This is a genomic window from Glaciimonas sp. Gout2, from assembly GCF_035018905.1.
Taxonomy (GTDB): Bacteria; Pseudomonadota; Gammaproteobacteria; order Burkholderiales; family Burkholderiaceae_D; genus Glaciimonas.
Genome location: NZ_JASJXA010000025.1, coordinates 1 through 57,671, shown reverse-complemented (window position 1 = coordinate 57,671; position 57,671 = coordinate 1). Strand labels below are relative to the sequence as shown.

53 protein-coding genes and 2 pseudogenes (1 of these 55 running past the window's edge) are annotated in these 57,671 nt (G+C 53.4%); 24 read left to right on the top strand and 31 right to left on the bottom strand.

The window, feature by feature from the left end; translation table 11 throughout:
• The 15 genes from QN379_RS16215 to QN379_RS16145 all read left to right on the top strand — a co-directional run.
• Positions 1-793 carry the 3' portion of a fumarate hydratase gene (locus QN379_RS16215; protein ID WP_323507075.1) on the top strand. Its footprint begins 83 nt before the window's first position, so the window shows 793 of its 876 coding nt (coding positions 84-876); its start codon lies off the left edge, out of view; it ends in the stop codon at positions 791-793.
• 2 nt (positions 794-795) lie between these two features.
• Positions 796-1,410, top strand: coding sequence for a fumarate hydratase C-terminal domain-containing protein (locus QN379_RS16210; protein WP_322238690.1), 615 nt, complete (start codon positions 796-798; stop codon positions 1,408-1,410).
• Positions 1,407-3,140, top strand: coding sequence for an L-aspartate oxidase (locus QN379_RS16205; protein ID WP_323507074.1), 1,734 nt, complete (start codon positions 1,407-1,409; stop codon positions 3,138-3,140). Before QN379_RS16210 ends, QN379_RS16205 begins: the two co-directional genes overlap by 4 nt.
• A gap of 39 nt (positions 3,141-3,179) precedes the next feature.
• Positions 3,180-4,856, top strand: a complete 1,677-nt coding sequence (locus tag QN379_RS16200) for a thiamine pyrophosphate-binding protein (RefSeq protein ID WP_323507073.1) — start codon at positions 3,180-3,182, stop codon at positions 4,854-4,856.
• A gap of 159 nt (positions 4,857-5,015) precedes the next feature.
• Positions 5,016-5,297, top strand: coding sequence for a UxaA family hydrolase (locus tag QN379_RS16195; RefSeq protein WP_322238683.1), 282 nt, complete (start codon positions 5,016-5,018; stop codon positions 5,295-5,297).
• Positions 5,298-5,391: 94 nt separating this feature from the next.
• A complete protein-coding gene (locus QN379_RS16190) occupies positions 5,392-6,561 on the top strand; it encodes a UxaA family hydrolase (protein ID WP_322238682.1) in 1,170 nt (389 codons plus the stop codon).
• Positions 6,562-6,761: 200 nt separating this feature from the next.
• Positions 6,762-7,550, top strand: coding sequence for an ABC transporter ATP-binding protein (locus QN379_RS16185; protein WP_322238680.1), 789 nt, complete (start codon positions 6,762-6,764; stop codon positions 7,548-7,550).
• Complete coding sequence (locus QN379_RS16180; protein WP_323507072.1) at positions 7,543-8,448, top strand: ABC transporter permease; 906 nt, start codon at positions 7,543-7,545, stop codon at positions 8,446-8,448. Before QN379_RS16185 ends, QN379_RS16180 begins: the two co-directional genes overlap by 8 nt.
• A gap of 35 nt (positions 8,449-8,483) precedes the next feature.
• Positions 8,484-9,422: a hydroxyacid dehydrogenase gene (locus QN379_RS16175; protein ID WP_323507071.1), complete on the top strand. Its 939-nt coding sequence runs from the start codon at positions 8,484-8,486 to the stop codon at positions 9,420-9,422.
• A 75-nt stretch (positions 9,423-9,497) separates the two neighbouring features.
• Positions 9,498-10,514 carry an Ldh family oxidoreductase gene (locus QN379_RS16170; RefSeq protein ID WP_323507070.1) on the top strand — a complete coding sequence of 339 codons (1,017 nt, stop codon included), beginning with the start codon at positions 9,498-9,500 and terminating at the stop codon, positions 10,512-10,514.
• A 615-nt stretch (positions 10,515-11,129) separates the two neighbouring features.
• A complete protein-coding gene (locus QN379_RS16165) occupies positions 11,130-12,350 on the top strand; it encodes a PQQ-dependent sugar dehydrogenase (protein WP_322238672.1) in 1,221 nt (406 codons plus the stop codon).
• 80 nt (positions 12,351-12,430) lie between these two features.
• Entirely contained in the window at positions 12,431-13,117 is a 687-nt protein-coding gene (locus QN379_RS16160; protein WP_323507069.1) for a c-type cytochrome, read from the top strand.
• A 107-nt stretch (positions 13,118-13,224) separates the two neighbouring features.
• A complete protein-coding gene (locus QN379_RS16155; protein WP_322238669.1) occupies positions 13,225-13,851 on the top strand; it encodes a class I SAM-dependent methyltransferase in 627 nt (208 codons plus the stop codon).
• A 266-nt stretch (positions 13,852-14,117) separates the two neighbouring features.
• A complete protein-coding gene (locus QN379_RS16150; RefSeq protein WP_322238667.1) occupies positions 14,118-14,543 on the top strand; it encodes a beta-lactamase hydrolase domain-containing protein in 426 nt (141 codons plus the stop codon).
• Positions 14,544-14,738: 195 nt separating this feature from the next.
• On the top strand, positions 14,739-15,407 hold the full coding sequence (locus tag QN379_RS16145; RefSeq protein WP_322238665.1) for a hypothetical protein: 669 nt from the start codon (positions 14,739-14,741) through the stop codon (positions 15,405-15,407).
• Between the two features lie 195 nt (positions 15,408-15,602).
• Here the strand turns inward: QN379_RS16145 and merA are convergent.
• From merA to merT, 3 genes and pseudogenes are all read right to left on the bottom strand, one after another.
• Positions 15,603-16,988, bottom strand: a pseudogene (gene merA / locus QN379_RS16140) (mercury(II) reductase); the annotation flags it as partial.
• A gap of 89 nt (positions 16,989-17,077) precedes the next feature.
• On the bottom strand, positions 17,078-17,371 hold the full coding sequence (merP, locus tag QN379_RS16135; RefSeq protein WP_322238663.1) for a mercury resistance system periplasmic binding protein MerP: 294 nt from the start codon (positions 17,369-17,371) through the stop codon (positions 17,078-17,080).
• A 13-nt stretch (positions 17,372-17,384) separates the two neighbouring features.
• Positions 17,385-17,735 carry a mercuric ion transporter MerT gene (merT, locus tag QN379_RS16130; protein ID WP_322238661.1) on the bottom strand — a complete coding sequence of 117 codons (351 nt, stop codon included), beginning with the start codon at positions 17,733-17,735 and terminating at the stop codon, positions 17,385-17,387.
• Between the two features lie 71 nt (positions 17,736-17,806).
• On the opposite strand from merT, the gene merR reads away from it, so the two are divergent.
• Positions 17,807-18,238, top strand: a complete 432-nt coding sequence (gene merR, locus QN379_RS16125; protein WP_323507068.1) for an Hg(II)-responsive transcriptional regulator — start codon at positions 17,807-17,809, stop codon at positions 18,236-18,238.
• Between the two features lie 98 nt (positions 18,239-18,336).
• Here merR and QN379_RS16120 read toward each other — a convergent pair whose 3' ends face one another.
• The 3 genes from QN379_RS16120 to QN379_RS16110 are packed head-to-tail and all read right to left on the bottom strand — an operon-like array spanning position 18,337 to position 19,553.
• On the bottom strand, positions 18,337-18,783 hold the full coding sequence (locus tag QN379_RS16120; protein ID WP_322238657.1) for a YeeE/YedE family protein: 447 nt from the start codon (positions 18,781-18,783) through the stop codon (positions 18,337-18,339).
• 10 nt (positions 18,784-18,793) lie between these two features.
• Positions 18,794-19,222, bottom strand: coding sequence for a YeeE/YedE family protein (locus QN379_RS16115; RefSeq protein ID WP_322238655.1), 429 nt, complete (start codon positions 19,220-19,222; stop codon positions 18,794-18,796).
• Entirely contained in the window at positions 19,215-19,553 is a 339-nt protein-coding gene (locus QN379_RS16110) for a metalloregulator ArsR/SmtB family transcription factor (RefSeq protein WP_322238653.1), read from the bottom strand. The genes QN379_RS16115 and QN379_RS16110 overlap by 8 nt, the downstream gene beginning before the upstream one ends.
• A 489-nt stretch (positions 19,554-20,042) precedes the next feature.
• Here QN379_RS16110 and QN379_RS16105 point away from each other — a divergent pair, with 489 nt between their 5' ends.
• The 5 genes and pseudogenes from QN379_RS16105 to QN379_RS16085 all read left to right on the top strand — a co-directional run bounded on the left by QN379_RS16105 (position 20,043) and on the right by QN379_RS16085 (position 23,963).
• Positions 20,043-20,732: a VIT family protein gene (locus QN379_RS16105; RefSeq protein WP_322238651.1), complete on the top strand. Its 690-nt coding sequence runs from the start codon at positions 20,043-20,045 to the stop codon at positions 20,730-20,732.
• Positions 20,733-21,163: 431 nt separating this feature from the next.
• Positions 21,164-21,487: pseudogene (locus QN379_RS16100) on the top strand (TIGR01244 family sulfur transferase); the annotation flags it as partial.
• 45 nt (positions 21,488-21,532) lie between these two features.
• Positions 21,533-22,762: an FAD/NAD(P)-binding oxidoreductase gene (locus tag QN379_RS16095; RefSeq protein ID WP_322240668.1), complete on the top strand. Its 1,230-nt coding sequence runs from the start codon at positions 21,533-21,535 to the stop codon at positions 22,760-22,762.
• A 79-nt stretch (positions 22,763-22,841) separates the two neighbouring features.
• Positions 22,842-23,186 carry a sulfite exporter TauE/SafE family protein gene (locus QN379_RS16090; RefSeq protein WP_322238649.1) on the top strand — a complete coding sequence of 115 codons (345 nt, stop codon included), beginning with the start codon at positions 22,842-22,844 and terminating at the stop codon, positions 23,184-23,186.
• Between the two features lie 81 nt (positions 23,187-23,267).
• Positions 23,268-23,963, top strand: a complete 696-nt coding sequence (locus tag QN379_RS16085; RefSeq protein ID WP_322238647.1) for an MBL fold metallo-hydrolase — start codon at positions 23,268-23,270, stop codon at positions 23,961-23,963.
• Positions 23,964-24,644: 681 nt separating this feature from the next.
• Here QN379_RS16085 and QN379_RS16080 read toward each other — a convergent pair.
• The 6 genes from QN379_RS16080 to QN379_RS16055 all read right to left on the bottom strand — a co-directional run bounded on the left by QN379_RS16080 (position 24,645) and on the right by QN379_RS16055 (position 32,527).
• Complete coding sequence (locus tag QN379_RS16080; RefSeq protein ID WP_323507067.1) at positions 24,645-25,832, bottom strand: acetyl-CoA C-acyltransferase; 1,188 nt, start codon at positions 25,830-25,832, stop codon at positions 24,645-24,647.
• A gap of 63 nt (positions 25,833-25,895) precedes the next feature.
• The gene (locus tag QN379_RS16075) at positions 25,896-28,028 is read right to left on the bottom strand and encodes a 3-hydroxyacyl-CoA dehydrogenase NAD-binding domain-containing protein (protein WP_323507066.1); all 2,133 of its coding nucleotides are present in this window, start codon (positions 28,026-28,028) and stop codon (positions 25,896-25,898) included.
• Between the two features lie 77 nt (positions 28,029-28,105).
• The gene (locus QN379_RS16070; RefSeq protein WP_322238644.1) at positions 28,106-29,422 is read right to left on the bottom strand and encodes an MFS transporter; all 1,317 of its coding nucleotides are present in this window, start codon (positions 29,420-29,422) and stop codon (positions 28,106-28,108) included.
• 88 nt (positions 29,423-29,510) lie between these two features.
• Positions 29,511-30,029: an acyl dehydratase gene (locus QN379_RS16065; protein WP_323507065.1), complete on the bottom strand. Its 519-nt coding sequence runs from the start codon at positions 30,027-30,029 to the stop codon at positions 29,511-29,513.
• Positions 30,030-30,068: 39 nt separating this feature from the next.
• Entirely contained in the window at positions 30,069-31,235 is a 1,167-nt protein-coding gene (locus QN379_RS16060; RefSeq protein WP_322238642.1) for an acyl-CoA dehydrogenase family protein, read from the bottom strand.
• Positions 31,232-32,527: a CoA transferase gene (locus QN379_RS16055; RefSeq protein ID WP_323507064.1), complete on the bottom strand. Its 1,296-nt coding sequence runs from the start codon at positions 32,525-32,527 to the stop codon at positions 31,232-31,234. Before QN379_RS16055 ends, QN379_RS16060 begins: the two co-directional genes overlap by 4 nt.
• Before the next feature lie 101 nt (positions 32,528-32,628).
• Here QN379_RS16055 and QN379_RS16050 point away from each other — a divergent pair, with 101 nt between their 5' ends.
• Positions 32,629-33,516 carry a LysR family transcriptional regulator gene (locus QN379_RS16050; RefSeq protein WP_322238640.1) on the top strand — a complete coding sequence of 296 codons (888 nt, stop codon included), beginning with the start codon at positions 32,629-32,631 and terminating at the stop codon, positions 33,514-33,516.
• Positions 33,517-33,847: 331 nt separating this feature from the next.
• On the opposite strand, the gene QN379_RS16045 is transcribed toward QN379_RS16050, so the two are convergent.
• Positions 33,848-34,753 (bottom strand): LysR family transcriptional regulator, encoded by a 906-nt coding sequence (locus QN379_RS16045; RefSeq protein ID WP_322238639.1) that lies wholly within the window; start codon positions 34,751-34,753, stop codon positions 33,848-33,850.
• 192 nt (positions 34,754-34,945) lie between these two features.
• Here QN379_RS16045 and QN379_RS16040 point away from each other — a divergent pair, with 192 nt between their 5' ends.
• Positions 34,946-35,812 carry an oxidoreductase gene (locus QN379_RS16040; RefSeq protein WP_322238638.1) on the top strand — a complete coding sequence of 289 codons (867 nt, stop codon included), beginning with the start codon at positions 34,946-34,948 and terminating at the stop codon, positions 35,810-35,812.
• Between the two features lie 71 nt (positions 35,813-35,883).
• On the opposite strand, the gene QN379_RS16035 is transcribed toward QN379_RS16040, so the two are convergent.
• The 17 genes from QN379_RS16035 to QN379_RS15955 form a co-directional block, all read right to left on the bottom strand.
• Entirely contained in the window at positions 35,884-36,378 is a 495-nt protein-coding gene (locus QN379_RS16035; RefSeq protein WP_322238637.1) for a type II secretion system protein N, read from the bottom strand.
• A 151-nt stretch (positions 36,379-36,529) separates the two neighbouring features.
• Positions 36,530-37,750: a type II secretion system inner membrane protein GspF gene (gene gspF / locus QN379_RS16030; RefSeq protein WP_323507063.1), complete on the bottom strand. Its 1,221-nt coding sequence runs from the start codon at positions 37,748-37,750 to the stop codon at positions 36,530-36,532.
• 12 nt (positions 37,751-37,762) lie between these two features.
• The gene (gene gspE / locus QN379_RS16025) at positions 37,763-39,214 is read right to left on the bottom strand and encodes a type II secretion system ATPase GspE (protein WP_322238635.1); all 1,452 of its coding nucleotides are present in this window, start codon (positions 39,212-39,214) and stop codon (positions 37,763-37,765) included.
• Positions 39,211-41,463 carry a type II secretion system secretin GspD gene (gene gspD / locus QN379_RS16020; protein ID WP_323507062.1) on the bottom strand — a complete coding sequence of 751 codons (2,253 nt, stop codon included), beginning with the start codon at positions 41,461-41,463 and terminating at the stop codon, positions 39,211-39,213. The genes gspE and gspD overlap by 4 nt, the downstream gene beginning before the upstream one ends.
• Positions 41,464-41,471: 8 nt before the next feature.
• Positions 41,472-42,206, bottom strand: coding sequence for a type II secretion system protein N (gspN, locus tag QN379_RS16015; RefSeq protein WP_323507085.1), 735 nt, complete (start codon positions 42,204-42,206; stop codon positions 41,472-41,474).
• A gap of 144 nt (positions 42,207-42,350) precedes the next feature.
• Positions 42,351-42,905 (bottom strand): type II secretion system protein GspM, encoded by a 555-nt coding sequence (gspM, locus tag QN379_RS16010; RefSeq protein WP_322238633.1) that lies wholly within the window; start codon positions 42,903-42,905, stop codon positions 42,351-42,353.
• Complete coding sequence (gspL, locus tag QN379_RS16005; protein WP_323507061.1) at positions 42,902-44,176, bottom strand: type II secretion system protein GspL; 1,275 nt, start codon at positions 44,174-44,176, stop codon at positions 42,902-42,904. Before gspL ends, gspM begins: the two co-directional genes overlap by 4 nt.
• 13 nt (positions 44,177-44,189) lie before the next feature.
• Complete coding sequence (gspK, locus tag QN379_RS16000; protein WP_322238631.1) at positions 44,190-45,185, bottom strand: type II secretion system minor pseudopilin GspK; 996 nt, start codon at positions 45,183-45,185, stop codon at positions 44,190-44,192.
• Positions 45,182-45,883, bottom strand: a complete 702-nt coding sequence (locus tag QN379_RS15995; RefSeq protein ID WP_322238630.1) for a PulJ/GspJ family protein — start codon at positions 45,881-45,883, stop codon at positions 45,182-45,184. Before QN379_RS15995 ends, gspK begins: the two co-directional genes overlap by 4 nt.
• Complete coding sequence (gspI, locus tag QN379_RS15990) at positions 45,873-46,259, bottom strand: type II secretion system minor pseudopilin GspI (RefSeq protein ID WP_323507060.1); 387 nt, start codon at positions 46,257-46,259, stop codon at positions 45,873-45,875. Before gspI ends, QN379_RS15995 begins: the two co-directional genes overlap by 11 nt.
• Positions 46,260-46,766 carry a GspH/FimT family protein gene (locus QN379_RS15985; RefSeq protein WP_323507059.1) on the bottom strand — a complete coding sequence of 169 codons (507 nt, stop codon included), beginning with the start codon at positions 46,764-46,766 and terminating at the stop codon, positions 46,260-46,262.
• Complete coding sequence (gene gspG / locus QN379_RS15980) at positions 46,738-47,205, bottom strand: type II secretion system major pseudopilin GspG (protein ID WP_323507058.1); 468 nt, start codon at positions 47,203-47,205, stop codon at positions 46,738-46,740. Before gspG ends, QN379_RS15985 begins: the two co-directional genes overlap by 29 nt.
• 21 nt (positions 47,206-47,226) lie before the next feature.
• Complete coding sequence (locus QN379_RS15975) at positions 47,227-48,366, bottom strand: HupE/UreJ family protein (RefSeq protein ID WP_322238626.1); 1,140 nt, start codon at positions 48,364-48,366, stop codon at positions 47,227-47,229.
• 1 nt (position 48,367) lies between these two features.
• Positions 48,368-49,546: a hypothetical protein gene (locus QN379_RS15970; RefSeq protein ID WP_323507057.1), complete on the bottom strand. Its 1,179-nt coding sequence runs from the start codon at positions 49,544-49,546 to the stop codon at positions 48,368-48,370.
• A gap of 159 nt (positions 49,547-49,705) precedes the next feature.
• Positions 49,706-49,972, bottom strand: a complete 267-nt coding sequence (locus QN379_RS15965; RefSeq protein ID WP_322238623.1) for a hypothetical protein — start codon at positions 49,970-49,972, stop codon at positions 49,706-49,708.
• Positions 49,973-49,981: 9 nt separating this feature from the next.
• Complete coding sequence (locus tag QN379_RS15960) at positions 49,982-51,472, bottom strand: DUF4331 domain-containing protein (protein ID WP_322238622.1); 1,491 nt, start codon at positions 51,470-51,472, stop codon at positions 49,982-49,984.
• A 632-nt stretch (positions 51,473-52,104) separates the two neighbouring features.
• Positions 52,105-52,434, bottom strand: coding sequence for a hypothetical protein (locus tag QN379_RS15955; protein ID WP_323507056.1), 330 nt, complete (start codon positions 52,432-52,434; stop codon positions 52,105-52,107).
• 674 nt (positions 52,435-53,108) lie between these two features.
• On the opposite strand from QN379_RS15955, the gene ovoA reads away from it, so the two are divergent.
• Positions 53,109-55,244 (top strand): 5-histidylcysteine sulfoxide synthase, encoded by a 2,136-nt coding sequence (gene ovoA, locus QN379_RS15950; protein ID WP_323507055.1) that lies wholly within the window; start codon positions 53,109-53,111, stop codon positions 55,242-55,244.
• A 193-nt stretch (positions 55,245-55,437) separates the two neighbouring features.
• On the opposite strand, the gene QN379_RS15945 is transcribed toward ovoA, so the two are convergent.
• The gene (locus tag QN379_RS15945) at positions 55,438-57,477 is read right to left on the bottom strand and encodes a TonB-dependent receptor family protein (protein ID WP_323507084.1); all 2,040 of its coding nucleotides are present in this window, start codon (positions 57,475-57,477) and stop codon (positions 55,438-55,440) included.
• Positions 57,478-57,671: the final 194 nt, after the last annotated feature.

The following is a 57,671-nucleotide window of genomic DNA, read 5'->3' as shown; positions in this document are numbered from 1 at the left end:
AGAAGGCCTGGCCCAACTGGTCCGGCGCGAGACAGCGCCAGTGGCCCAACGCATTCTCGGCACCATGGTGACCAACATCCGGGTCGCCGAAGACAATAATAACTTGCTGTGCCAGGACACTGGCGTGCCGATCTACAAGGTCATCATCGGCAGCGGCGTCGAGGTCGATGGCTTCGCCCTGAAACAGGCTATCCGCCGTGGCTGCGAACGGGCAACCCGCGAACACCCGTTGCGTTCTTCGGTAGTGCATCCGCTGACGCGCAAGAACGAACACACGTCCTGCGGTATCGAAATCCCGGCAATCAGCATCGATTTCACCAATACGCCGGATGTATTAAAAATCCTGATGATCCCCAAGGGCAGCGGCTCGGAAAACAATTCGTTTCTGAAAATGGCGATCCCGGCCGAGGGGATTAATGCCATCAAGCAATTTACCATCGATTGCGTGCTCGTTGCCGGTGGCAAGACCTGTCCGCCGACGATAGTGGGTGTCGGTATCGGTGGCACATCAGAGTTGTGCATGGCGCTCGCAAAACGTGCTTCGACCCGGGAACTGGGGACATCCTGCGCCGACCCCGATGGCGCGCTGCTTGAGCGTCAATTGTCGGCGGCGGTCAATGCGCTCGGTGTCGGACCGCAAGGACTTGGTGGCGACGCCACCGCATTCGCGGTCCATATCGAATTGGCAGCGACCCACATCACGATGAACCCGGTCGCCGTTAACATGCAGTGCCACTCGGCGCGCCGTGCATCTGCGACCTTCACGCCGACTAACCTTAGCTACGGATTCTGATCATGGCCCATTATGAACTCACCATGCCGGTTAGCGAAGCGCAGGCCCGGCAATTACGCATCAACGATACCGTGACGCTGCACCAGACGCTTTACGGGATTCGCGACGCAACTCAGATCCAGATGTTCGACCATGGCCGTGCCACCCGCTTCAATTTGAACGGCCATGCCGTGATCCACACTGCACCGAACGTCAAAAAAGTCGAGCCAAGCGCCGATTACCCTGCTGGCTACATGCCGATCTGTATTGGCACAACTACCTCGGACCGCATGGAGCGCTTTACCGAGCCCTTGATGCGACAGAACGGCGTGCGCATCATCATTGGCAAGGGCGGCATGCGCGCTGGCTCATTGGCGGCATTCAAGGAAATCGGCGGTGCCTATCTGGCCATCATTGGTGGCACGGCGGCATTGGAAACCACCTGGATTACCCAGATTGAGGAAGTGGACATGGACGACCTGAATCCTGAGTCTCTCTGGAAATTTCAAATCAAAAATTTCGGCCCGCTGCTGGTGGCGATGGACAGTCATGGCGGCAGTCTGTATGACGCCGTCAACCATGAGGCCCAATCCCGTCGTGCAGCGGTGCTGGCAAGCCTTGGCGTGCAAACGTCATGAACATCAGGCGACTGGAAACCGATATCCTCATCCTTGGCACCGGCGGGGCTGGCCTCTTTGCAGCGCTGCACGCGCATCAGGCCGATCCAGATTTGCATATCACAGTGGCGGTCAAAGGCTTGCTCGGCAAATCGGGATGTACCCGCATGGTCCAGGGCGGCTACAACGTGGCGCTGGCGAAGGGCGATTCGGTCGAGCGGCATTTCATGGACACCGTCGAAGGCAGCAAGTGGCTGTCTGACCAGGAACTGGCCTGGACTCTGGTAACCAAAGCGGTCGAGCGGATTCATGAGCTGGAAAATGAACTGGGGTGCTTCTTTGACCGTAATCCCGACGGTACTGTGCATCAAAAGGCATTTGCCGGCCAGACTTTTGACCGCACCGTACACAAGGGTGACCTGACCGGCATCGAGATCATCAACCGTCTGGCCGAGCAGGTCTGGGCGCGTGGCATCAATCGCCTGGAAGAACACCGCGCCGTTGAGTTCATCAGGACACCCGATGGGAGTGCTTTGGCAGGTGTATTGATGATCGACATGCGTGATGGCGAGTTCGTGTTCGTGCAATCCAAGGCCGTTTTGCTGGCCACCGGTGGTGGCCCGACGATGTACAAATTCCACACCCCATCCGGTGAAAAGAGCTGCGATGGGCTGGCCATGGCCTTGCGCGCCGGCTTGGCCTTACGCGACATGGAGATGGTGCAATTCCATCCTACCGGACTGCTGGCCGGTACCCACACCCGAATGACGGGCACGGTTCTGGAAGAAGGTCTGCGCGGCGCTGGCGGTTATCTGCTCAACGGCGAACAACAGCGATTCATGCACGCCTATGATTCGCGCGGCGAGCGCGCAACCCGGGACATCGTCTCGCGCGCGATTTATGCCGAAATGCGGGCAGGGCGTACCTCGCCCAATGGCGGCGTCTATATCCAGATGGCGCACCTGGGACCAGACAAGGTGCGCAAGCAGTTCAAGGGCATGGTCGAGCGTTGCAGTGATTGCGGCTTTGATCTGGCCGGCGGTTTGGTAGAAGTGGTGCCGACCGCTCATTACATGATGGGCGGTGTGATCTTCCGGCCCGATTGCAGCACTTCGCTGACGGGTCTGTTCGCAGCCGGCGAAGATACTGGCGGCGTGCATGGCGCCAATCGGCTGGGCGGCAACGGAGTGGCTAATTCGACCGTCTTCGGCGGCATTGCTGGCGACACCATGGCGGCCTGGGTGCAGACTAACGATAGTCTGCGGCCTGCTGACGAAGTTGCACTGGAGCAGGCAATGGCAATGCATCGCCTGCCGCTCGGACTCCCGGCCGGGAATCTGGAAGCGATCCGCGAAGCGCTCTACGACTGCATGTGGGAAGACGCCGGTATCCTGCGCACTGCGGCAGGTCTGGAGCACGGCATTCAAACGCTCGAGCGACTCGATATCGAACTGTCGCAGATCGGCGTTGACGACGATGACCCTGCCTTTAACATGACCTGGCATGACTGGTTAAATCTGAAAAGCCTGATTGCCGTGAGCAAGGTGGTGGTGACGGCGGCGCTGGCGCGGGAGGATTCGCGCGGCGCGCACTTTCGGGAAGACTATCCGGAAACCAAAGACTTGCCTGGTTCTACCTTCACCGTGGTGCGCCAGATTGATGGCCAACTCATCGTGTCGCGCACGCCGGTCGAGTTCGTGCGAGTCAGGCCGGGCGAAACCATACTTGACGACAGCCACGCGATCACCTAGCGCCCAGATCTGGACACGTTTAACGGAAGGCCTGCAGCCATGCCAAATGAGACGATTCGCGGTGCCGATCTTCTGGTACGTACGTTAGAGCGTTTTGGCGTCGAGAAAATATTTTCCCTATCGGGCAATCACATCATGCCGGTCTATGATGCCCTCGTTGATACGGCGATCGACCTGATCCATGTTCGCCATGAGGCGGCCTGCGTTCACATGGCAGACGCCTACGCGCGACTGACCGGGGAAGTCGGTATTGCACTTGTCACCGGCGGCCAGGGTCATGCCAATGGGACTGCCGCCCTGGCCACCGCGCTGGCCGCAGAGTCACCTGTGATCCTGCTGTCCGGCCACGCAGGTCTGAACGAACTTGGCAAGGGCGCGTTCCAGGAAATGCGCCAGGCTGAATTTTGCAGGGAGCTCACCAAAGCGTCGTGGACCGTGCAGAGTGCAGCGGCGTTCGGTCACGATCTGGCGCGCGCCATGCAAATTGCACGCAGTGGACGGCCGGGCCCGGTACATCTGAGCCTGCCGGTCGACCTGCTGGAACAGGCAGTGCCGCTTGCCGACAATCTGTGGCCTGGCATGGACGATGCGGAGCGTCTGGTTACCCCACTGTCAGACGCAGTCGCCGATCTGGTACTGATGCATGTCGCAGCGGCAGCCGGTCCGCTGATTGTATGCGGACCGACCTTCTGCAGTGTGGCGGGTCGGACGTCGATGCAGGAACTGTCGCGGCGCACGGGCGCACCCGTGGTGGGCATGGAAAGTCCGCGCGGCATAAACGATCCTGGCCTCGGTGCGTATGCCCAGGTAGTCGCCCAGGCCAGCCTGATTGTCTTGCTAGGCAAGCCGCTCGACTTTACGTTGTGCTTCGGTCAGGCGCCAGCTATTGATGCGCTTTGTCACTGGATCGTGATCGATCCCGAGAGGGCGCTGCTCGACCGCGCTGCTGGCTTGCTCCAGAAGCGTATGTTGCTCGCTACCCTGGCAGCGCCAGCCGATGCCATGCTCGCGCTGCTCAAGCGGGCTGTGCATTCTGGTCGGTCGGCCCATGCATGCGGCGTGGCCGCAGCGCCTGACAATGACTGGCTGGTTGATGCCAGTGCTCTGATCGCATACCGGCCACCGCAATGGCGCGCTATGCAATTTGCTGACGATCAACCGGTGCATCCGGTGGCGCTTGGGCGTGCGCTGCAGGCCTTCATTGACCGCCATCCGCGCACCACACTGGTCTGCGATGGTGGTGAAATTGGTCAGTGGCCGCAAGCGACCGTGCAGGTAGAGCGACGTTTGATCAACGGCGTAGCCGGTGCAATCGGGCCATCGCTACCGTTTGCGCTGGCGGCCAAGGCTGCTAATCCGGAGCAACCGGTGCTGGCGGTAATGGGGGACGGTACCTTCGGTTTTCACATGGCCGAATTCGACACTGCCGTGCGCCATGGATTGTCGGTGATCGTTGTGGTCGGCAACGATGCGCGCTGGAATGCGGAGTACCAGATTCAGGTACGTAATTACGGCGCTGCCCGCACTCTGGGTTGCGATCTGCTGCCAACGCGTTACGAAAAGGTCGCGCAGGCACTGGGCGGGCATGGCGAATACGTGGCCACGCTGGCCGCTCTGGTGCCGGCGCTGGAACGTGCCGCGGCGTCTGGCAAGCCGGCCTGCCTTAACGTCATGCTGCAGTCGACTCCGGCCCCGATGGTGCGCTGTAAGTACTGATTCGTCGCACTTGCAGGATCAAGCGAACCCGAACACTATTTTTTTGAAATAAATATTAAATCATATAGGTCATATAGTTGACCTCGCAGAAATTAGCGCCTAAGCTTTCTGAATTCGCCAGTGATGCGAACACGTATTTTCCAAACCGAGGAGCTAAAAATGATTCACGTTGTTTTGCACGATGCAAAGGACTCCGTTGCTGTAGCAGTGGTGGAGGGCATTAAGGCTGGTACCGAACTAACCGCCTGGATCATGGATGACGACCGTACCATCACCGTCAAGGCGCTACAAGATATACCGATGGGTCATAAGGTAGCGATGAAGCCGATGGAAGTGGGCGATACGGTTTTCAAGTATGGCGTCGATATCGGCAAAGTGATAGTCGCCGCCAAGGTCGGCGAGCACGCCCACGTGCATAACATCAAGACCAAGCGCTGGTAAATCTTCGCGAGGCAGCCGTCTCGCAGGCTGCAAACAGGGCTTGTGCCCCTCAGCCTTATTCCTTTTCTTCCATTCAATTCCTGAGGTTCAGATCATGATCAGCAAAGACAGCACATTCCTTGGCTTTCGCCGCGAAAACGGCCGCGTCGGCGTCCGTAATCACGTCATCATCCTGCCGCTCGACGATCTGTCGAATGCTGCTTGTGAAGCCGTGGCTCACAACATCAAGGGCACGATGGCGATTCCTCATCCGTATGGCAGGCTCCAATTTGGCGCGGACCTGGATCTACATTTTCGTACCCTGATTGGCACCGGGTCCAATCCGAACGTCGCTGCCGTGGTCGTGATTGGTATTGAAGACAGTTGGACCAAGAAAGTAGTGGATGGTATTGCAGCGACCGGTAAGCCGGTGATCGGCTTCGGCATCGAAGGGCATGGCGATCATGAAACGATCATGAATGCTTCAAAAAAAGCGCGTGAGTTCGTCCAGTGGGCATCCGAAAAACAGCGTGAGGTGTGTCCCATCAGCGAGCTGTGGGTATCGACCAAGTGCGGCGAGAGTGATACCACTTCTGGTTGCGGTGCCAACCCGACAGTCGGCAATGCTTTCGATAAATTGCATGCTCTCGGCTCAACGCTGGTGTTCGGCGAAACCTCGGAAATCACCGGTGGCGAAACCGTCCTGGCGGCGCGCTGCGCCAATGACGCGGTGCGCAAGCAATTCATGTTTATGTTTGACCGCTACCAAGACATGATCAACCGCCACAAGACCTCCGACCTGTCGGACTCGCAGCCGACCAAAGGCAACATCGCCGGCGGCCTGACGACTATCGAAGAAAAAGCGATGGGCAATATTCAGAAGATCGGCAAGCATTGTACGGTCGATGGCGTCCTCGACAAGGCGGAAATGCCGACCCATTCCGGACTCTGGTTCATGGATTCCTCGTCGGCTGCAGCCGAGATGGTGACTCTATGCGCCGCTTCCGGTTTTGTGGTGCACCTGTTTCCTACGGGCCAGGGCAACGTGATCGGCAATCCGATCCTGCCAGTGATCAAGATTTGTGCCAATCCACGAACCGTACGGCTGATGGGCGAGCATATTGACGTTGATTGCTCGGGGCTGCTGCAACGCGAACAGACGCTCGACCAGACTGGAGACAAGCTGCTGGAAATGATGCTGGCGACCTCGAATGGTCGTTTGACCGATGCCGAGGCACTTGGCCATCGCGAATTCGTTCTGACCCGGCTATACGAAAGCGCCTGATCTGGCGCCGCGGGATCTTCGTAAAGCTGCGCAGACAGCGGGATACAAATGGGCTGCCATGTGCGACAGGCAAGGCAGGCCCGGCTTCAATGAAGTTGAACCCAATACGGAGAATTGACAGGATAGCCGGCACAGATCGGCATCAGGCGCACGCAGATGTGCGCACCATGCCGTCAGGTTGGTTATAAAGAGGAATGACAATGAACACTTTGCCGCAACCCTTGCTCGACGTCCGCGGGGTAACCTTGCAATACAAGACCAAAGAACATCTGGTTACTGCTACCTATCGTGTCGACTTCAAGGTCTATCAATCCGATCGTTTCGTCCTGCTGGGCCCATCCGGGTGCGGCAAGTCGACGTTGCTCAAGGCGGTCGGTGGGTATATGACGCCGACCGAAGGCGAGATGCGTCTGCATGACAAGATCATCACCAGGCCGGGGCCGGACCGTATGATGGTATTCCAGGAGTTCGATCAGTTACCGCCCTGGAAAACGGTCAAGCAGAATGTCATGTTTCCGTTGCTGGCCAGTGGCAAACTGAAAGGCAAGGCGGCCGCAGAAAAGGCCATGCAATATATCGAGAAAGTCAATCTCACCAAATTCTGTGATCACTACCCACACATGCTCTCGGGCGGCATGAAGCAGCGGGTGGCGATTGCACGCGGCATGGCGATGGAACCTGACATTCTGTTGATGGATGAGCCGTACGCCGCGCTGGACGCATTGACGCGCAAAAAAATGCAGGATGAATTGTTACATCTGTGGGACGATACAAGGTTCACGGTGCTGTTCGTGACACATTCTATTGCCGAGGCGGTCAAGATCGGCAATCGCATTCTGTTGCTGTCGCCACACCCCGGCCAGGTGACGGCTGAACTCAATAGTACAGGGGAAGATACTATCGATGCCAACGGTGAGCGCCTGACCGACCGTATCAACGGCATGCTGTTCTCTGAGCCGGTCGAGCCAGAAGAGGTGTCCCATGTCTGACGTGTCCGACATCCATCGTGCCGAGGTTTCGCTGCGCCCGAACATCGAGCGTGCCGAATATTTTGCGGTAAAGGCGCCGAGCACCGAATTCGGAGTGGTGCAAAAACCGCTGACATCCTGGGAGAAACTTTATAACAAAGGTAGCCTGCGCAAGATTGCAATCCTGGTCTTGTTGGCGGTGATCTGGGAAATCTATGGGCGCTGGCTGAACAACCCGTTGCTGTTCCCGACGTTTTCCTCGGTGATCGTGGCCCTGGTGGCCGGCATCGTTAGTGGTGGCTTGATCGGCAAGTGCCTGTTTTCAATCAAGGTGTTGTTGATCGGTTATGCCGCCGGTCTTGCACTAGCGGCCCTGCTAACGGTGTTTGCCATTACCTCCCGCATAGGCCGCGATGTTCTCGAGACGCTTACCTCGATGTTCAACCCGCTGCCGGCCATTGCCTTGCTGCCGTTATCGTTGCTGTGGTTCGGCCTGGGTACCGGCAGTCTGGTGTTCGTATTAATCCACTCAGTCCTGTGGGCGGTGGCATTGAACACCCATTCGGGTTTCCAGTCGGTAAGTCAGACCCTGCGCATGGTCGGCAAAAATTATGGCCTGCGCGGCTTGCCGTACGTCTTTGCAATCCTGATTCCGGCTGCGTTCCCCAGCATCTTGACCGGGCTGAAAATCGGCTGGGCGTTTGCCTGGCGTACGCTGATTGCCGCCGAGCTGGTGTTTGGTGTGAGTTCCGGTAGCGGTGGGCTTGGCTGGTTTATTTACGAAAACAAGAATCAGCTGGAAATCCCCAGTGTTTTCGCCGGGCTGTTGACGGTGATCCTGATCGGCCTGTTCGTGGAAAATTTCATTTTCCGTATCATTGAGCAGCGCACCGTCGAAAAATGGGGGATGCAGAATTGAACACTCAGAATAGTAACGCGACGGCAGGAGAGCTTATGAAAATCGTCATTACTGAATTCATGGATGATGCGGCCGTCGACGTCCTGCGCGCTGCCTTTGATACGTGCTACTTACCGACGCTGGTCGACCAGCGCGCCGATCTGCTGGCGCAGCTGGAACAGGTGGATGCCTTAATCGTACGCAACAGAACCAAGGTCGATGCGGCGTTACTCGCCGCAGCACCGAACCTAAAAGTAGTGGGTCGGTTGGGTGTGGGGCTTGACAATATCGATGTCGCAGCATGTGCAGCACGTGGCATCGAAGTCATTCCTGCAACTGGCGCAAATGCCCGCGCAGTCGCCGAATATGTGATCGGAACGGCCATGGCCTTGCTGCGCCAGGCCTATACCCGCAGCGCCGAAACCGCTGCTGGCAAGTGGCCGCGCGCAGCCTTGTCGAATGGTCGCGAGCTGTCCGGCAAGACCCTCGGTCTGATTGGTTTTGGCGGCATCGGTCAATTGACCGCACGGTTGGCGCAGGCGCTGGGCGTGCATGTAATTGCGTACGACCCGATGTTTGGCCCAAAGGCGCCAGTATGGGCTGCAACAGGCGTTGCCTGCACCCGCATAGACGACCTGCTGCGGGTTGCCGACATTGTCTCGTTGCACGTACCACTGGTGGACCAGACCCGTAATCTGATCAACGCTACGGCATTGGCGAAGATGAAAAAAACATCGATCCTGATCAACACCTCGCGCGGCGGTATCGTTGACGAGTCGGCGCTGGCACAGGCATTGCACGCCAGCAACCTGGGTGGTGCGGCGATCGACGTGTTTATGCAGGAACCACTGGCCGCCGACACGCCGCTAGCCGATGCGCCGAACCTGATCCTCACGCCGCATATTGCCGGCGTCACGGAGGAATCGAATACCCGGGTCAGCGCAGTAATCGCTACACTGGTGGGCAATTACTTGCGCCAGAAGCAGTCACTCTGAAACAAATTTAGTGCGGCCAATCGACACTATGCGCCTGTCGTGCCGTGCACTTTTTCGCTAAAAGGATCCATTATCATGGCGACGCTTTCGATTTCTGAACTAAACTGCCTTGTGACACGCGCTCTCGAATGCTCTGGTGCCACCCCGACTGCAGCTGGCGCCGCCGCACGGGCATTGGTATCGGCCGAAGCCCAGGGTCTGGGTTCGCACGGTGTCTCGCGCGTGCCGCAATATGCGACTTTCCTCGGCAATGGCAGGAGCAACCGTGACGCAGTGCCGGAAATTGTGCGCTCTAAGGGTGGCAGTTGCCTCATCGACGCGCACAGCGGGATGGCATACGAAGCTTGCGCCATGGCCATCAACACCGTCATCGCCCGCGCCGGCGAATTCGGTATCGGCTGTGTCGGCGTCACCAATAGCAATCACTTCGGTGCCGCTGCGGTGCATCTGGAGCCACTCGGCAAGGCTGGGCTGGTTGGACTTGCCTTCAGCAATTCGCCTGCCGCGATGCCAGCCTGGGGCGGCAAGACGCCGCTGTTCGGTACCAATCCGATTGCGGCAGTGTTTCCGCGTCGCGACAAAGCACCCTTAGTCATCGATCTGGCGCTGAGCGAGGCGGCGCGTGGCAAGATCATGCTGGCGGCAAAAGAGGGCAAGCCAATCCCGCTGGGCTGGGCGCTCAACAAAGCAGGGCAGCCGACCACCGACGCCAGGGCAGCGCTGGAAGGCAGCATGCTGCCGGTGGGAGGCGTTAAGGGAGCGATGCTGGCACTCACAGTAGAATTGCTGGCCTGCGCACTGACCGGCGCTGCCTTTGGTTTCGAAGCTGATTCTTTCTTCGTTGATACAGGCAATCAACCGCGCCTGGGTCAATTATTTTTGGCGATTGACCCCGGTACACTGGCTGGCTCAGACACATATTTTAGTCGCACCGAACGCCTGATCGACATGATGTTGGAAGACGAAGGCGTACGTATCCCAGGCGAGCGGCGCCGTGACCTGGCCAACGCAGCCGTTCGGAACGGCATTACCATTGCCGATGCCTTGCACGTGCAGATCCTGCGCCTGGCTGGCGAGGGTGCCGCAGTATGAGCTTGCCTGCGGACGACGACGGAGGCGAGTAGAAGTCAAGTGCACAATCAGTCGACCACCCCGCACGCTATGACGACAGGATCATATTGATGGATGACCCCGATCGTTTGAGGGCCTTAAAACATTCACGTTCAACAGGAGGAGGAGGGGATCGATCATCCCACCCTTCGTGAGCAATGATTCGGTCACATTACCAGAGACAAATCGGACTGCCGACAGTTTTTTGATCCAGCTTCAAACCGAATGGATTTATCCCGCCAAAGCATAAGACTGGGGGGTAAACGACATCATATTTTCTGCTGTGACGATCATCTATCCTTTTCGAATCATGTGCATGACACACGATCTCTTTGGCGCTTTACTCACCCGCGGTGACAACAGAGCGTCAAGTTCATTAATTCCAAATCCCAGTCAAACCGACTTTTTAAACTCCTATTTTCGTCAGTAATTATCGGTACTTATCAGTATACTGACATGGTATTATCTTAATAATAGTGCCGCAAGGTATTGTTATGTAATGAATAATAATGGATGTCGTTCCCACCATAGCAATGGTTGTCCGTGTGCAAAGAATAAAAGTACTTATAAAAAACCAGCATTACCCAGGAGGAAGACATGAAAATTCGTAATAAATTATTATTAGTCTCGTTACTCACAAGTGTCGGGACTGCCGTCTTTGCGCAGACATCGCCTGCTCCGGCAGTAGCGCCTGCATGGACACAAGGTATGTCAGCGGATCTAGCAAATTCAACTTTACATCCGATCGCGACAATCTTGATCGGACGCAGTGCCAGCGAGCTTCCGATCGAAAAACTAAAAGTGCCACCCGGCTTCAAAGTTGAGGTTTGGGCGGATGGAATTCCGGACGCACGTTCGCTTGCGCTTGGTAGTAAAGGGACCGTTTTCGTCAGCAATCGCGGGCTAAGCAATGTGTACGCCGTAATCGACCATGACGGAAAGCGTGAAGTAAAAACCATCCTTAAAGGACTGAACTCACCGAATGGACTAGCGTTTGCCGACGGCACTCTGTACGTAGCTGAACGCGAACGCATCGTTGCCTATGCTGGGATCGAGGACAATCTCGATAATCCTCCGGCGCCTCGGGTAATCGTCGATGGCCTGCCGGAGCAACCAGGGCACTTCTGGAAAGTTCTGACGACAGGCCCGGACGGTAAAATATATTTCAATATTGGTTCGCCGCAGAATATTACTATGCCGAGTTATATACAGGCAGCAATCCTGCGGGTTGATCCAAAAACGGGCGTCGTGGAAGATGTCGCGCACGGAGTGCGTAATAGCGTCGGTATGGCGTTTAATCCGCGTACGAAAAAGCTTTGGTTTACTTCCAATGCACGCGACTGGATGGGTAACCAAGGACCGGAAGACGTTCTCGAAACTGTGACCAAAGTGGGACAACATTTTGGCTTTCCGTTCTGCCACCAGGGAACGATCCTCGATCCGATCTATGGCAAGAACCGTTCATGCGCCGAATTTACTCCACCGTCGATGTTGTTGGGCGCGCACGTAGCACCTTTGGGAATGCGTTTCTATACGGGTAAAAGTTTTCCTGCGGCGTATCGTAACGACATGTTTATCGCGCTGCACGGCTCGTGGAACAGGGAAGAAAAACAAGGCTACCGAGTAGACCGCGTGCACACCGACGCCAAGGGCCATCTTGTAAAGGAAGTTTTTCTTGACGGATTCATGACCGATGCGCGTGCCGATCCACCGATGTGGGGTCGTCCAGTTGACGTGCTTGTCATGAATGATGGTGCACTTCTGGTTTCCGACGACTATAACGGCGTTGTATATCGAGTCAGTTACGTCGGTAAATAACGATTCCAGGTTGAGGTTTTAACATTTGATGCATCGCAACTGGTGCATCACAACTGTCACAAAGAAATGAGACTTCACACATGAAATCTGACTTATGCAGGCGACCCACGTCGGGTGCTGTAGTGAAGCGGCTCCGTCAAAAGCGATGGATGCGCGCCGCGTGGTTGGCGGGGTGCATGCTGGCGATAAGCAGTGGCACGACGGCGGCGCAGGATATCGCTGTTCCTCCAAAAGCGCAAGTCTGTGCCAGTTGCCACGGGGTTGGCGGTAATTCGCACATTGCTGCCATTCCGAATCTGGCCGGACAACCCAAGCAGTTCCTGGTTGCTGCGCTTTATATGTTCCGCGAAGGCAAACGTAAAAATGACCTGATGTCACCAATGGCATCAGGGCTTAGTAATGCCGATCTGAACGAGCTGGCGACCTACTTTTCGAGTCAGAAGCAGGAACAGCCGACGGCAGTATTGACCGAGCAACAAATTAGCGCCGGGGCGGCGTTGACGCAACAGAATCATTGCATTGCGTGCCACGCGCGGGATTTGGGCGGCCAACAGCACATACCTCGGCTGGCCGGACAACATTACGACTATATCAAAGCGCAACTGATAAGTTTTCACGCCAGTACCCGTTACGATATGGACGGCGTCATGACCTCAGCCGCCCAGGCTCTGTCGGAAAACGATATTGAAACCCTGGCGGTGTATTTATCCGGCCTCACGAGCATCGCACCGATTTCTGCGACGCCCGCAAAGCCTCCGACTAAATAAACGTAGCGTATCGAAAGCAGGCATTGTAAGCAGCAACGCCAACGGTTAATTGGCCGGGCCTTACCGTGTATTCGTAATTAAAAATATTAAGAGTTCTGCAAATTGATATGGATGAACAACTTTATTGGGATGCAATTTACAAGACGAAATCATCTGATGAGGTAAGCTGGTACCGTCCACATCTTGAAAAATCCTTGGAATTGATTCAACGTGCAGCAATCGGCTCCGCGGTGCAGATTATTGATGTGGGTGGCGGCGAAGCCACCCTGGTAGATGACTTGCTGGCAAATGGCTATCGCAATATCAGTGTGCTGGACATCTCACAGACTGCCATTGATGTATCTCGGCAGCGTTTGGGAAAAGCTGCGGATAACGTAGCATGGCTGGTCGGTGATATTACGCAGATTGCATTGCCGCAACAATTTTATGATGTGTGGCATGATCGCGCTGTCTTCCATTTTCTGACCCGGCCCGAGCAACGTGTTGCGTATGTGCGTCAGGTCATGGCGGCGATGAAACCGGGCGGCACAGTCATCGTCGCGACCTTCGGACCGGAAGGCCCGGAAACGTGCAGCGGACTTGATATCGTTCGCTATGACAGCGAAGCACTCCATGATCAATTCGGTGCACGTTTCCGATTAGTGGAAAGTGGCGTGGAAGTACATCAAACACCATTCGGGACGACGCAACAGTTCTTGTATTGTTATTGCAAGATGGACGCCGAATCAACCTGAAAAAAACGCAGAGTTTTGCAAGCTTGCGTACGAGGCGTAAGATGCGTTACACGCACGTCTGCTGTAAAATAGTTAGCTATTGATCACGATCCAATGTTGGTGGATACCGAACGACATTGGCGTGTAAATTGTTCTCATCGGCAGACTAGGCCATTGCTTGAAGCCTTCCTTGCAGATCGTGAAGTTCCAAGGACTTCACTCTGCTATCGTGTCAATGATCTACTCTTCTCCGGCGCGAGCTATTTAACCCACCAAAGAGGACCATTATGAGTACCTTTAAATTAGTCGCCAACGAAATTTATATAGGCCCGCAGCCGAACGATCAAGATCTGCAGGACGCCAGGCAGCAAGGGATTCGCACGATTATTGATTTTCGGGAGCCCTCCGAGACTACTACCTCGAACGAGATACTTACCACAAACCATCATCTGTCGTACGTCAATATTCCAGTCAATAAAACAGCGCCAAACGCTAGCCAGATCAGGGACCTGACTGATGCACTAAAAAATAACGAGGGTCCTTTTTTGCTGCATTGCGTGAGCGGTGCGCGTGCAGCGTTAATACTCTCCCTGAGCAGGGCTGAGCAGCATGACTGGAATGGCGAGCAGACCATGCTGGAAGCCAAAAAAATGGGCTACGATTTAACGGCGTTTCCGGAATTTTGTACGTTTGTGGCACAGAACCGGAATTAGATCATGCTCCACTAATAGCGATGATCAAACGCGATTCGCCTCACGGTGAGGCGTTTTAGGCGTGACCGTGTGCGTACCTTTCCGCGGCATGAGATAGTGGCCCTGGTCGCTTATAACGCGTAAAAATCCACGGGTTGCTTGATTGCCGAAGGTGGCAAGCGAAACGGCTTCAAACTATTGGAAACAAGGACCACAATGATTCGATTTTTTTCAACAGAAATAAAAAAAACCGTTGGCTTTAGTATTCTCGCATTAGCGACATTGACCAGTCTGACTGCACGAGCAGACGACATCTCACGAATATTGCCCTTGCAGACCCATGCCGCTTTTTTTTCCAGTGAAACCAAACAAAAAACTCCTCTGGACCCGCAGGTGTTTGTTGCGGCGCCGACGGCCCCTGCAGCAACCGGCCCACAAGGTATCGAGCATATTGCCGGGGTGCGCAACGCATTGATTTCCGATATGCCCGAGCTACCGATCATGAACGCCATGGGCAAGTCATTGGACATGACACTGGGGGCCTGGCTAGCCGCGCAGGGTGACGTTGTCCTGACCAACATGCCGAATGGAACACAAAAAATTACGTTAATTTTGACGCACCTATTTCCACACGGCGTCTATAGCGTATTCGAGAACCATTTTGATCAGAAGCCAGTCGGATTTACACCACTTGACGGCAATGGAACCGCGAATAAATTTGTCTCTGATGGCGAAGGCAAAGCCAATGTCACCATCATTTCGCCATTGCCACTAACGCACGATAATGCTGTGCTGGTTATTTACCATTCCGATGGCAAAACCCATGCAAAATTGCGTGGTGATATTGGCGTTGATGCGCATCATCAACTGATTGTCAGACCCTGACTAGCGCTTTTAAGTAAAGCAGTATTGTGATTAGTTTTAATTTTGCTGTGTAACCGATAGCGTCGATACGACGCTGTCCAAGCATTGGTCCGACCCGGCGGTGCATTATGCAGCTGCCACGGTCATTCTTCAGGCCTCGGCCATACCGGCAATTCGACAAGTGCTATTTCGCATGCTACGAAGACTGTCCTCGCTTCACCCTGCGCAACAAGACAGTTGCTTGACGTCTTTAAAAAAAGTCTGAGCGCAAAGCTTTAATCCTTCTACCATCGTCAGGTACGGAAACAACTGATCGGCTAGCTCGTGCACCGTCAAGCGTGCCAGAATAGCCATTGCAGCAGTCTGAATCAATTCACCGGCTTCCGGTGCCACTATATGCACCCCGATCAGAATGCCGGAAGGCCTGTCAACGACCATCTTGATAAACCCCCGTGTGGCGAAATTGACCAGTGCCCTCGGAACATTATCAAGCGTCAGTATCCGACTTTCAGTGTTAATCCCGATAAGGTGTGCTGCGGCCTCGCTCAGCCCCACAGCGGCAACCTGAGGATCGGTGAAGACGACCGCTGGCATTGCGCTCAGATCAAGACTGGCAGTACCACCCGTCATGTTGATGGCTGCGCGGGTACCCGCTGCGGCTGCTACATAGACATATTGTGGCTGGTCAGTGCAGTCTCCGGCGGCGAAGATGTTTTCTGCGCTGGTGCGCATACCCTGATCAATCATGATGGTACCGTCTGCCTTAACAGCAACACCCGCCGCTTCCAGTCCTAGGTTGCTGGTATTGGGCGCGCGTCCGGTCGCGATCAATAGCTGGTCTGCAGTGACTTCGCCGTATGGCGTGGTAAGCGTGAACTCGCCATTCGTATAGCGAACCTGGCTGGCCTGTGTGTGTTCCAGCACTGTGATGTTCTCGGCGCGAAAAGCGGCCGTGACGGTTTCCCCGATGGCAGGGTCTTCGCGCGACAACAGCGTGCTGCGCGCAAGTAGCGTCACTATGCTGCCCAGACGGGCAAATGCTTGCGCCAATTCCAGCGCAACCACCGATGAACCGATCACGGCCAATCGGTGGGGAATATTGTCATTGATCAAGGCCTCGGAAGAGGTCCAGTAGGGTGTATCGTTTAAGCCGGTGATGGGTGCAACGTGCGCACTAGCGCCGGTGGCAATCAGGCAGCGGTCGAACGCGACGACGCGTTCACCGCCGTCATTCAAGCGCACCATCAGACTCTGACCGCCGTTGAAGTGTGCCTCACCACGCACTAGGGCAATCGCTGGATTGCTCTCTAATATGCCCTCATATTTGGCAGCGCGTAATGCATCCACGAGAGCTTGTTGCTGCGTTACCAGCTTGCTGCGATCAATGACCGGTTTAGTCGCCCCTATGCCTTCATCGAATGGGCTTATGCGGCGAAGATGGGCGATATGCGCAGCCCGGATCAGGATTTTGGATGGCACGCAGCCGCTGTTGACGCAGGTACCTCCGATGATGCCACGCTCAATCAACGTAACTCGGGCGCCTTCATCGACGGCTTTAAGTGCCGCCGCCATGGCCGCGCCACCGCTGCCGATAATGGCTATATGCAAACCACTACCGGAATTTTTAGGTAAGTCATTTTCGTCGCCTCGCAGGTGTTGCGTTTCCGCGCAAGTCATTGTTGGGAAGTTTTTCACCTTGTATTCTTCGGCGACGATGGATAGCCGGCGTTTGCAGTCGCTTTGGTCAGAGTCTCGACCTCGGTTTTGCTATCGTCGAATGTGACGATCGCTTCGCGCTGATCGTAAATGATCTTTGTCTTGGTGACGCCCGCCACTTTCGAGATCGCGTGCTTGACGGTAATCGGACAGGTGCTACAGGTCATGCCTGGTACCGATAATGTCACCGTCCGGGTGGCAGCCTTTACCGGAGCAATAGTGGCCATGATGGCAGCTGCCAAAGCGAGGGATGAAAATAGTTTTGTCATGGAAGACTCCTGATTAATAGAAAAATGGCGCTATCAGCGGGAAACCTAACGCTATTAATGTCAGCACGGAGACCACCCAGAAAATAGCTTTGTAGGTTTTTCTTACCTGCGGTATTGCGCATACATCAGCGGGCGCGCACGCTAGGGCGGGGCGGAATATTTTTTTCCATGAGACGATCATCGCCACCAGGGCGACGCCGAGGAAGAGCGGACGGTAAGGCTCAAGCAAGGTCAAATTGCCGATCCACACGCCGCTGAATCCCAGCAGCATGAGGATCAATGGCCCCAGACAGCAAGTCGAGGCAAGGATGGCTGCGACCCCACCTGTGAAGAGGGCGATGCGCCCGTTTTTTGATGTCGACATGCGTTGTTCCTGTTAAAACGTTCACGAATAGCGTAACCTTAATACCGTAGTCAAGTACGGAGTCAATCGCTATGCACACTATTTCAGACAATCTGACGATCGGCTTATTCGCCAAAGCCGCCGGGGTGAATGTAGAAACTATTCGTTTTTATCAACGCAAGCGTTTATTGACCGAGCCCGACAAACCTTACGGCCGCATCCGTCGGTATGGCGAGGCAGATGTAGCGCGGGTACGGTTTGTGAAGTCGGCCCAGCGACTGGGCTTTAGCCTGGATGAAATCGCAGAATTGCTCAGACTTGAGGACGGTGCGCACTGCCTGGAAGCGCGGCAAATAGCCGAGCACAAACTACTGGATGTGCGTCAAAAGATGGCCGACCTCGCCCGCATGGAAGCAGTGTTGTCGATAGTGGTAAGTGCCTGCGATGCTCGCAAGGGGAATGTATCCTGCCCCATGATCGTGTTACTTCAAGAAAAGCAACGCATGGACAATTTAGCAAAATAGGAAAACACTACCTTTTGCACACTTAAGTTTTAGATGGGGCACGCTCAAGTCCCCCGCATTTTGTTTATTATCGTTAAGCAAATGTGCCGAGGGAACGATCAACCTTTCCAGGCAGTTTTTTTAGATACGTTCGCCGAGTAACGTTCGATGATCTCAAACATCACCATGCCGCTCAACATTGCCAACGTAAAAATCCAGGGCTTGCCCGAACCGGTCGTCAAAGATACTAAAACAGGGCCAGGACAGTAGCCAGCCAGCCCCCAACCGGCACCAAATGCCAGTGCACCAAAGATCAGACGACGATCGATTTGTCGCGCCGTAGGCAGACGCATCGGCGCGCCCAGGAGCGACTTGGTGCGCGTGCGGGCGCAGCGAAATGCAACCAGACCTACCAGAATCGCGCCTCCCATCACCATTGCCAGCGACGGATCCCATTTGCCGCTCACATCCAGAAAACCGATCACCTTGGACGGGTCGGTCATACCAGAAATAATCAGGCCGATTCCAAAAATGAGTCCACTCAATAATGCTGTCATTAGTTGCATGCCGCGCTCCTTAATTGATCAAATGGCGAAGGATGAACACGGTCATGCCACCGGCCAGCATGAACAGGACAGTGGCGACCATTGAACGTGGTGACAGGCGCGATAAACCGCACACGCCATGCCCGCTGGTACAACCGGCACCATAGCGTGTTCCGAGTCCGACCAGCAGTCCGGCTACGATCAGGGTGGCCGTATCGGCATCAATTTGAACGAAGGGAAGTGGGGCTATCCCTTGATACATCAGGGGCGCAACGATCAAGCCAGAGAGAAAGGCAACACGCCAGCCGACGTCGCCGGAGGTCGGGCGCAATAGCCCGCCTACGATGCCGCTGATACCGGCAATACGGCCGTTGAAGAATAAAAACAGCGTGGCGGCGAGCCCGATCAATAGTCCACCCGCCAGCGCGGACCATGGCGTGAAGTGGCCCCAGTCAATCATTACTCTCTCCTGCGTTGGCGGCGCAAAATTGTTCATATAAAACCTGCATCACGGCCATGGCGGGCTTGCTGGCAATACTGTAAAAAATCTGTTTGCCCTCGCGTCTGGTACTCACCAAGCTTTCTTCGCGCAACACGCTGAGTTGCTGTGACAACGTCGGTTGCAAGATAGCGGTCAAGGTTTCGAGTTCGCCCACGCTGTGCTCGCTCTGGCTTAACTGGCACAGCAACAGCAAGCGATCGGGATTTGCCAGCGCTTTCAACAAACCACTGGCTTGCAAGGCGGCCAGTCGCATCGCTTGGATATCGATGCTTTCTCCATTACTTTTCATCTGTATTTCCAATCTGTTTGTACACTATACTAAGATAAATTATACTATATATTTTAATATAATATCATTATATGATTTGATAAAAATTACCTCATATTCAACAATCAACATAGTTCAGTGGTAAGTTTTTATTTGGTGTGCTAAAGCGATATTTTTTTCAACTATCCAGTCTATTTTCTTATTAGTCCACACCCATGCCAATTTTCCCGATCTGGATCATGGGCAACCACATTGACGATCCTATTTTGTTGAGGCGGGTACGATTCTGAAATGATCACCACCGAAAAAAACGACACGTGTTTGCCGCCAATAAAGAGCGGAAGATTGCGCTATCGCAACACTCGGTGTAACGGCAATCATTCCCAATATGATTCCCAGTATCTTGTGTTGGCATTCAATAGGCGCCCCTATAAAATAAGGCCCGCTGGCGCCCGGTATCCTCAATCTGCACGCCACGTCCCTGATTAAAACATTAACGAGAAAAATATCATGCGGCATGACGAACGACATAGTATTGAAAAAATAGGCTGGTTACGCGCTGCAGTTCTGGGGGCCAATGACGGCATTATTTCCACGGCAAGTCTAGTGCTGGGTGTCGCAGCAGCCCATGCCGCCCATGGCAGTATTTTGATTACCGGAGTGACCGGCCTGGCAGCCGGTGCGATGGCCATGGCGACAGGGGAATATGTATCCGTCCATTCACAAGCTGATTCCGAAAAAGCTGCTTTGGCAGAAGAAAGCGCAGAAATTGCTGCCGATTTCGATAGCGAGCATCGGGAGTTAACCGCGATTTATGTAGGGCGCGGTCTCGATTTTCCCCTTGCGAAACAAGTAGCTGCGAAGTTGATGGCACACGATGCGCTGGGCGCCCATGCGCGTGATGAACTAGGTATATTTTCCGGCGCAATCGCCAGACCTTTGCAGGCCGCATGTGCTTCGGCATCCAGTTTTATCGTCGGAGCAATATTGCCGCTAACGGTCGCAGTCATTGTTCCTGAAGCGCATCTTATACCGGCGGTGGCAATTGCCGCGTTGATTTCACTTGCCTTTCTGGGCGGACTGGCCGCAAAAACGGGTGGGGCGAAAATTCTCCCCGGCGTGATCCGCGTCACGTTCTGGAGCGTGTTAGCTATGAGCGTGACATCATCGGTAGGAGCAATGTTCGGTGCGGCAATATAGCATTGACAGCGAGGTGGAGCCACTTCTGCTGGGAAGCGGCGGAAAGGCAAGGAACACAAAAAAACGCAAGGGTAATAAGCCAAACTTGAGAGCGCTGGCGAGATATCGCTGTCGCGTCAGTAACGGTTGAATCAGTGCCTATGTCGATGTGCGTGCAATGTGTCATCCACTACAATAAATATTCGGTGTAGCCAATAGCACTGATGTTCACGGCCTGGCCGCTGGCAACACCATACTTCTCTTTACGCTTATTTCTTGCACCCAGAATCTTCCCGTTGAACATCCCCCCGTAGATGCAATGTAAATATTGAGGCATGTTTCTTAGAAGTTCTATAAATAATACAATCAGGAGTGCTATGCAATCTATAGGTATGGAGCAGTTTAACGGTTGAGTTGATCATTGTGCCAAGCGTATTGGAGGGGGCAAAAGTATGGAGCCGATTGTAAAAGTGACGGAAGATTTTTCAATAACTGGCCAGATAACAGTTGCCGATCTGGCGGCCATTGGCGCTGCCGGTTATCGCAGTGTAATGTGCAATCGTCCAGATGCTGAAGGAGACGCGGAGCAAACGGATTTTTCGGAAATCGCATCCGAGGCGCATACCATCGGATTACACGCCGCTTATTTGCCGGTAGTCCTTCACCAGATCAACGCGCAGGACGTGTATAGTTTCAGGCAACTACTCATCGACCTGCCACCTCCGGTTCTCGCTTATTGCCGCAGTGGGCGACGCGCCTCCACATTGTTTCAACTGGCCCAGGACGCCGCGTCGGCCACGCTTGCCGCAACTGACGAAAAAATTGTTGCTCAGCCAGTTAGCCACGAGGTACTCATCGTCGGTGGTGGCGCTGGTGGAATCGGCGTGGCGGCTAGCCTGCTGCGGCGCGAGCCGGGACTGCAGATCAGTATCATCGAGCCCAGCGAACAGCACTACTACCAGCCGGCCTGGAGCTTGGTCGGTGCCGGTGAATTCGATATCGCCGACACCGTCAGACCCACAACGAGCCTGATACCGGGGTCCGTCCGGTGGTTAAAACAGTGCGCCAGCAGCTTTGATCCGGAAAATCAACAACTGACCCTTTCAGACGGCTCCACCCACTGCTACCAATACTTGATCGTTGCACCAGGTTTAAAATTGTACTGGGCGGGTATAGCCGGTCTTGAAGCGACATTAGGAAGCAATGGCGTGACGTCGAATTATCGGTTTGACCTCGCACCGTACACTTGGTCGTTGGTGCAAACGCTGCGATCAGGCCGCGCCATTTTCACCCAGCCCGCGATGCCGATCAAATGTGCTGGTGCGCCGCAAAAAGCGTTGTATCTGTCGTGCTCCTATTGGGAGGCGCAAGGTGTGTTGTCCAATATCAGCGTCGAATTCGACAATGCTGGCGGCGCGTTGTTTGGTGTGGCGGCATTTGTGCCAGCCTTGATGCGTTATATCGAACGTTATAAGGCTAATTTGCAATTCAATTCAAATCTGGTGGCGGTTGACGGACCAGCCCGTAAGGCATGGTTTGATGTCAAAGACAGCAACGGCCAGACCAGCAGGGTAGAAAAAACGTTCGACTTTCTGCATGTAGTACCGCCTCAGGTTCCGCATGATGTCATCAAAGCCAGCCGCCTGGGGAATGTCGATGGCTGGGTAGAGGTCGACCAAAAAACGTTGCAGCATGTACGCTACCCAACCATCTTCGGTCTCGGCGACGCCTGTTCTACACCAAATGCCAAGACGGTCGCCGCTGTACGCAAGCAAATCGTCGTGGTAGCAGAAAATCTACTGGCGCTGCGTCAACAGCACGCTCTGATCACCGAATATGACGGCTACGGCGCTTGTCCATTAACCGTTGAAATCGGAAAAGTAGTATTAGCCGAATTTGGCTACGGTGGCAAATTGTTGCCGACGTTTCCAATCGATCCCACAGTCGCCCGGCGTTCTGCATGGGTGCTCAAGAAAAACCTGCTGCCTGCGATCTATTGGCAGTTAATGCTCAAAGGCCGCGAGTGGCTGGCGCGGTCGGGTAAGGTATGAGATCGAACATAACGGACAGGGCAGGGTTGCGATAACGATCCTCATCGGTAAACTGATCTGGACGCTACCGTGCGCCCGGGTGCTTTCGCTATCCGGGGTAATTGCTGGCTTGTTGTCAGGCCTGCTGGGTGTTGGAGGCGGCTTTGTGACGGTACCAGCGCTACAGCGATATACTAATCTGCATGCACAGTCAGTGCTGGCAACATCCTTGGCGGTAATTGCGCTTGTTTCCGTATCGGGTGTGATCAGTAGCGCTGTAGCCAACCATCTTGACTGGATAGTGGCATTGCCATTTTCGGCAGGCGCTATAAGCGGTATGTTAGGAGGGCGAATAGTGAATAGTGTCTGGCCGTCTCGCAGGACCCCAGTTACAAAAAAGTTTCGCGTTGATTTCGACACTTGTTGCAGTCGCTTTAATGACTAAAGCAGCCGTCGGAAATTAAGCACCAACCACCATACAGCTTTTTCTATATGCACTTCAGATGTCATTTCAGGAAGAACAATCATGAATCCACTTCAGTTATTCGATACCGAATCCTCTACATTCACTTATCTCCTATTTATTCCCGGTCAGACGACAGCGGTGATCATAGACCCGGTCGCACGGCATTGGGAGCGTGATTTGCAGCAATTGGACAGACTCGGCCTAACCCTTGCTTATGTACTAGAAACCCATGCCCATGCAGACCATGTCACTTCGGCAGGAAAACTATGTCAAATTACAGGAGCTAAGTCAGGCGCTCCAACCGGATGTGGTATCGGGCCTGCCGATTTGCAGCTCAATGATGGCGATCGGATTGTATTTGCTGATGCCGAAGAAATTTATGTCATTCATACGCCAGGACATACTGCCGGCAGTATGTCCTATCTTTGGCGCGATAACGTGTTTACGGGCGACACCCTGTTGATTGATGGTTGTGGTCGTACGGATTTCCAGAGTGGCAGTGCCGATGCACTTTATACTTCCGTGACAACGAAACTATTTACACTAGCAGAAGGCACGAAAGTATGGCCTGCCCATGATTACAAGGGTCGTTCAGCCTCGACCATCGGTTGGGAGAAGGTACATAACGCGCGGCTGGCAGGTAACAACCGAACCGACTTCATTACGCTTATGGAAAGCTTGCATTTGCCTAAGCCGAAGCTGCTGGATATCGCCGTCCCTGCCAATCAAAATTTAGGCTTGCCCCATAGTGCGTGAATGCCCCGTTTTCATTAGGCTGATACAAAACCGGCGAGTATTCATCAAGCGACTCAAGTAAGCCACGTTTCTGGATATCGCCGACAAACTGTCTTCGTGATGGTCTTGTGTGTCCGTACCGAATTGTCCGAAACGCAGCGCGAGCATCGGCAGCACGATCAAATTGAGTGGAGTGGAGGTCACCAGCCCTCGCAAACAGAAAATCGGGCCAATGCACGAAGTTCTAAATTATCGTGCGGATCAACAGAAAAGGGCCAAGATTATTTTCCTTCTTTGATTTTACATAATATACATTATGCGAAATCTAGGTCATTGCGAATGTGTTGCATTTGGATAGGTTTTGAATGCATCCGCTTAATGGTTAGTACTTAATGGCTGTAGGAAACTATTCATAGCACTTCTGAAAACATTGCTCTCAGCTTACTTTGCTGTCTCGATCAAATGACTGTAGCCAAAATAGCGCCAAGGCGTACCGGATCGGCGTCGATAAGGTTCTTTGTTGCGGTCAGCGTTTCGTAGCCGAGAAGCGCGATGATATGGCGCAGGTCATCGCCTTGTTGATGTAACCGAACGGCGAAGGTCCGTCGAATTGTATGAAGCAGATCGCCCTAATCAACTAATGTTGCAGTACCACAGTCGTTACGTGTTCAACTTGGCTGATGGCGGATTGCGCATCAATATTCATGGCAGCACCTCGAACAGACCGGCGGCACCCATGCCACCGCCGACACACATCGTCACCACTACATACTTCGCGTTGCGCCGCCGCCCCTCTAGCAATGCATGCCCGACCATGCGCGCACCGGTCATACCGTAGGGATGACCGATCGATATAGCGCCTCCATTCACATTCATCCGAGCGGGATCGATTCCTAACCTGTCGCGACAGTAGAGAGCCTGGCATGCGAATGCCTCGTTCATCTCCCAGAGATCGATATCGTCGATCGTCAGTCCATGGTGTTTCAATAACTTCGGGACAGCGTAGACCGGACCGATGCCCATTTCCTCGGGCGCATTGCCCACCACTGCGATACCGCGATAGATACCGAGTGGTGTTAACGCGCGGCGTGCTGCCATTCCCGCTTCCATCAACACGCACGCACTGGCGCCATCCGATAGTTGGCTCGCATTACCAGCAGTTACCGTGCCGCCGTCGATCACCGCGGCTAGAGCAGCGAGAGATTCACGCGTCGTCTCCGGCCGGTTGCCCTCATCCCGGTCCAGAGTGACATCACGCTTGATCACGGTGCCAGTGGCCTTATCGGTCAGCGTCATGGTCGTCGCCAAAGGTACGATTTCAGCCGAAAAACGCCCTGCCAACTGCGCCGCTGCGGTCCGCCGCTGTGATTCATACGCCAGCGCATCCTGCGCCTCGCGACTGATCTTGTATCGGTTGGCAACGTTTTCGGCGGTTAGCAGCATAGGCATGTAAGCGTGTGGGACCCATATATCGACTGCGGGATCGCGGGTTTCCTTGATCCAGTCGAAGTAGCGCTGCTGAAGTGCTGAAATATTGTCCTGCCCTCCAGCCGCGACTATATCCATTTTATCGACAATGATTTGCTTGGCGGCAATCGCAATCGCCATCAACCCCGATGCGCATTGCCGGTCGATCGTTTGCGCTGCCACACTGACCGGCAGACCTGCCGCGAAAACTGCATTGCGCGCAACGTTCATCCCGGCGGTACCGGCACCAAGCACGGTTCCGGCAACGAAGTCCTCGATCTCCGCAGCCTCGACACCTGCCCGCTCGACCGCGTGGCGCAGTGCGTGTCCAAGCAAGGTCGGCGAGTGGACGGCGTTGAACGCGCCCTTGAAAGCGCGCCCGATCGGCGTGCGCGCTGTGGAAACAATAACCGCTTCTCTCATGTCTGACTCCGGAAAGGGCTGCGCTGATGAAGACGCTCCCGTGATGATGGTTGACCGACCAAATTAGCTGGCACGGCCTAGTGATGCCGCTGGCGTCCAATAGCCGAAACGGTTGCCGCGTCTGCGACCATAATCGTCAAGGCGGTCGGACACCAGTTGACGGCCGAGTGTATCAGCGTAATACATCGGGCCGCCACGCTCAGGTGGGAAGCCATAACCAGCAAGCCAAACGATGTCGATATCCCCCGGTCGGGTAGCTACGCCCTCCTCCATAATGTGCGCACCCTCGTTGATAAGCGGTAGCAAACAGCGCTCGACAATCTCTTCATCCGTTATGTCGTTGCGGCGAGCGATTCCGGCTAGTGTCCCAAGCTTGGAACAGATTTCATCAACAGCGGCGTCGTCGCGCGCCGTGCGTCCATCGTAGCGATAGAAGCCGCTACCGGACTTCTGGCCGAAACGGTCTAGCGCGGCCAATTCTCGACAGACAATGCGATAGGTCGGATCGGACAGTAGCTTGCCCTCCTTCCCGCGCTCTTCCACTACCTTGGCACAGACATCTACTCCTGCCAGATCCATCATGCGGCATGGTCCCATCGCCATGCCGAATTGCTCGAGGGCGGTATCGATACGACGCGGAGTCAATCCCTCTAAAAGCATCGCCTCGGTTTCGCGGAGATAGCCTTCGAGCATCCGGTTGCCAATGAAGCCGTAGCAAACGCCCGACACCACCGGTACCTTTCCGAGTCTGGTAGCTAATGCCATAACCGTTGCCAGCACATCGGGCAAGGTCTCTTTACCGCGCACTATCTCGAGTAACTTCATCACGTTCGCAGGACTAAAAAAATGCAAGCCGACTACATCTTGCGGACGGCCAGTGGCAGCCGCGAGCACGTCGACATCCAGCGTCGACGTATTGGTCGCAATGATCGCCCCGGGCTTTGCAATATGGCCCAGCCGTCGGCATACCGCCTGCTTGATCTCAAGATTCTCGTACACGGCTTCCAGCACCAGATCGCAAGTGGCCAGTGCCGCATCGTCAAGCGCTCCTGCCAAGCGCCCAACGCAGGCAAGGGCCGTCTTCACGTCGATCCGGCCAGCCTTCACACCGCGCTCGTATTCGGCCGAAATGGCAGCCAGCGCGGCATCGCGCGCGATGGTACTGACTTCAAGTAATACGACCGCAATACCTGCGTTCATAAAGGCAATGGCAATACCGCGTCCCATCGTGCCACCTCCCACGATACCAACTGACGCCAGAGGGCGGCGCTTTGTCATAGAACTCACACCGGCAATTTTTGTGGCGGCACGCTGCGCAAAGAAGGCGTGCTGCAATGCCGCTGCCTCGGGACTTGCATTGCAGGCCACAAACTGCATGCGCTCGAACCGCAGTGCCTCGTCGAACTGCTGCTCCACTGCTGCCTCAATAACATCGATTGCTGCAATACGCGCACGCGCCTGAGCGCGGTTGCGAGTCTTCTCAGCGCGTGCTTTGGCGAACAATCCAACCGGCATGTTGGCGACATCGACCGCACGGTCACGCGCCAACAGGCCGGCGTTAGCCTTGAGGGCAAGCTCTGTAGCATAAGCGATCGCCCGCCCTACCAAATCGTCGTTAGTCGAGATCACTGCATCGATCAGTCCTACGGCGAGTGCGTCCTGCGCCCAGAGCAACTTGCCGGTTAAGATCATCTCTAGCGCCAGCGGTAGGCCGACCAGGCGCGGCAAACGTTGCGTTCCCCCGGCTCCAGGAATTACACCCAGCGTGATTTCGGGAAACCCGATACGCGTATCGACGTGGGCGATGCGCGCATGGCAGCCCAGTGCTAATTCAAGTCCGCCACCCAACGTATGACCGAACAGTGCGGCCACCACAGGCTTACCGCATTGTTCGATTGCGGCAATCACCTCATTCGGATCGGGTTCGCTGGTCATTAGTACGCCACTGCGATCAGAAAACTCACCTATATCAGCCCCCGCGACGAACGTGCGCCCGGCGCAGGCAAGTACAACAGCCCTCACCTGTTGGTCGGCGCTGATCAACGCGAAGGTAGCGAGAAGCTCTCGTCGCACGGAACGTGAGAGCGCATTGACAGGCGGATGATCGATAGTCACCACGGCAACCTCGCCCTGCGTCGTAATGCTGACGTGTCCATTGGAGATCGAATTGGATAGGTTTTCTGTGTAAGGTGTCATGATGGTCGGAGTTCATAAAGAAGAGGCAAGCCGGGTGAAAGTTATTCGCGTATTGCGTCATCGGGTCATCTCGCGAGTCACTTGCCCGGATCAAGGCTGATGCCGCGCGTCTCCGGCATGATGATGTAAGTGATCAGGCTGATAAATGCCCAAAAGATCACATAAGTGATGAACCAACCTTCCTGATGACGTGATGCGAAATACGTCATCAGATAGGGCGTCGTACCGCCGATCAACGCAACCACCAGGTTATAGACCGTGCCGATGCTAGTGACCCGGATCTCAGCGCTGAAGACCTCGGCCATGACCGTCGGAGCGATCGCTGAATATAGTCCGTAGCTCAAGAGACCGAAGCACTCCACCAGAAAAACTGACGTAAAGCTTGCGCCAGTCGACATAACGACTGGGTACAGGAACAACACATTTAACAGCGCGAAGGCGATGAGCGGTGGCCGACGACCAATGCGGTCGGACAGCATGCCGAAGAACGGCTGTGAGATGAGGAACACCGCGATGCCAGCAGTTGCGGCACCGAATGCGACGCTCGGAACCGCACCCGCATGGCGGATCGCGTAAACAGGTATGTAGCTGACGAACAGATAAAAGCTGGGCGCCCCAAGCGCCGCGATGCCGATCACGCGCAGCACCTCTCGACGATGATTTCGCCAAATCCACAATAGAGAACGACGCTTAATTCCGCGCGCGCGCAAAGCGATAAATGTGTCAGTTTCACGTATGCCGTAGCGCAGCCAACCGCCGAAGATCGAGGCACATCCACCGATGAAGAAAGGTATGCGCCAAGCCCAAGCTTCAAGCGTCGGAGTACCAACGAAATACGTCATCGCCCAAGTTAATATAGAGGCTAGCAAAAGTCCCGAGGCGACACCGACGTACATGAAGCTGGCATAAAATCCGCGTTTCGCAGGCGGTGCCGATTCCGCCATATAAGCCGCCGACGCACCATATTCACCTCCCGCAGACAGACCTTGCAGCATCCTCAAGATGGTCAGCGCAATCGGTGCTGCGATTCCGATTTGATGAAAGGTCGGTAATATCGCAATCAGCAGCGACGAGCCTCCCATCAAGCCGATGGTCCATGCAAGGGCGGTACGACGTCCGTAACGATCGGCAAATGCGCCCGTCAACCAGCCGCCTATCGGGCGCATGCTGAAGCCAACCGCAAAAACTGCGAACGTCGACAATAGGGATGTCGTCTCGTTGTTGGTCGGAAAGAACTGCTTGGTGAAGAAGATCGCGAAGCCGGTGTAGACCAGCCAGTCGAACCACTCCAGAGCATTGCCGACGCAACCGGCGAACAGTAATCTCGCTGTGGGCTGTTCAGTGTCAGATGCTACTTCGAACCTCGGTAACGCATCTGTGTGCGCATTCAACATAGTGATTGTCTCCGTCTTATTTATCAAAACATGCGGTAAGCCCCGCATGGCCCTTCAGTTAATTACGCCAGGTCCATTCCATGTCCAGTCACGCATGGGCCGGCGCACTCGATACATGCCTACGTCGCACCAGTCGCAGCGGACGGTACACCATGAGCGGAGTACCATCCCCCGAAACGACGGTGTTCTCCGTGCGCACCAAGCCCCGATCCAGCTTCTTCGACTCGCGCCGCTCGATGACCTTGCAATGTACATAGATCGTGTCGCCGATCTGGATCGCGTGCTTTACATCAAGGTCGGTGTGTAGAAATGCGAGGCCGGTACGATCAAGCGATGGCGAGACCAGCCCTTCGGCCATCGTGAATACCAGGCCCGCGGGTACCGGACGCCCGCCAATCACATTGACACTTTGATCGTGACGATTGGTGAAAAGCTCTTCGGTAAACCAGGTGAGGTTAATAAAAGATACGAGGTCGGTTTCGGTGATCGTGCGTCCGGCCGTGTGCCAGCGCGTACCCGGCACAAACTCTTCCCACATCATGCCGATGCCGATCCGACCAAGATCGGTTCCTTCGGTATTGTTATCGCTCATCGTATCTTCCCTCAAAAGTTTGACTGCAGGCCATTACACGTTACGCATAGTGTCTTAGTAGGATCTCGGCAGTCCGAGCACCTTCTCAGCAATAAACGAGAAGATCATCTGCATGCTGACCGGCGCAATGCGCAGCAGCATCGCTTCCCGAAAGTAGCGCTCGACGTGGTATTCCTTCGCATAACCGAAACCGCCATGGGTCAAAACAGCCGCTTCACAAGCGCGAAAGCAGGCTTCCCCCGCCAAGTACTTCGCCGCGTTCGCTTCCGCGCCACACGGAAGACCCTGATCGTATTTCCAGGCCGAATGAAGCACCATTAACCACGCAGCCTCGAGGTCCATCCAACACTGTGCGAGCGGATGCTGGATACCTTGGTTCTTCCCGATCGGTCGACCGAATACCACCCGCTCGTTGGCGTAGCCAGCGGCACGTGTTAATGCGGCACGGCCCAGACCGACGGCGGCGGCGCCGACCAGTGTGCGTTCTGGATTCATACCATGAAGGATGTTACGGAAGCCCTGGCCTTCGACCCCGATCAGGTCGTCCGCAGGTACCGGCAGATCATCGATAAACAATTCGTTCGAGTCGACGCATTTGCGTCCCATCTTTTCGATTTCGCGCACGTCTACATAGCGCCGGTCAAGATCAGTGTAGAACAAGCTCAGGCCGTCAACTGGCTTTTTGCACTCCTCAATTGGTGTGGTGCGAGCCAGCAATAGCATTTTTTCGGTGACTTGAGCAGTCGAAATCCATACCTTGCGGCCGGTAACAAGATAACGATCTCCATCGCGGCGGGCGAAGGTCTTGAGGCGGGTTGTATCGAGGCCCGTGTTGGGTTCTGTTACCGCGAAACAAGCCTTCTCCTTGCCCATGATCAACGGCGGTAGAATTCTCTGCTTTTGCGCTTCCGTGCCAAACACCACAACCGGGTTCAGGCCAAAGATGTTCATGTGAATGGCAGACACGCCACTCATGCCAGCACCCGAACCGGATAGTGCTTCCACCATCAGGGCCGCTTCGGTAATCCCGAGTCCGGCTCCGCCATAGGCTTCGGGCATGCAGACGCCGAGATAGCCCGCCTGCGCAATCGCTTCATGGAAGTCGAGCGGAAAGCCACCGTTGCGGTCGCGCTCTAGCCAATATTCGGCTGGAAAATCACTACATACCTGACGCACTCCATCCTGGATAGCGCGTTGCTCATCGTTTAAAGAAAAATTCATGATGTCACTCCAGAAATCGTATAACCCGTCGCCGGACTGTTGGTTTCGACGACACCCTCGCCATCGGCTGTGTTCGGATAAAACTGAATGGCGCCGCCGCTGGCTAGCATCGCCTCGCGGGCGGAAGTACCAATCCCCGCCTGAGCCAAAATCTCGTTGGTATGCTCTCCTAATCGGGGCGGCATCGCGACAGGCGGCCGCTTGCCATTGAACCGCATCGGTGGCGCGACCAGTTTTACCTTGCCTAGTGCCGCGTCATCCACTGTTGGGAACATCCCGACCGCCATCAGATGCGGGTCGCGCTCAAGATCAGCCAGCCGATTTAGCGGTGCAGCTGGAATATCGAGTCGATCGCAAGCGGCAAGCCACACCGCGCTCGAACACATCGCTACACGCTCTCCGACCAGCCGGTAAAGTTCATCGATATGTCGCGTGCGTGCGCCGATTCCCATGAAACGCGGATCGTCAGCGTATTCAGGAACACCCGCCTCACTGAAAAAAAGGCGCCAATGACGATCAGTGTAGGGAACGATACAGACATAGCCATCGGTCGTCCGATATGGACGACGCCAGCGTGTCAGCAGACGCGGATAACCAGCTTCGCCTTCGGGTGGTACGAAGTGTGCACCGTAGAAATGCTCGATGAGTGTGAAGTGCACCATCGATTCGAGCATAGGCACTTCTACATAGACGCCGCTGCCTTCGCGCGCACGCCGGACGAGCCCCATCAAGACTGCCTGAGTAGCGAACATGCCGCAGATTTTGTCGGCAATCACGCTCGGCACATAGGACGGCTCTCCACCCTGGTCCGCCGATAGCCCCGCGAGACCGCACAAGCCCTGGATGATGTCATCGTATGCGGGACGTCCCGCGTACGGGCCGTCTTCACCAAAGCCATGTGCGGCAACAACGATGAGTCGGGGATTGCGCTCAAGCAGCGCCTCGGGACTAAAGCCGAGTGCCGCCATTTTTTGCGGGCGCATGCTGTGTAGCAGAACATCGGCATTGTCGATCAGCGCGAACAGCGCATCGCGTGCGGTCGATTGCTTAAGATCGAGAATAATACTCCGCTTGCCGCGATTGACACCTAGAAAGGCAGCCGCCATGTCCACCTCGGGGGACGGCCCGATTTGGCGCGTCGCATCACCACCGGGTGCCTCGATCTTGATCACGTCGGCGCCGTAGTCGCCCAGTTGCTGGCTAGCGAACGGCCCTAGCATAATAGTCGTCAGATCAAGTATACGGACGCCAGCCAGTGGCGCTGCATCGCCCATTTGTTTTGCCTCGGCCATTCCAGTTCCCTTTGTTTTTTATCACTCAGTCAATCGTATACGTCGACCCGAAACCGGTCTAATATTAGTTTTATCGTTTCTGATATCAAAAGAGTATCGCCATGGAACTTCGTCAACTTCGTCAATTTCTCGCCGTCGCGGAAACGCTTAACTTTCACAAGGCGGCTGCGCGTTTGCATATTGCCCAACCTCCTCTATCGATGGCCATACGCCGTCTCGAGACCTCGCTTGGTGCGGCGCTGTTTGACCGCACCAAACGCGGTGTGGTGCTAACGGCCGCTGGTCAGGCTGCGCTGGAACATGCACGCAATGCGGTATTTCATGCAGATCAGGTCCGCGAAAGTATCGCGCTCGCCAACACGAATGCCATTGGCAAGGTGCGCGTGCATTTTGTCGCTTCATCAATGATGGCATTTGTCCCGCGTACGATTGCGCGCTTTCATGAGGCATTCCCCAAAGCGGAGCTAGATTTGTACGAAGCAGATACGCAAGCCATACTCAAGGCAATCGAGGTCGGTGACTCCGATATCGGCATAGTGCGCTTTCCAACACCTAGGCTGGCATCGATCACAATGGAACCCGTGCTGAGTGACCGCTATATCGCAGCGTTGCCGGAGAATCACCGGCTCGCAGGACGCAAGTCATTACGGCTGATAGAGTTACGCGACGAACCCTTCATCATTCCATCGCAGCGCATGACGCCAACCTCGCATCTGGGTGTGCTCGCGGCCTGTCATCAGGCCGGGTTCATCCCGCGCATCGTTCAGCAGGGATCACAGGCGCAGACCATTATTGCGCTGGTTGAGAGCGGGCTGGGCGTTGCACTTGTACCCAAGCTCTGGGAGATGATGGCGGGGCGTTCGGTAGCCCTGCGCCCGCTTTCCGACCAACGCGATGGCACCACCGGACTAGGCATCGCGTACAGGACCAACGCCGTAACGCCACTGGCCCGGCATTTCCTGGAGTTTGCGAAGGCAATCGCGGGTTGACCTCGCTAATGCTGCTGGCAAGCTTCGCTTAGCTGACGTCCATGGGGTAACCCGAAGCCAAAATAGAAATATAAGTGGAGAGATGCAGATTAGCCAAGAGGCAATGTGCCGCTATGTGTATGCTAAAAGGAAGGCTTAATTTGGAAAGCATTTCCTTCTACTACATAAACGCCGAGCTTTTACGGTTCACCATATCAAGCGTCTCTCAAGCCTGAAAGTCATCTTTAAAATGAAAGAACGTCATCGACCTCACCCACATCATTCGATGCTTAAGTTATCAATAAGATTGAAGTTAAGTTGAGGAAGTTTAACGGTCGGCAGCTTCTTCCCGTTAGACCGGTGTTTGGATGAAATCGACAAATGCCCGCAACGGAGCCGGTAGGTGACGCCGTCCGGAAAAGTATAAAAACGGGCCAGGAAAGCGTGGCCACCACTCCTCCAATATCGGCACCAATTGACCGGATTCCAGATACGGCGCGAGCCATTCCTCGAACAGATAGATGATGCCATGTCCGGCTACAGCAGCGCTGACCGCGATGTCGGCGATGGTCGGCGTGATGATCAGTGGGCCAGTTGGCTCTACACACAACTTCTTGCCGTCGCGCTCGAATTCCCAAGGGTGCATCGCGCCGCTGAGAAATTTACCACGCAAGCAAGCGTGCTCCATCAAATCACGCGGGTGTATCGGCATACCGCGCAACGCCAGATAGGATGGTGCGGCAGCGACCGCAAAGCGTTGCTTACGCGGGCCGATCGGCACTGCGATCATATCCTGCTCCAACTCTTCCCCGTAGCGTATGCCAGCGTCACAACCGCTGGCAATGACATCGACAAAATTGTTGTCCACCACCACCTCCACCGTGATGTCCGGATAGGCGCTCATAAAGGCGTTAATAATCGGCAAAAGAAAAAACCGGGCCGCGACTACCGGCACATTTAAACGCAGTGTGCCGCGCGGACTATCGCGCAGATCGTTCAGCACGTCTAACGCGCTGTGAACGTTGTCCAATGCTGGCATCAAATGCCGCAATAGCAACGCTCCGGCCTCTGTCGGCGTGACGCTGCGAGTGGTCCTGAGCAGTAAACGTATGCCAAGCTGATTTTCTAACCGGCGAATAGCCTCGCTGAGCGTCGATGCTGATTGCTCGCTGGCGCGCGCAGCCTGACGAAACCCCTTGTGCTGAGCCACCAGCGCGAAGGTCGCTAGATCTGCCATCGAATAAGATTCTGAACTCATTATTTGTCTACCTGATTGTGCGGTATGCCGAACAGCCCGTTCGGTGCTGAACGGATTATCACACAACGTGGACGTGGCTACAATGACGTGACCAGTTGCGCAACGGTGCTTGACAGACAATTAGAGAATTAGATAACCAGACAGGCTGGCGGTGAAGGCCTGACTAATCACAACACAACCCAAGGATTTTTCATGACCATTTATCAACTTTCCGACGACCAATTCACCCCGGCCAATTGCGCCCTTTCGTTTAATCGCGTCGGCTATGGCGCCATGCAACTGGCCGGTCCCCACGTATGGGGTCCGCCGAAGGACCGTGCTGGTGCGGTGGCTGTTCTGCGCGACGCAATGGAACTGGGCATCAACCACATCGACACATCGGACTTTTATGGGCCACACGTTACCAATCAAATTATTCGCGAAGCGTTGCATCCTTACTTTGACGGGCTAACCATCGTCACTAAGATCGGCTTCCGGCGCGGCGAAGACGAATCATGGATACCATCCCATAGCGCACAGGAGTTACGTGCCGCCGTGCATGATAATCTGCGCAACCTGCAACTCGATGTGCTCGATGTTGTCAATTTGCGCGCGCCCGGCATTACTGGCCCCGATAATTCGTCACTAGCGGCTTCGATGGAAACGTTGGTACGGTTGAAGCAAGAAGGGCTGATCCGTTACATCGGGCTTAGCAATGTGACCGCAGAGCAAGTGGCAGAGGCGCAGCAATTTACCGATATCGTCTGCGTGCAAAATCAATACAATCTGGCGCACCGTGACGACGACGCACTGATCGATACGCTGGCTGCGCAGAAGATTGCTTTCGTGCCGTTTTTTCCGCTCGGTGGTTTCACACCGCTGCAGTCGGACACCTTAACGCGCGTGGCCGCCTCCATGCAGGTCAACCCGATGCAAGTAGCGCTGGCATGGCTGCTACAGCGGGCGCCGAACATACTCGTGATTCCCGGTACCAAGTCAATCGCCCATCTGCGTGAGAATGTGTTGGCGGGTGCGCTGCAACTTGATGCGGAGGCATTAATTGCATTGAATAATATCTAGTTTTGCCGCGACGACTTTTGTGCAGTAACGATCGGTGCTCAAATGCCGATATTTTCATCCTGCGCAAACGTTTATTGTGCCGTCTGAGGAGGTGTCAATAACGAAGGCGGTCCGAGTGGCCCCGATTTGGGCTGCACTTCTTCAGGCAGCATTACACGCTTCAAAATACCTGCTTCGGACAGCAGAACATAGTTAGGATGCACCTCTTGAATACTGGTCCCGGGTAACAGTTCCCTACCCTGCCTCACCGCTTTGGCAGGCTTGCCATCGACACTCAGAATGGCAACGCTTTCCTCAGATTTTTTCGCAGCGACTACACCCAGTAACTGGTAATTGCTGGCGACCGTCACCGTCTCGCGCCCTCCAAATAAACCTGCCGCCATCATCACATTGATCGGTGGTCTCTCCGGCTGCGGCGGTGCTACGACCACGCGTGTTGGAGGCTTGACCAGTGTTATTACCCAGTAAGCAGTGCAAGCGCAAAGCAGCATGAATAGCAGCAGGCTAAGACGTTCCGGCATACGTTTGGAATGCTTGCTTAACCTTTTACTTAATTTTTCACTCATATGACCGCCTTGCGCTGATCTATTTTATTAAACACTATGTCAGAAATAGCCGCGCAGTATAGAGAAGCAACGCGATCCTTCCCTCGGCTATTTTTCTTTTACTAATACCAATTCCAGACGCCAAACCTGATGTGAGCGAGTTATATGTGTTTTAGCGCACCAGTTGATTGATTTCGATGATCGGCATCAGTACCGCCAGCACAATCAGCAATACCACCACCCCCATCGCCAGAATCAGGGCTGGCTCCAGCAAGCCGGCCATGGTCATTGCGCGTCGTTCAAGATCTTGTTCCTGCGCATTGGCAGCCCGCTCCAACATTGCTGGTAGCTCGCCTGTGACCTCGCCGGCCCTGATCATATGAATCAACAAAGGAGGAAAATGTTTGTGTGCTGACAAAGCCTGCGCCAGACTAATACCCTCACGAACGCTGGCAGCGGCCGTATCCACCTGTTGCTGCATCGCGACATTGGAGAGCGTATCCCGACTGGTTTGCAATGCCTTCAGTATCGGTACACCGGAACCGGTGGTAATGGCTAGCGTGCTGGCAAAACGCGCCGTATTGAGGCTACGTTCGAACTTTCCGTAAAGCGGTGCGCGTAACAGCCAGGTATCCCAGCGCATTTTGGTCACGGGATTCTTCAAAGCCATGCGCCAGCCATACATCAAGAGACACACCGTCAACAACACCGCCCAGCCATAGTTGCGTACGACGCTGGAGGTCGCCAGCATCAGCACGGTCAGCAACGGTAATTTCTGTTTGGTATTGGCAAATACAGCAACGATTTGTGGCACCACATACGTCAACAGGAAGATCACGATGATGAATGCCACCACGGTGACGATAGCCGGATACGTGAATGCCAGTTTGACCTTTTGTACGAGGGCATTGCGCCTTTCGATGTAATCTGTCAGGCGCGAAAGTACACGCGATAATTGACCAATTTGTTCACCGGCAGCGACCAGAGCGCGATAAATGTCAGCGAAATCTCGCGGATGCGCAGCCAACGCGGCAGACAAGGACGCGCCGCCCATAACGTCCGAGCGTATAGAAGCGATCAAATCACGCTGATAGGTTCGCTCAGCTTGCTCCATCAGTGCAGTTAATGCCTGCTCGAGCGGCAGGCTGGCTTCTAACAAACTGGCGAGCTGGCGCGTGAACAATGCAATCTCAACGGTGGAAAGGTGTCCGGCAAAGCCCCGCCGTTGAAGATTTCCGGCAGCATCCACCTGCTGCGTAATCGGATCGACATTAAGCGGCAATAAGCCTTGGCTGCGCAAACCGGTCCGCGCCATTTTTGCGCTGTCGGCATTGACCACGCCCTTGATACTACTACCATTATTATCCACTGCTTCGTACCGAAATGCTGGCATGGTAGTCCTCGCTTACTCTTTGGTGACGCGTAGCAATTCCGCATGCGTACTGACACCGTCGGCAAGCCAGCGCTCGCCATCCTGGCGCATGGTTTGCATGCCGTCGCGTTGCGCCACTTGCTGTATTTCGGCTTCGGACGCACGATTGTGAATGAGTGACTGAATCTGATCAGTTGCCTGCATTAATTCGTACACACCCACCCGCCCTTGATACCCGATGTGCGCGCAGCGCTCACAACCGACGGCCTGCCAGAACTGTCCATCATGGCGGCGGCAATGAGTGCATAATTTTCTAACCAGACGCTGTGCCACCACACCCAACAAAGAGGATGACAACAAAAAGGGTTCTATACCCATATCCAGTAACCGCGTTACCGCTGCAGCCGCATCATTGGTGTGTAACGTTGCCAGTACCAAGTGTCCGGTCAGCGAAGCCTGTACCGCAATTTGAGCGGTTTCCAGATCACGTATTTCACCAATCATGATGACATCCGGGTCTTGCCGCAAAATTGCTCGCAGCGCTTTAGCGAAACTCATGTCGATACGCGCATTGACTTGGGTCTGGCCAATCCCCGCCAGTTCGTATTCGATCGGATCTTCAACTGTCAAAATATTCGTACTGGAAGTATTCAGTTGCGATAGCGCAGCGTACAGCGTGGTCGTTTTTCCGGAACCAGTTGGTCCTGTTACCAGAACGATGCCATGCGGCTGGGCGATCAATCGGTCGAACTGCGTCTGCACGATAGCGCTCATACCGAGATGTTGCAGATCGAGCCGACCAGCTTCTTTTTCCAACAAGCGCAGCACTGCCCGTTCACCATGACCGGTCGGCAAAGTGGAGACCCTTACATCTACAGGCTTGCCACCAACCCGCAGAGTAATGCGACCATCTTGCGGTAATCGTTTCTCCGCAATATCCATTTGCGCCATGATCTTGATCCGAGAAATCAGCGACGCGTGGATTGCCTTCCGTGGTCGTACGACATCGCGCAAACTACCGTCAACGCGAAAGCGCACTACCGAGATCTGCTCGAATGGTTCGATATGAATATCCGATGCCCCTTCTCGTAAAGCTTGTGTCAGCAAAGCGTTGATCATGCGAATCACCGGCGCATCGTCCGATGACTCTAGCAGATCCACGACTGCAGGCATATCCTGTAACAGTTTGGCGAGGTCGAGATCGGATTCAAACTCATCCACTACTTGCGCTGCATCGCCGCCAGAACCTGCATAAGCGCGCGCAATTGCGGCATCAAGCTCTTCACGCGATATCACATGCAACCGCATCTGGCCGAAGCGACGACCGACTTCAGCAATCGCGGCCCGCTGGGTTATGTCGGAAATCCACAACTCCACCGGATGGTCCGTGTTATCGGCACCTCCGGTGCGTTGAGCCAGCAATGCGTTATGCCGGGCAAATGCATACGGCAATAGTTGCGTATCGGTCCTGCCAATATCGCTCATGGCATTTTTTCCTTCAACACTTCCGGTGATTCCCTTACTTCTATTCCGAGTTTATCTGCTGTACCTTGCTGCTGCTCTGGGATCAGCATGTCCGGAGCACGTTGCTGTCTCGACCTGAGATCGACGAACGGACCGCCATCTTCTAGTATTGGTGTCACGGAGGAACCGAAATCGGTAAGAATACTTTTGTTCGGCTGAACACTAATCTGGGCATTACGCATGTAATCGTAACGGTCAGCAACGATCGTAGCGCTCTGCTCCTTGTTGCGGATAATGGTGGGGCGAAGGAAGATCATCAGATTGGTTTTGTTGCGGGAGCCAGACTGATATTTAAATAAATTACCAATAAATGGCAGATCCCCCAGCAAGGGTACCTTCTGGATAGTATGTTCGTTATCGTCCCCAATCAGACCACCCAATGCGATGATGCCGCCATCATCAATTAGCACATTCGTCTCTAGCGACCGCTTGGTGGTAGTTGGCCCATTCTGATTGGATGCGGTACTCGGGACCACCGCTGACACTTCTTGAGAAATTTCCAGCCGCACAGTACCACCTTCGGAAATATGCGGCTTAATTTTGAGCGCAGTTCCCACGTCCTTTCGATCGACTGTGGTAAAGGGATTGGTGGTGGTTCCACCCGTTGTGGCGTACGATCCAGTCACAAAAGGAACGTTTTGTCCGACCACGATCCGCGCCTCTTCATTATCCAGCGTCAGCAAGTTTGGCATCGATAGCACGTTGCTGCCGCTCGTGGCGTTCAAGGCACTGGCAAGCGCACCTAAGCCAATTTTTCCTGCAATCTGGCGAAACACGCCGAGCTGCAAGCCAGCGCCGAAGTTAGGCAATGCGCCAGAATTCGCTTGCAGAGCGATCGCAGTATTGAACAGGTTGCCGCTAGTGATGCCTGTATTCGTTCCGGTAAATCCCGTGCCTCCGCCGACGCGATAAGCACTATTTTTATCTCCGCTGAGGGCCAGCCACTGCACGCCGATCTCGCTGGCCGCCGTATCTGTCACCTCAACGATTAAGGCTTCAACATAGACCTGCGCGCGCCGCGTATCGAGTTGATCGATAACGCCGCGCATATTACGATAGACAGCATCACTGGCAGTAATGATCAGCGTATTAGTCGTTTCATCCGCCTGAATAAAGCCGGCGCCACCTCCGACTGATGGGACGGGACTGCCGACCGAAGCCGACGATGCGCTTGACATTAACGTACCGGATGCGCCGCTGTTCGTATTCTGGAATGCCCCACCAGCGTTAACGTTGGAAGCCGGACCGCTGGACGAAGGACCGGCCGTGGTTGCCGAGCTGTCGAACGAAACAATGGAGCGCAACGTTTTCACCAGCTTTACGGCATCGGCATTTTTCAGGTAAACCACATGTACATTGCCAACCTGCGTCGTGGGCTGATCAAGCTTGGTAATCAGCGCTTTTGCCAACATGGCGCGCGCCGCAGAAGGCGCGCGAATAACCAGCGAATTAGTTCTGGAATCGGCCAGAATCATGGTGCGCGCGCTATCGTTTCCTCCTTGTGTAACAGCACCGGTATCAAGCAATTTACTCGCCATAACAGCGATATCGCTGGCCACTGCATAGCGCACCGGTATGACATCCAGATCTCTGACCGCTGGCACGTCGAGCGCAGCAATCATTTTTCCGAGGCGCTGCAGATTTTGGGCATAGTCGGTGACCACTAGTGTGTTGTTGCCGGGGTTGGCATTGATCGTATTGTTTGGCGAAATCAATGGCCGTAATATTGGAAGGATATTGCTTGCAGATTCGTAGTTCAGCGCAAATATCTGCGTTGCAATCTGGTCGCCTCTGACACCCGCCGAAGGTATCGCGCCTAGTTGCAACTTGGCGTCCGCCTCAGGAACCACTTTAACGAAGCCGTCGCCCTGCACCACCGCGTAACCTTGTAGACGCAGAGTTGATGCCAGCAATGCGAAGGCCTGCGATTTGCTCAGCGGTTTTTCCGACACCAGATTGATCGTTCCCTTAACCCTCGGATCAATGATGAATGTCCTATTGGTGTACTGTCCGATGGCTTTGATCACCGACTCGATGTCAGCACCGACAAAATTCATTATTGCCTGACCGCCGACGCCGTCATTTATATTATCTTTAATAGTTGCTGCAAAGACAGAGGGGACGGTGGCCGCAGTTACGCAAGTCAGCAACGTCATAATGGCGACACGCCAGCTGAGCGATACCAATGGTGAGGGGGTGAAGAGATGCATTTTATCTTTCAAGATTTGAAATCTAGATCGGTAACGTTTTTCCCGTTCAGATGGCGAGGTTGGCCGATTAAACTCAGTATCATCGCCAATTGTTTCTCTTGCCCCGCCGCCGCTTCTGCTGTTCCTGAAAACTGTACATGACTGTTGTGTAAATTACCACTACCATTCAGTAATAATGATCCGGTTATTGTCTTCAACGTTAACCCTGCCTGGTTACCCATCCAATCAAAATGCATGCGATAACTGCCAAGCGGCTTGACCGGCGAAAGGCGCGATCCGATCCCGATCATGTCTAGTGTCATCACTCCGTGCAAATCCAGGCCCTTAGTCGTCCTTAGGAGCGTCATGGGATTCCAGGCTAACCGAATCATCCCTGATGGCTGTAGTGTGTTTAAGGGCGCACCAAATGCCATCAACCGTTCTGCCGGGACCGCAACACTCGCCGCACTGATGGTCAAGCTAGTCCAGTTGCCGCGTACCGTGACCGGTTGCGACAGTACTTGCACATTTGCGAATGTCGCGTCCACCAATCCCACCAATACCAGCGGCGAAAGATGCCAGACCAATCGACCTGGCAACAACGGCATCACGGGACCGTTGTCGTTGGCCGCAACGCCGATAAAAGCAGAGCCCCGCCACAACGAACCTTGTGTATCGCCCAAGGTGATTCGGCCGCCTGTCTTATTTTCTAATAGCGGCCCCAACCACGCCGCTGGGAGAAAAACCAACACCGTTATTAGCACACTCAATGTTGCGGCTCCGGCCCACCTGATTCCAAGGGTTAACGCCCGCATAATGTTCTCATTGACTTAATCAGCCTGGAACCAAAATAAAAGCTGCTGTTTAAGCTGCTGTTTACGCTGAAATACTGGCTGATATCCAAGACGCTACTCATGCTTTTGCCCCACGAGCGTGACACTCGCATTCACGATCCCGGGCTGCGCACTTTTTCCCGTACCGGGATCATCAAGCGCGTTAATATTGGCCTCCGTAATTTCCCAATGTGCGGACTTTTGGGCATTGTCAAGCCAGTCAAGCAAGCTGACAAAATCCACCTGAGACAATTGCACCTTCGCAATGTCACCACTCATGCTCACATTTTGCGGATGTAGACCTTTGCTCTTAAGCGTGGCTTCTACCGTTTCCTTGCTCAATGGCAAAATGCGCTCTGCTGCCTGGCGACTCGATAGCGTTGCAGCTATTGCCGTCAAGGATTGCATTTCTACCGATTGCTGACGCAGTGTCGGCAAGTCTTTTTGCAAGCGCGCCCTTCCTGACAGTGCTGGCCCAATCAACAATAAATGCATGATGACCAGCACGATGAATATCGCAGAAGCGCTCAGCAAGCGGCGTTCACGAAGATTTCGTTGTAACCAGAAATCGGTTGCCGACCTCCGCATTTTTCCCCAAGTCGACCGCAATGGATTGGACGGAGAATTCACTTGATACTCCTGATCTGCCATATGCCGGAAGTTGGCTTAATCAGCGTTAACTGATTAGCCTCCAAAGCGCTCCTCATTTGTACTTCAATGGCATTGGCTTCGGCGGCATTTTTTAAACGCACTAGCAAACTGCGGTCATGATATTCAAGCGCAATAATCGCATTCTTCCCGGCACTGCGTGGCAGTGCGGCCCAAGCCTGGCCGAAACCGGCCGTGAGCACCAAAAAGTCGTCAGCCCCAAGCTGACCACTGCGCCGTTCCATAAGGGCAATTTTCTGGTTCATTTGTGCAATGGGATCAATAATCACGCTCTCGTTTGGATAGGCGACAAGGTAGCTTTGCGCCATATCGGCCCGGATACTGCTGGCTTCTCGGCGCATGCGCCACCATTCCACATTTAAGCTGAAAATATTTACTAACAGCAATGCTGTTGCCAATCCCAGAGGCCAGCGCCATCGACGCCAATTAACATCGGTGCGTGCCCCTCTAACCGTCAGTCCGTCCATCAAATCAAGGCCGCCACTCTTCGTCAATTTTTGAGCGCCACCAACCCAGCGCTCCCATTCGTCAGGGATTACCGTGACCTGCTCGTCGCCGAGTTCCTCATAAGCCGACCGGCTAGATTCATCTACATAAAGTGTCACCAACTGATGCGGCACAATGGTAGTCAGTCCATACAACACCGCTTGTGCTGCCGACTGCCCCGGAAGCGGACTAATTAACCAGCCCATGCCGTCATTCTCAGCGAGTCGCAACGTGACATCCATATCAGCACCGTAATCGGTAACGGCAGCGACGGCTGTTCCGGCCTCGGGCAGCGGCAGGCAAAGCTGCGCTGGCAACGCCACGAGTTTGTTGGCGCCAAGCGATAGCACGGTCTTCACTATCAACGCCAGCCAATCCCGTTGCACGACGGCAATGAGGCGCAGATTACCGTTGGAACCATTACTCTTCCGGCTCGCAACAATCACGCAATCGTGCGGGTCAGTCAGCAAATGCTCTTCAACAAGATTCGGCAATGCCAATCTCAATTTGGTATCTGACAACGGCGGAATCGGCAGTCGCAACAGATTGACGTCGCCAGCCGCTACTATCAAGACCACTCGCGCGGCGGCGCCAATATGTTCAGCCAGACCGGACAGTTGGTTCGTTCCTTGATCAACAATGCGGCCCTGTTCGGATATTAGCGCGAACCGACAATCCGGCATGGGTAACGCCGCTGCGGAATTGATCGTGGTCCTCAGAGGTAGTCGAATATATAAAGTACTCAAAACTGATAACCCTTCATTGTTCTCTGATCCACAAAATGCTGCTGCCGCTACGATTATTGGTGCGCTGTATCAGCGATACCGTTTTGAGTACAGCGCGGCCCATGCGAATCTTGCTACTGACGAAGAAAAAATTACTGGAAACGCCAACGTTGGCAGTCAAAGAGGATTGCGTGGAAAACAGTTGTGTCATTCGCTCCAACACTTGTTGCACGTCTACAAACGGTGCATTCCGTCGGCTAGCAACCAGCGTTTGGGCGTCCGCCAAGGTTAGTTTTCCTAAGCACGCGGCCAGTACTTCTGCCGGAGCGGTATTGACATTTACCGGAGTCGGAACCGGTAGCACTACGACAAACTCCTTCATTTGAAGAAGCATTTCCAGCGTAAAGTTGGGTAAAGACAATAAATCGTCAGTTTGCATGATCGGAAGAGTCGCGTCCCTGGAGTGGAGCGTTTGTTGCCCCGATGCTGCCACGGGTATGAGGATTGGTTGCCCGGCGGCGATAGCCTGCGCCACAACCGTGGCCACACTGACAGGAACATGCAGGTTCTCCAGAAGGCGTTTGAAAACTGCCAGCTCATCGGGATTAACGACGCCATTGGCGCTGAGGTTATTCAGGTTGTAGCGTGATTGAGCGTCGATAATGTTACCGGAAAGGACGGTATCTCCAGCATCGCCAGCAGAATCGACACCGGATCGTCCGTCATCGAGATACTGTTCAAGGCGCGTATCCGCCAGTGGTGTAGCCCATGGCTGGTTTAAATGATCTACAAGGGATTGCCGCCCGCCCGTACGTAAAACCAAACTGGCCCAATCCATCGCGCCACGCATTACCCACATTTTCTGAAGCTGCATGCGCTGGTTGTCAAGGGAGCGTATCTGCACTTGCTGTTGCCAGAACAGGTTGGCTACAATGGTGACTGCCAAGGTTGTCAACAACAAAGCTGTTACCACCGCTATGCCGCGCTGCGAAAAACGGGAGGAAAATGGGCGCGGGGCAGATACTCTCATGTCGCGCCTAACAAGAAAATTTTGATCATGTTGCTATCACGTCCGCGCGGCTGTAAGGCGACTTCAAGCCCAGTCCATCGGTTGGCACCTGGCCTGACGTCCAGACTAGCTCCTCCGGATGAGTCGGGTTGGCGCCATCCTAATCCGTCGCTTCCCCATAATCGAAGCTGCATAGTCGCGACATTCGATTGCAAAACCACCATCTGCGTGTTCGGTGATAAGTTATCTGTATCATTACTTGAGTCGTTAAGCGTGGTCTGCCACATCGCATCAAGCGCGTTTAAATCGCGGGTTGCGACCGATTCCTGGCGCGTGAGTACACCATTGCGTAAGTGGTAATCAACGATTTGAACATGGCTTGGTTGCTGATCAGAAAATACCAATCGCACTAGTAAGAAGCGATTTTGGGCTACCAGCAAGGTAGGCCGGGCCAATAGCAAACTACCCGGTGCGAGCAGCGCACAGTCGTTTTGTAGCTGCGCAAAGGTCAATTGCATGGCACGCGTTTGTTCCATTTCGGCGGTCAGCGCAACGCGGGCGCGCACAATACCATCCAGTCCTCGCCAGCCAAGAACAGCAACTAGCGCCAAAATGGTAATCGCGATGATGAGTTCCACTAGTGTGAAGCCACGCGCAACGGATCGCGGATTGCACGATTTGATAGCGAGATTGCCCCCATTAACCCGCCTATTGCCCATTAGGTACCACCTGCGTCAAATTGACGATGCGGCGCTCCTGATCGGCAGCATCAAATACCGATACCTCAACCCGTCGGAAATACGGGTTCGGCGTACCTGATACATGCTGTTTGCATAGCAGTTGCCATGCTCCTTGCGCACAATTAAAGGTACTATCGCCGATCGAAGGCCATTCATGACCCAGACGCAGTTGTGTCATTTTGTTTTCCGCCGACCAGGTTGCCATCATGGCAGCCCGCAAGCCATTGCTATTTTGCGTCAGGCTACCGACGGCACGCAGACTCGCGCCAAGCGCCGTGGCGACAATGACCAATGCCACCAAGACTTCCAAAAGGGTAAATCCCTCTTTAAAGCTAAGCACGCGTAGAGTGGACATTTATTCCACCCAAAAATGACCGATGCCGTCAGCGCGAATCACAACGCTGATTTCACCGCTAACAAAAGTCAACGTAAAAGGCTTGTCTACCGGCTCGCGCCCAAATGCAATACGGACCGAGGGTCCAGCGTCAGTTGCCGGTGGCTTCATTGATAGATGCATGGGTGTATGTTTGAATGCACGTTCGCGCAGCACATCATCCTGCGTGAGCAATTGCCACCCACTTTCTTCCTTTATCAGAAAGCGATAGCTATTACTATCAGCTTCGAACGCTGTGGCTTGATTACGCAAAATAGCCTCCTCCCGTGTTAACTGTAAAAGCAGCGCAATCCGTTGTGCATCGTGTTCCATCACCTGATAGTCGCTTTGGAAAACATTTGGCGATACTAGTCCCAACGTGATACCGGCAATCACCACCACAACCAGCAACTCCAGCAACGTGAATCCTTTGCGCAGATTGCGGTTCGTTCTCCCCGCATTACAGATCCCAAGAGCCAATATCGGCATCGTTACCCTCCCCACCGGGATGACCATCAGCACCATATGAGAACACGTCAATTTCGCCTTTGATACCGGGCGACAAGTATTGATACGGATTACCCCAAGGATCTTTGGGCAGCTTATCGATATAGCCGTTGGTTTTCCAACCGTTTGCAACAGGGCCACTAGTTGGTTTGGTAATCAAGGCTTGCAAGCCTTGTTCGGTGGTCGGATAACGCTGGTTGTCGAGCTTGTACAGTTTCAGCGATGACATCAATGTTGCGATATCGGAGCGCGCAGCCATCACGCGCGCATCGTCGGTCCGGCCCATTAATTTGGGTACCACCAACGCAGCAAGAATGCCCATGATCACGACGACTACCATTATTTCAATCAACGTAAAACCTCGCTGCGTGTCAGAGCGAGGGAAATCCTTACGTGGCAACTGCGCTTTTGGATTATGCATTTTGTACGCTCCCATTGCTTCCTATGCAGAAACTGTAAAGATTCTCAGGTCAAATAAGCGCTCTACTAACCAGACCGTAGCAATCAACACGATAAGACTGGAGCCGAAAGAAAAAACGGCGCTTCGATAAAACATCGTTCTGCGAATGGCATAGGCCAACGGCAAAAATACCGAGACAATGGCAAGCTGCCCGATCTCAACACCAAGGTTAAACCCGACTAATGCCAACAACAAGGATGACTGAGGAAGCCCCAGATCGGTCAGCACACTAGCGAAGCCAAAGCCGTGAATCAATCCGAACGCAAACGCCACCATCCATCGCTTCCCCTGAAACAACGGGAACAGATTGTTAAGTGCGGCCAAAACAACCGATGCCGCAATCGCTGATTCGACCCACCGTGACGGCAGTGATATCACCTGCAAGGTCGCCAATGTAAGCGTCATCGAATGTGCCAGTGTAAAAGCGGTAACGATTTTAAGTACATCGATAAACGACGCTTTGAAGCTATCGGATGGGCGACGCTCCTTGTCGCCGAGTTGAAGCACCGCGGGTAACAAAAGCGATAACAAAAACAGGATGTGATCGAATCCTTTCCAGATGTGCCAGATGCCCGTTATCAGATAGTCTTCAAATTGTGCGAGCTTGCTTGCCTCTCGCAACACCAACGTCTGATGCGGCGTCCCCGGAGAAAAAATGGCGGTTGAGTTTTGACCGCCAGATTGCAGGTTCAGCAAGCCGCGGTGCTGTGGATCGATGTCAAACAGAAGGCGATAATCAACATCAAGTTTTTCAATCTGCGCGCTACAACTCGCGGTAAAACGTAACACTGAATAAGCGCCATCGCTGTGGTTATCGACTAACTGCAGGCCGCTCGTAATGGGGCATTTGGTGCCAGCATTGGAAAGCGTCAGATGTCCCAACGCATAGGCAGCAATGTCGCGTTGATGGGCACGGATTTCACCCCATGTCAGTTCACCGTTGCCGTCCTGGTCCAGACCGATGGCAAAATCGAGATCACGAAGCGCGATGTCCCACTGGCCTTCGACGGACTTATCACTCACCTTTAAGGTGAGATAGCTGTCACTTGGCTTGTGGGCGTGGACAGGAACGGAAAGCAATCCCGTCGCGGCCAGCAGGAAGATAGTGAGGAGGCGCCTCATCTCATGACCCCGCAATGACTTGGGCTGCGAGCGCGTTGATGACTTGATCTTCAAGCCGGGTCTTTTTTAGCCAATCCAGCACTGGTTCAGCGGCAGCCTTATTATTCGCAGCAAGCGCAGCCTCCAGAAAAACGCGCACGTCGGCTGGCTCCTTTTGAATCGCCCAATTACGCTGCGCCAGTTGTAATGCTGATGGAGCGCGATGCATCAACTGCAATTCAAAACGTGACTGTTCGCGTTGATGGACGGTGTCCATACGCAACATGGCTGCAGCAAAACGGGAATCGAGCACTGCAATCTGATCGGCTGCGGCGTGATTGCCCGTCGACTGTAAAGCCAGTGTGTAGCGCAGTAACAAAGCGTCGACGCGCGTTTTATCTTTGAGCAGAGGGATCACGTCGGCTGCACGCTTCTGATCCAATAAAAAATCTGCGTATGCGCCTAACAAATAACTATCAGCATCGTCATACGTCAACGCCGTTTTAAAATACTCCTCAGCCTCACGAGACTCTCCGAGTCGCACTGCCATTTCGGCAAGCAAAGTAACCACCCAAATTCTAATACCAGGGTCCACTTCTGTCGCGTGATCAAGCGCCGATTTCAACCTCACATAACTTTGACGAGCCTGTCCACTCAAACTGGAAACATTCGATAAGCAAGTAATCGTAATCAGCACTGGCGCTATTTCACGCAGCTCATTGCAACTCTGGGTGGCACGCGCATAGTCGCCCATCACCTGCAGCACAGTGGCCCGCGTGATCCAAGCCTGTGCATTGCGCGGATCAGCCTTCACTACCGCGTCAAGATCAAGCAGCGACGCAGGGAACTGATGTGTGCTTTGTAGTAATGTGGCACGCATGACACGCACTTCAGTCGGTGGACTGGCCTTGTCATACCAAGGTGCCAGCGCCGCTTGGGCGTAACCGAGATAGCGTGGATCTCCCTCTACGCGCGACTGACTTATGTAGCGGCGGGCAAGCGTGAGCGCCAGTGACATATCACCGGGTGATGCTGCCAGACGACTACGCAAGGCACGAAATTCAATCTGCGACGGGGCAGTACGTCGCGGCAAATATTCAATCACTTCCGCGTCGCTAACGGGGATATGCGGCGCGCAAAAAGCCGGAAACGAAAAGGCTGAAAATAACAATGCCGCCACCAGGGCGTTGAATGATGTCATGGATATTCACGTCGCACAAAAGACCTTCAGACACAGTTCGTTGGCGTCGTTGCGACGGCAAACTAGAAACCGCAGACGCCGTGGAGGGTCATTGCGGCAGGTCATCAAGACCTAACGCAATAATCATCCAAAGTGCCTGCGGGCTTTAGGTGAAAGCCATTACGTAAGCGGCAGAGGAGCGGTATTATTCGGCGTTGTAGCCGTAATCGAATCGATGGAAACCGGCTCGGTGACATCGGACGTTGTTGCAATAATCCCGTTGACGCTATCGATGAAGGCGTCCTGCGAAGCCACAGGTTCAGCGGTATTATTCGAACCGGTGCGATCAAATGGCGTTTGGTTATCCCCACCACCACCGCAACCGCCCAAGAGCACGGATAGAACCAGCGCTGACCCGAGACCCATCATGCACTTTTTGGTGATCATGTTGGCTCCTCAATTATTGCCCGGCAGGGGCGTGTTGAGATACGGGAACACCGCTTGGAAAGTTGTCGCATCATTGCGTACGCCGTCGGTAAATGCCAGGCCGCCAGCCGCTGCGTCACTCGGTTTACATCCAACACCCAAGGTATCGGTCGCCCCGGTGAGCACACACAATGCGCCCATTGCCACGCGTACGGATAGATCAACGACATCATCCCCAGGACGACGACCATTTGGGAACCCGGCGTTGTCTCCACCAGCTACACCAAGCGCATTTTGAGTGGCTTGAGGTGTTGGCGCAATAGTAGTGTTTAAGCGTAACATTTCGCTGGCTTTGACATTCGCCGGCTGGTTAACGCCTTTGATACCGGTCAAGAACGCTGCCACCAGATCGGTTCGCGGAAAGTTGGTAGGCGCTGGAGCAGACGGAAATAACGTCTGTATGAGCGCAGGAAGCGACGGATTTGTGACGTAAGCAGCAAACTGTGTATCAGCGGAAGGTCTGGATGCATTAAAACGATCCTTATCGTCCAATCCAATCACCACTTCGTTGACCAATGGCATTCCCAGCCTCGACACTTGCGCCCATGGGCCGCCTTCCTTCACAGCGTTGTTGTTTCCAGATGCTGGTTTAGGATTGATCAACCGGCCTTGGCGGACGCTTGCAGTAGTAAAGCCACCGATGACCGGCTCAGTACCATTAGTTAAGCATGAAATCGGCACTTCCAAACTGAGTGAGCTAATGTTCTTGGCAGCAAGATTGTTGGTGTTACCGGTTTCAGGCCCTAAAGGATTGAGGTTGAATAAGTCAAATATCTTACCGACGGCGATGTAGAAAGATTCCTTACGCTGCCCCACGAAGAGCCGTCCATTGCCACATCCAGGGATCGCCACGTTATAAATATGCTGGTTCGCATAAGTTGCATAACCTGTCGTGCTGCCGAATGATTTGTCACCTATATTGTCGACCGGTTTATCAAAGACGTTGGAACCGTTAGCCGTGTTGGTGACTGAACTCACGGTACCAACACGACGGTCGCCACGCACTATGTCGACGGTGTACGTTTCACGAACATTTAAGGCAGGTGGATTAACACCGCTGATGACACCCGAATTGATGAGCGGAATAAGAGTGGGTTGCCCCCCGACAGTCAATGCGGTACGTTTTGAAGTATTCGTAAATTTAAAGCGGAAGGTAATATTTTCCTTGTTCCCACCATCATTAACAACGCTGATTTCATATAGCGCATTGGCGTCAAATTGGTAGAAATTTGGCCCACCCTGTGGATCTTGAAACGGAATGTAATTGGCTACCAGAGTGACATAGTCCTGACGGCCCGGCTCGTAACTTCGAAACATATAGAAGTCGGTGCCGTCGACCTTCGGCTGACCACTGATAAATGGCGCCTCGCGGTGACTTGAAGCGGCAGCTGAGAAACAGGTGATTGCACTAATTGAGCCGAAGACGACTGCCGCGGCTTTTCTGCTCAGGAATGCTTGCATGACATGATCCAATCGTTAGTAATGGTGATGGGGACATGAGGCTCGTATTGGGGGCTTTGAAGTGGTTCACAGTCACAGAAAAGTGAAAGCCGAACGCAGGTTACGTTTCTAATATAGGCGGCAGACTAAGCGCGGTCAAGATAAATGTTGTCATTTTTACTTCAACTTTAATTCCCTTTATTTTGGTGCAAAGGGCATTTATTTCTATGCACTCTTTCTTGCCGGTTATTCCATTGCCCATGGGTACGTGTTTAAACCCAAACCTGTTTGGGCAATTGACCTGTCAATGTGGCTGCCGACGTCATAGTGACTGTCTGGTCTTTGTTCATGGCGACGAGAAATAAAAAGCAGGACTGTAAAGTTGTGTTAACAATGGTAAGCCAGCGGGAAGGGTTGCATGGGATCGCAGAACGGTATGAGAGCGGAGTTGAGCCGACCATTAAGAATTCGACTTTCAACATACCGGCCATTTTCAGAAAATAATTCACAATCATATCCACCATCACAAAAAATATACGATGGCGCGTCCTTTTGATTGTAGAGCATGATGGCCAGCTTCAACCCGTCGAAGTTGCGGTATTCGAAGACCAGATATTACGACAGCGAATCAAAGACGTACTCGCAAATTGGCTTCATACCTTCGCCCGACGGTTTAACCATGCGTGAAGAATACTCACCGGGAAAAGTGGAATGAGGCGAAGGAGAGAAGTTTTGCCGCGTCCATTGCGACCGGAAATGTGCGTATCGTTATCCACGCAGGTGGATCGAGCGCGCTTCTTGACGTAGAAATTGACAACGATAACGCGCTCCGGCTCATACCTAATGACCGAAGATGGATGAATGGTTGATCCTCCGCAGCCTCCGTCTGGAATGGCTTTCTGAAGCATTACCTGGCCTTCAACGGAGGCTGCTGGTTCATCAATTTGAACATCGATCGGACCATCGTGGTTTTCAAACGGCATACCTACTCCTTAAAGTACAACCGTCACCAGTGCAAAATAAACAGTGCTAAGGCTAACAATATTGCCTTGTCAGCAAAAATTGTAACCGCGCCAACGTCAATCATAGGCGTTGAAGTTAATTTGTTCACCGCCCGTCCCCACATCGACCGTAGATTGCCAAATTAGGAGGCAAGGATTATAAATCGCGATCGCTGCCGTCAAGTCGTACAAACTTTTAAAGTGTTTCTGATAAGCGCCTAAAACCGATGACGAATGCAGATCGCGACAGTTGTCTGGCTTTTCACGCCAGGCACGAACAGGTCTGTTGAAGCGAGGTTAAAAGCACAAAAAAAAGTGGCTTTGATTTACCGATATTCATTTGAAGGACGAATCACATAGGACACCCGTATCTAGCCGCTTGAAGGAAAATGTAAATAGTTTTTTGGCTTTATCAAGGGAGGTATTTAATGCTTAAGTGATCAACTAATTCTCTAAAAAGTAGTCGTGTTTTTGACGGCTGCATCTATTCCTTTCGTGCCATTTTTTTCTTTATTTGCTCTTGACAACCACTACTTTTAATTCCAATATGTAATTTCCTTAAGGAAATATTTTTGTTTGGATGCTGGTTTCCATGGCTCCTTGTTTGAAAGGGGTTCCTCCATGTCGTATTCAACTCAACTAAACTTTCCGACATAATGACTCTTCCGCAGCCCACGCGTACCGTCCTTTTAAACCACTCAAATTCGGAACAAAAACGCGCTGAAATCCTCGCCTATTTCACTCAGACATTTGATCTTTACGAATCGTTATTCAACTGTTTATCGGACGAGCGGGCTTGGTACAACAAGGCAATTAATTTACGACACCCGTTAATTTTTTATTTTGGTCATACCGCTGCATTTTTCATTAATAAGTTATTGGCAGCCCATCTGATCAATGAGCGTATTGACCCAAAAATTGAGGCGATGGTTGCTATTGGCGTGGATGAAATGAGTTGGGATGATTTGAATGAGCAGCATTATGACTGGCCGTCAATTATGCAGATGCGGGCATATCGCATCAAAGTACGCGCTAAAGTCATACAACTTATTACGCACATAAAGATTGCCTCACCGATAGACAGGGATAGTGCAGTCTGGGTTCTATTGATGGGCATAGAACATGAGAGAATTCACCTGGAAACCTCTTCTGTATTGATACGCCAATTGTCACTGGCGTATGTGTCTACCGATTTCAGTTGGCCCATCTGTCCTCACGCAAGCCATATCTTAGGCCAGGCACCGATTAACAGCCTGATCGACATACCGGCACAATCCATATCTATAGGAAAATTAAGCAGCGATGCTACTTATGGCTGGGATAATGAATACGGGCAACGCAACATAGCCGTTGCCGATTTTCAGGTTAGTCAGTTCCTGGTGAGTAACGAAGAATTTTTAGCTTTTGTGCTGAATGGCGCCTATCAAGAAAAATCTTACTGGAGTGATGAGGGCTGGAATTGGTGTCGTTATAGCGGCGTCAGCATGCCGACATTTTGGGTCGGCGACATTAAGCAAACCACACGTCTCAAATTAAGGCTTATGTTGGAGGAAGTTCCAATGCCATGGAACTGGCCTGTCGAAGTTAATCAATATGAAGCTGCAGCTTTTTGCGCATGGAAGGCAGCATTCACCGGGTTACCTATTCAACTTCCAAGCGAAATGGAATGGAAAGTTTTACGTGAGCGCATTGCCTGCGACCAGCCTGATTGGGTCTCGGCTCCGGGAAATGTAAACTTGGAACACTGGGCATCGCCATGTCCTGTTGATCAGTTTCCGCAAGATGAGTTTTACGATGTAATTGGCAATGTGTGGCAGTGGACCAGTACTGCGACTGATGGCCTGCAGGGATTTAAAATACATCCTTTATATGATGATTTTTCAGTGCCCACATTTGATGGGAAACATATTCTAATAAAAGGCGGAAGCTGGATTTCGACCGGCAATCTTGGATTGCGCTCTGCGCGATATGCCTTTCGGCGTCATTTTTTTCAACATGCAGGATTTCGTTATGTCACCTCTCACTATCAGGAAAAGTTACCGATGAATCCTTATGAAACAGATTCAGCAGTTGCGCAATACCTGGATTTTCACTATGGCCCCGAATATTTCGGGGTTGCCAATTTTTCAAAAAAACTCGCTGATATTTCTGCAATGCTTTGTGAGAAAAAACATCGCGCCTTAGATATTGGTTGCGCCGTTGGGCGTTCCGCTCTGGAGCTTGCAAGGCATTTTTCTCATGTGGACGGTGTCGATTATTCGGCCCGTTTCATCGACGTTGCCATAGCGCTCATCAAACATGATCGTGTGCGGTATGAAGTGCCGATAGAAGGAGAGTTGTTTGAGTATCGAGAAGTTTGCCTGAGCGAGCTGGAGTTAAATGCAGAACAGGCCATCAAGGTCAATTTCAGTCAGGGTGATGCCTGTAACCTGAGCAAAAAATATTGTGACTATGACCTCGTGTTAGCAGCTAATTTGATTGACCGTTTAGTAGAGCCTGCAGCATTTCTTGTGGATATAGGAACGCGCATACGTCCCGGAGGGCTACTACTGTTGACCTCGCCTTACACTTGGCTGGAGGAACACACGCCAAAATCGAACTGGTTGGGCGGATTTCGAGAAAATGGGGAAGCCGTGACCACCTATCAAGCGCTTAAACGTATCCTGGCTACTATGTTTGACGAGGTGCAAGCGCCTCAGGACATTGATTTTGTAATCAGGGAAACATCCAGAAAATATCAACATACGCAGGCTCAGCTTACTATCTGGCGCCGCAAGATGATGCCGAAGTAAAAGACATTCAGTTAATCCGGAATGAATATACGTTACCAAGCCGTATCCATGGCGGACTGACCATCGTCACAAAGATTAGCTTTTGCGGCGGCGACTAGTCATGGATACCAGCCATGCGGTTTAAACCGCATGGCACCGAGTTGGCAATCAGTGTCAACTCGGTACCAATCAGAGTTCTAAAATTGTAAGAAACTCAGAATCGATAGCTCGCATTGACGCCCGCTAACCAATTGCGTCCAGGAGCGCTTTCATAAAACTGACTATTGGCTTGATTAACAATCACAGATCCAACGTATGCGTGGTCGAACACATTGTCGACACGCGCAAATTCGGTGAATGCCCATTTTCCCAGTGTCTGTCGTACAACCGCGCGCAGGTTCATCAAACTATATCCGCCTGCGTAGGCCTTATTTAGATCGTTTGCGGCCATGCTACCTGCCGCCCTTCCCTCCACCGCAAACTCAAGCGAATTGTCGGGTTTACGCCAAACCAGCTCGGCAAATAACCCTTGATTCGGTACGCCCGGAATACGATTGCCCCGTGCGACGTTATAAGAAGTCGTCACATTATTGCTGGCATTGGTAATGTTTTCTGTGTACGACTGCGCAACCTTGGCGTCCAGCAACGTGTAGGCGACATTTGCTTGCAAGTGATACGGCAGTTGAAACTCTGTACTCAGCTCTAGTCCATCACGCGTTGTTTTTGGCGCATTCATATAGGATGTTTTGCCGCCGTTGCTTGCCGCAATCACGATGTCGTCGGTGGTATCAGCGTGAAACAGAGCGATTTTTACCTGTGCGCTGTTAGAAATTTGGCTCTTGTATCCAATTTCGATCTGCTTGGTCTTGGCGGCGTTGATACCAATATTGCCGGTATTCGTGCCACCAGAATTGACATAGCCCGGACTATAGATGATCTGATTGAGTGTCGGTGTATCAAAGCCGGAGCCATAAGACACATACACGTTTGCATTTTCCTGAACGTAATATTGCGCCGAAACCATACCGGTTACTGCTTGATAGGTATGCGAACCCAATGAGGCCAAATTGTTGTTGCTGTTTGCACTTAAGGTAATTTGCGATTGCCGTAAACCAGCGGTAAATGCCAAGCGATCGGTAGGACGTAATTCACCTTGCAAATAGAAGTCAAGATTACGCGCCTCCATTGAATAATCCTGATCTGTCGCCGCAATTTTCTCCTGACCTGCGATATTGGAAAACGTTAAACGGTGATCCCTGTTTTCGTTACCATCCACGCCAACGACTATTTTAAGAGGCATGCCGCCAATATTTTCCGAATGCAACCACTTGCTGTCCATACCAAAAAAATCGCGCTTTAGATTGATGACGCCATTTACCGTTGAGGCAAGATATTGGGTGGTTTTGCGCTCGCCGCCATAAGGTGTAAAAGTGAGCGAGTCGGTTGCACTGATGCGCTGATCCACCGTCACGCCGACTTGGGTCTGATCAACACTTTTGCGGGTGTTAAATGCTGCCGCTCCGATTCCTGCTCCGCGCGGATTTGCTTGTAATTGGGCGGCAGTTAATCCTAATGGATCAAGCGCAGTCAAATGCACCCTGTTAGCCACTACCGTCACCGTCGTATCCGGCGTCAGTGTAAAGCGCAGCTTCGCATTTTCATTATTCCTATCGGCAGCGCTATGATCGCGATAACCGTCTGTATGAAGCGCACCAGCATCCACAAGATAATTAAGACCGTTTTCATCGCCATCGATTTTGACGCCGTACTTGCGCTGTCCGAACGATCCCATCGAAAAATAGGGCATCACTTCCGCTCCCGGCTTTCCATTTTCTGAGAAGACGTTGATAACGCCGCCTGCGGAATTGCCGTACAAAACAGAAAACGGACCCCGCATGACTTCAATATGATCGGCAGAAGCCAGATCAATATGTGAAATCTGGCCCTGCCCGTCAGCCGCCGTTCCAGGAATACCATCGACAAATATTTTGATGCCACGCGCACCGAAAGCTGAATTAGCACCAAAACCTCTTGAAGAAATCAATAGATCCTGCGCATAGTTTTGGCGATTCAGCGCAAAAATGCCGGGCGCGCGCGCCAGCGGTTCTGACATATTTTGTTCAGCAGTACCATCGTGAATCTGACGAGAATTCACCACATCAATTGACGCAGCTGTGTCCATGACGCGCTGTTCAGTCCGACTAGCTGACACTACGACTTCCTTAAGTGGTTGAGATGTATCGTCGGCAGCCATACTCACGGAGCTCAATGTGCTGAGCACGCCAAGCGCAGCCAACACATATGGGGAAGTTTTCGATCTTTTTTTAAAATTGGGGAATGCGGCAGAGGCAGGGAAAAGCAAAAACATTTTGCATACTCTTTAGGGAAGCATCTGCCGGAAATGCCATCGCAATCGTCAGAGGATGCTTCAGCGCTGCCAACACATGT

Excerpts from the sequence above, each read along its gene's own strand:
- QN379_RS15945 (WP_323507084.1), bottom strand. The coding sequence starts at position 57,477 with ATGGCTGCCGACGATACATCTCAACCACTTAAGGAAGTCGTAGTGTCA.
- merR (WP_323507068.1), top strand. The coding sequence starts at position 17,807 with ATGCACACTATTTCAGACAATCTGACGATCGGCTTATTCGCCAAAGCC.
- QN379_RS15960 (WP_322238622.1), bottom strand. The coding sequence starts at position 51,472 with ATGCAAGCATTCCTGAGCAGAAAAGCCGCGGCAGTCGTCTTCGGCTCA.
- QN379_RS16195 (WP_322238683.1), top strand. The coding sequence starts at position 5,016 with ATGATTCACGTTGTTTTGCACGATGCAAAGGACTCCGTTGCTGTAGCA.
- gspE (WP_322238635.1), bottom strand. The coding sequence starts at position 39,214 with ATGAGCGATATTGGCAGGACCGATACGCAACTATTGCCGTATGCATTT.
- QN379_RS16035 (WP_322238637.1), bottom strand. The coding sequence starts at position 36,378 with ATGAGTGAAAAATTAAGTAAAAGGTTAAGCAAGCATTCCAAACGTATG.
- QN379_RS16055 (WP_323507064.1), bottom strand. The coding sequence starts at position 32,527 with ATGGCCGAGGCAAAACAAATGGGCGATGCAGCGCCACTGGCTGGCGTC.
- gspG (WP_323507058.1), bottom strand. The coding sequence starts at position 47,205 with ATGCATAATCCAAAAGCGCAGTTGCCACGTAAGGATTTCCCTCGCTCT.
- QN379_RS16060 (WP_322238642.1), bottom strand. The coding sequence starts at position 31,235 with ATGAATTTTTCTTTAAACGATGAGCAACGCGCTATCCAGGATGGAGTG.
- QN379_RS15985 (WP_323507059.1), bottom strand. The coding sequence starts at position 46,766 with ATGCCGATATTGGCTCTTGGGATCTGTAATGCGGGGAGAACGAACCGC.
- gspI (WP_323507060.1), bottom strand. The coding sequence starts at position 46,259 with ATGTCCACTCTACGCGTGCTTAGCTTTAAAGAGGGATTTACCCTTTTG.
- QN379_RS16185 (WP_322238680.1), top strand. The coding sequence starts at position 6,762 with ATGAACACTTTGCCGCAACCCTTGCTCGACGTCCGCGGGGTAACCTTG.
- QN379_RS16050 (WP_322238640.1), top strand. The coding sequence starts at position 32,629 with ATGGAACTTCGTCAACTTCGTCAATTTCTCGCCGTCGCGGAAACGCTT.
- gspF (WP_323507063.1), bottom strand. The coding sequence starts at position 37,750 with ATGCCAGCATTTCGGTACGAAGCAGTGGATAATAATGGTAGTAGTATC.
- QN379_RS16120 (WP_322238657.1), bottom strand. The coding sequence starts at position 18,783 with ATGCAACTAATGACAGCATTATTGAGTGGACTCATTTTTGGAATCGGC.
- QN379_RS16200 (WP_323507073.1), top strand. The coding sequence starts at position 3,180 with ATGCCAAATGAGACGATTCGCGGTGCCGATCTTCTGGTACGTACGTTA.
- QN379_RS16075 (WP_323507066.1), bottom strand. The coding sequence starts at position 28,028 with ATGACACCTTACACAGAAAACCTATCCAATTCGATCTCCAATGGACAC.
- gspK (WP_322238631.1), bottom strand. The coding sequence starts at position 45,185 with ATGAGAGTATCTGCCCCGCGCCCATTTTCCTCCCGTTTTTCGCAGCGC.
- QN379_RS16160 (WP_323507069.1), top strand. The coding sequence starts at position 12,431 with ATGAAATCTGACTTATGCAGGCGACCCACGTCGGGTGCTGTAGTGAAG.
- QN379_RS15965 (WP_322238623.1), bottom strand. The coding sequence starts at position 49,972 with ATGATCACCAAAAAGTGCATGATGGGTCTCGGGTCAGCGCTGGTTCTA.
- QN379_RS16150 (WP_322238667.1), top strand. The coding sequence starts at position 14,118 with ATGAGTACCTTTAAATTAGTCGCCAACGAAATTTATATAGGCCCGCAG.
- QN379_RS16045 (WP_322238639.1), bottom strand. The coding sequence starts at position 34,753 with ATGAGTTCAGAATCTTATTCGATGGCAGATCTAGCGACCTTCGCGCTG.
- merP (WP_322238663.1), bottom strand. The coding sequence starts at position 17,371 with ATGACAAAACTATTTTCATCCCTCGCTTTGGCAGCTGCCATCATGGCC.
- QN379_RS15975 (WP_322238626.1), bottom strand. The coding sequence starts at position 48,366 with ATGAGGCGCCTCCTCACTATCTTCCTGCTGGCCGCGACGGGATTGCTT.
- QN379_RS16040 (WP_322238638.1), top strand. The coding sequence starts at position 34,946 with ATGACCATTTATCAACTTTCCGACGACCAATTCACCCCGGCCAATTGC.
- QN379_RS16115 (WP_322238655.1), bottom strand. The coding sequence starts at position 19,222 with ATGATTGACTGGGGCCACTTCACGCCATGGTCCGCGCTGGCGGGTGGA.
- QN379_RS16165 (WP_322238672.1), top strand. The coding sequence starts at position 11,130 with ATGAAAATTCGTAATAAATTATTATTAGTCTCGTTACTCACAAGTGTC.
- QN379_RS16085 (WP_322238647.1), top strand. The coding sequence starts at position 23,268 with ATGAATCCACTTCAGTTATTCGATACCGAATCCTCTACATTCACTTAT.
- QN379_RS16145 (WP_322238665.1), top strand. The coding sequence starts at position 14,739 with ATGATTCGATTTTTTTCAACAGAAATAAAAAAAACCGTTGGCTTTAGT.
- QN379_RS16110 (WP_322238653.1), bottom strand. The coding sequence starts at position 19,553 with ATGAAAAGTAATGGAGAAAGCATCGATATCCAAGCGATGCGACTGGCC.
- QN379_RS15995 (WP_322238630.1), bottom strand. The coding sequence starts at position 45,883 with ATGGGCAATAGGCGGGTTAATGGGGGCAATCTCGCTATCAAATCGTGC.
- QN379_RS16180 (WP_323507072.1), top strand. The coding sequence starts at position 7,543 with ATGTCTGACGTGTCCGACATCCATCGTGCCGAGGTTTCGCTGCGCCCG.
- merT (WP_322238661.1), bottom strand. The coding sequence starts at position 17,735 with ATGTCGACATCAAAAAACGGGCGCATCGCCCTCTTCACAGGTGGGGTC.
- gspD (WP_323507062.1), bottom strand. The coding sequence starts at position 41,463 with ATGCATCTCTTCACCCCCTCACCATTGGTATCGCTCAGCTGGCGTGTC.
- QN379_RS16190 (WP_322238682.1), top strand. The coding sequence starts at position 5,392 with ATGATCAGCAAAGACAGCACATTCCTTGGCTTTCGCCGCGAAAACGGC.
- QN379_RS16070 (WP_322238644.1), bottom strand. The coding sequence starts at position 29,422 with ATGTTGAATGCGCACACAGATGCGTTACCGAGGTTCGAAGTAGCATCT.
- QN379_RS16105 (WP_322238651.1), top strand. The coding sequence starts at position 20,043 with ATGCGGCATGACGAACGACATAGTATTGAAAAAATAGGCTGGTTACGC.
- QN379_RS16175 (WP_323507071.1), top strand. The coding sequence starts at position 8,484 with ATGAAAATCGTCATTACTGAATTCATGGATGATGCGGCCGTCGACGTC.
- QN379_RS16170 (WP_323507070.1), top strand. The coding sequence starts at position 9,498 with ATGGCGACGCTTTCGATTTCTGAACTAAACTGCCTTGTGACACGCGCT.
- QN379_RS16155 (WP_322238669.1), top strand. The coding sequence starts at position 13,225 with ATGGATGAACAACTTTATTGGGATGCAATTTACAAGACGAAATCATCT.
- QN379_RS16210 (WP_322238690.1), top strand. The coding sequence starts at position 796 with ATGGCCCATTATGAACTCACCATGCCGGTTAGCGAAGCGCAGGCCCGG.
- QN379_RS16205 (WP_323507074.1), top strand. The coding sequence starts at position 1,407 with ATGAACATCAGGCGACTGGAAACCGATATCCTCATCCTTGGCACCGGC.
- QN379_RS16080 (WP_323507067.1), bottom strand. The coding sequence starts at position 25,832 with ATGAGAGAAGCGGTTATTGTTTCCACAGCGCGCACGCCGATCGGGCGC.
- QN379_RS15955 (WP_323507056.1), bottom strand. The coding sequence starts at position 52,434 with ATGCCGTTTGAAAACCACGATGGTCCGATCGATGTTCAAATTGATGAA.
- QN379_RS15970 (WP_323507057.1), bottom strand. The coding sequence starts at position 49,546 with ATGACATCATTCAACGCCCTGGTGGCGGCATTGTTATTTTCAGCCTTT.
- ovoA (WP_323507055.1), top strand. The coding sequence starts at position 53,109 with ATGACTCTTCCGCAGCCCACGCGTACCGTCCTTTTAAACCACTCAAAT.